This window comes from Paenibacillus sp. Aloe-11 (assembly GCF_000245715.1).
GTDB classification, from domain to species: Bacteria; Bacillota; Bacilli; order Paenibacillales; family Paenibacillaceae; genus Paenibacillus; species Paenibacillus kribbensis.
In genome coordinates this window covers 430,415-480,981 of sequence record NZ_JH601050.1, presented here as the reverse complement: position 1 = coordinate 480,981, position 50,567 = coordinate 430,415, and the positions used below count along the sequence as shown (strand labels likewise).

Below are 50,567 nucleotides of genomic sequence, written 5' to 3'. Positions count from 1 at the left end.
CGGATGGACGCGTCCCGGTGCGTCGACGCTGGAGGAGCCGTGCCAGCGAGTCTTCCGCTAGCGGCGCGGTTTCATCTGCGAGGAGCTTGAAGTGCTCGTCCTGCTGCTGCATTTTGGCACGCAGCGCCAGCAGCGCTCCCTTTTCAATCCACTGCTGGCTTCGCTTCCACACCTCAGGGAACAGCACCACCTCGCAGCGCTCAATCTGATCCTCCAATTCAATGAAGGCCATGGCCTTGCCCTGCTTGGTCGTAATCGTCTTGAGCGACACCACCATGCCGGCGGTCACAACAACCGTTTCATCCGGCACATCGCCCAGCTCCATCAGGCGATCCGCCTGGCTGTTTTCCAGCAGCGTCTCAAAATCATCCAGCGGATGTCCGGACAGATACAGCCCCAGCAGCTCACGTTCCAGTTCGAGCTGCTGGCCCGCACTGAACTTCGGTACATCGGGATATTCGATATCCCAATTGGGCATTTCCACAAAGCCAAACATATCAATTTGCAGGTCGTCACGTTCCTTGCGCCACTTGACAGCTGCATCTACGGTTTCATCCAGCATGGCAAGCAGCTGTGCCCGGTGCCCTGTCAGCGAATCAAAGGCACCTGCCTGAATGAGCGATTCAATGACTCTTTTATTGCATACCCGCAAGTCCACGCGTCGGCAAAAATCGAGCAGGCTGTCAAATGGCCGTTCCTTGCGGACAGCGAGAATGCTTTCCATTGCCTGTGTGCCGACATTTTTAATCGCGGCCAGTCCGAAGCGGATGTTCCCCTGCTGCAACGGGGTGAACAGCACGCCGCTTTCGTTCACATCAGGCGGCAGCACCGCTATATTCATACGGCGGCATTCAACGACATATTCCGCCACTTTCCGGTGGCTTCCCATGACGGCTGTCAGCATGGACGCCATAAATTGCACGCGATAATGGGCCTTGAGATATGCTGTCTGGAATGCCAGCACGCCATAAGCAGCCGCATGGGCACGCGGGAAGCCATAATCTGCAAAACGGACAATCATGTCATAAACCCTTTCGGCTTCCTCCTCCGTGTACCCCTGCTTGACACTGCCCTTCACAAAATGGCCGCGCTCCAGATCCAGCACTTCGCGCTTTTTCTTGGACACAGCACGGCGCAGCAGATCGGCTTCTCCAAGGGAAAAGCCTGCCATGCGCGAAGCAATCTGCATGATTTGCTCCTGATACACGATAATGCCGTACGTATCCTTCAGGATCGGTTCAAGATCGGGATGCGGATAAGTAACCTCAACCTGTCCATGCTTGGCTTGTATAAAGTTAGGAATAAAGCCCATCGGGCCGGGACGATACAAAGCCAGTACAGAGATCACATCCTCGAAAACACTCGGCTTTAAATCCTTGAGCACCCGGCGTATGCCAGCCGACTCAAGCTGGAATACCCCGCCTGTATCTCCTTTGCCCAGCAGATCGTAGGTATGCGGGTCATTATCAGGGATGCGGCTAAAGTCAGGCGCTTCTCCATGCTCTTCTGCAATCCAGCGCATACAGCGCTCAATAATAGAGAGCGTACGCAATCCGAGGAAATCCATTTTGAGCAAACCGATCCGCTCCAGATTTTCCATTGAATATTGTGTAAGGGGAACCCCTTCGCTTCCCTCCTGAAGCGGAACCGCATCGGTCAATGGAGTCCGCGAAATGACGACACCCGCAGCATGGGTCGAGGCATGGCGGGGCATCCCTTCCACTTTGATCGCCATATCCAGCAGCTCGCGTGTCTTGGGCTTCGTTTCGTACAGCGCCTTCAGCTCCGGGGTCATCTCCAGCGCATGGCGGATGTTCATTCCGAGTTGGGCCGGAATCAGCTTCGCCGCCTTGTCTACCTCGCCATACGGCACATTTAACACACGCCCGACGTCACGGACTGCGGCTCTCGCCGCCAGCGTTCCAAAGGTAATGATTTGGGCTACATGCTCGTTCCCGTACTTCTGAACTACATAGTCAATAACCTCGTCGCGCCGTTCGTCACTAAAATCAATATCGATATCCGGCATGCTGATCCGCTCAGGATTAAGAAACCGTTCAAAGAGCAGATTGTATTTCATCGGATCGACATTCGTGATGTTAAGCACATAGGCAACCAAACTGCCTGCTGAGGAACCGCGCCCCGGTCCGGTTGCAATCTTATGCTGATGAGCGAAAGCAATAAAATCCCATACGATCAGAAAATAATCGCTAAAGCCCATATTCTCTATCGTATTCAATTCATAGTTCAGCCGTTGGTCCAGCTTTTCACGTTCCTCCGGCTGCTCCCATCTGGGATCACTTCCATAGCGATGCTCCAACCCTTGCATACACAAACTGCGCAAATAGGATGAGGAAGTCATGCCTTCCGGCAGCGGGCGATATTCAGGCAAAATGGACTGGCCGAACTCCAGCTCCAGTTCACACTGTTCAGCAATACGCACCGTATTGGCAATGGCTTCTTCCACATGCGGAAACAAGCGAGCCATATCCTCCTGGCTTTTCAGATACAACTGCCGTGTCGGTATGCGCAAGCGCTCCTCATCGTCAACCGTCTTGCCTGTCCCGATACAGATCAGAACGTCCTGGACGTCCGCATCCGGCTCGGTCAGATAATGCACGTCATTTGTCGCCACCAGTGGAATATCCAATTCTTTTGCCAGCGCAATCAATAGAGGGTTTACGCGCTTTTGCTCGGACAGTCCGTGATCCTGAAGCTCCAGATAAAAATCATCGCCAAAGATGCTCCGGTAGCGTTCTGCCGCCCGTCTGGCCTCGGCTTCCCGGCCATGCAGCAAATGCTGGGGTACTTCACCGCCCAGGCATGCGCTCAGGCATATGATGCCTTCATGATGGGCAGCCAGCACTTCCATATCGATGCGCGGCTTGTAGTGATAGCCCTCCAAATGGCCGATGGAGCATAGCTTCATCAGATTTTGATAGCCTGTTTTATTTTTGGCGAGCAAAATTAAATGATATATGGGCTGGTCCTTTCGGCTTCCGCGCTCCTTGCGCGAACCCGCTGTAATATAAGCCTCACACCCGATAATCGGCTTAATGCCGTTTTCCACACACGCTCTATAAAAAGGAATAGCGCCGTACATGACCCCGTGGTCCGTAAGGGCAAGCGCCTTCATTCCGTAAGCCGAAGCCTGTTTGACCAACTCCGCGGTACGAGCCGCGCCGTCCAGCAGGCTATACTCGCTGTGAACATGCAAATGCACAAATGAACTCATGCGCTTCTCTTCCTTTCACCGCTGGTTTTTCTTCAAACTATTTTATCATATCCGCGTTAGTAGCGCCCATACAATAAAAGTACAGACCCCGGGCGGACAAGCGCGGGCCTGATGTATACACTCAAGGAGGAAAAGAGCATGAGCACTTTTATATCCAAAGCGATACTCGATTTCTTCATCGCATTCGGCATCGTGCTCGGGGGAGCCATGCTCGGCGGAATGGGAGCGGTGATAGCTCTTCAGCCGCCTACCCAGACGATGCTGGAGGTTGCCGGAAGAATAAAAATATGGGCGCTTGCCGCTGCTGTAGGGGGGACGATGGACCCGATCCGGGTCATCGAGAGCAATATGATAGATGGCAATCTATCACCTGCCATTAAGCAAATCCTGTATTTGATTTTCGCCTTTTTGGGCGCTCATATGGGCACAGAGCTGGTCAAATGGGTGTGCGGAAACGGACGCCCGTGAGGTGAAAAGATCATGAGAGTACCTCCCTTCGAGCGTCTGCGCCCTTTTATGCAACTATCCTCGGTTTTTGTACTAGGTATGATTGCCGGGGGGATGGTCTACAATGCCATTTGGCATGTCAGCTTCAATGAGCTGTGGAAAAACAATCAGGATCTTCAATTCCAGCTCCAGCAAGCTCAGGAGGACAACAAAACACTGCGCAAATACAGCAATCGCCAGACCGTTGTCAAAGAAATCAAGCTGATCGCGGAGGAAACGTCGGCTGAAAAAATAGACTCCATTAACCTGAAAGAGCTCCTTCGCCGCGTCATTCGGGATTTGGAGGTGCTGCGCGGCAGGGATATGTTCGAGATTGACTCCGACAGCAAGCTGGTACGCATGCTGCTGAATCAAAAAAAATACACCGTTCGCGACAAGGAATATACAATCCAGGTCAAAACGATGCTTGTGATGGAAGGTGTGCTGCAAATTTGGCTGGAGGCGAAGGAAAAGCTTCCCGAAAGTCACTAAGTTAATTTTTTCATGCTCATTTTTTTCATCCCCGCTCTCCGCTCCAATCCATTGGCGTTTATCCGTGTTCAATGGATTGAAGCGACATTACCGCCTTGCATACCAAATAGTTTTCCCGCAAAATGGAAATTTCCAGCTTGCAGGTGCGACGACTCATTTCAAGCAGCAACGGACGCAGGACGACTGCATCCTCAATCTGTACCGGCCTGATAAAATAAGTCATCAAATTGTCGAGCACATAATCCTTGCCGCTCATGTCTCTTGCCGCCCGGTAACCCGCTTGTGTCATGACGTTAACCAGTACGCCTTCCGAGATCGTACCCAAATGGGTCGCCATCTGCGGAATGATAAAGCCGCGAAAAAATAACGATCCGTCCTCATTGCGCTCCTCGGCAAACCCGTTCCAAATCAATTGATCGAACGTCTCGCCCAGTTGCGGCTGCTTCTGGGCATTACGCAGTGCCTCCAGCACCTCACGCCGTGTGACTGACCCTAACAGTTTGCGATTACGGTCTACAACCGGCAAGTAGTCTACACCTTCCCACGCCATCATCTGCGCGGCTGAGGCGAGCGAAGTCTGATAGGTGACCGTTACCGGATTGCGGATCAGACATTTGTCCATCGTGTGCTCCGGCTGGAGTCCTTCCACATCCTTGCGGCTGACGATGCCTATTAAACGGTTCCATTCATCAACTACGGCAAAATGATACTGCCCGGTCGTCTTCGAAAGCTCTTCGAATTCGGTGAGCGTGCTGTTGATTTTTAACGTCAGTGCCTTCGGTTTACCTGCCGCTATATCTTCAATCAGCATAATTTTCTTTTTGATCAAGCGGTCAAATATCGCTCTATTAATCATGGAAGCCACAGTAAAGGTATCGTGGCGCGAGGAAATAATCGGCAGACTGATCTGGTCGGCCAGCTGCTTGACCTCCCGGCTCGTACCAAAGCCCCCTGTAATCAGCACGCCTGCTCCCTGCTCCAATGCAAGAGAATGTGCATCCTCCCGGTTACCAACAATCAGCAAACTGCCTGCATCAATGTAACGGGCCATGGCCTCTTCACGCATCGCCCCAATGACATATTTGTGCAAAGGCTTCTCCAGCCCCTCGCTTCCGCCCAGCACATGTCCTTCCACAATATTCACGACATCTGCAAAGGTCAGCTGCTCGGACAAACCGCGTGGACGCTTTTCCACCCGTACCGTTCCGATTCGTTCCTTGGTAATAACAATTCCCAGGTTTTCCGCTTCCTTCACAGCACGATAAGCCGTTCCTTCACTGACGCTCATCTCTTTAGCCAGCCTGCGTACAGAAATTTTGGAGCCTATTTTCAACTGCTCGATATGACGCAATAGCTGCTCATGTTTCGTAACTGCTTCATCCAGCCCGTCCAACTCTGTTACACCCCCAACGTTCAATCTGTATCATTCTGTATCTATTATAGCACAAAATCCTTGTATTTAAGACCTTTGTTCATTTCGATATCGCTACTGGGAAACAGCAAAAAGCGATTCCCCTTTTTACAAGGGAACCGCTTCTTAACCGTGCTTGATGTGTGACATCGGAGCAGGCTCAAAACAATCAATGCGAAAAGCTCACAGCATACTGCTTTTGTCCGTTTTATTATCCCACTTCATCTGCCACTGCTGCATTTTGGCCCGTCGTACACGCTCCAGCGTTTTGCGCTTTTCCTCATCCACACCCAGCAAAAAATGCAGGTTCGCGCCGATGACAAGCAACGCAAAAAGTACCCATACGATACCAAAACCGTTGACCCAGTTCAAACCGCCTGCAAGCGAGATGCGCGGCAACGCCACAAACACCATAGCCAGCGCAATCAGAGTGTACAAACCGTGTTTCCATTTTTTTAGAGAACCCAATCGTATCCCTTCCTCTCCCTGTGACTCTATGTATCTAGTCTATGAGAGAACAGGAAGGAATATGAGACGAACTTACATAGACGAGCCGTACAAATGCTGAAGGCTGTCTGAAATAATTTTGTTGACGTCCTCAATGATCACGCTCAGGCGGCGTTCAGCATCGAACAGACGACGGATGTTGAGGTTCAGACTAAGGACCTCGAACAGCTTTTCCATCTTTTCCATCTCTTCCTGTGCCGGCATATCGCCGCTCATCATCCGCTGCTGAACTTCCATTTGGCGCTGACGGAAATCATCCAGCATTTGCCTGGCTTCCGGGTCGGTTTCAATCAGCTTCATCGCTGCCGTAATTTCCTCTACCTCTTTGCTTTCCTTCAATGCTTTTGCTAAATCATGGGCTTTGTCATAGATATTCATGATTGTTCATTCCTCCAATACAAGTATAGTGTCAACATTTCACATTGTCCGTCAATCACCAAGGAATATATGTCCTCATATGATGAATCAGTGCTATTACAGCCCATTTACGTTTCCCGTTACTTTCAAGACATCAAGTTGCTGCCCGGAAGGAGATCCACGATGTCCATCAAAAAAACAACGATTCAAATCATCGGATCGGGCATCTTGCAGGATGACGTACTCATGGTCGGCGAGTCCTTGCTTCGCAAATGGAAAATATCCGCAGGCCACCCCGTTCAGCTCGCCTTCGGTTCGTTCCGCCAAGAGGTTACCGTCATTTCGGTACCCCGCTACAGCGGCCTACGTGTAGGAAGCGTGCTGGCCCGTAAAATGGGTATTCATTCCAATTGCAAGCTGCGAGTAACCTACAGCCGAGGCCGCCGGACACTTCGAGTGGGCCCGCTTATTAGCGTGCTGGTCAGCCGGGACTATCCCGAACAGCCTGATAAGCCTTTCGGGTCGATCACCCTGTTCTGCCATGAACTGGTCGGGGAATGTCGTAGACAAGGAGCATATGTGTATTTTTTTACCCCGGAGCATATCGGAAGCCAGCCCGGTCGGGTTCAGGGATGGGTGTACGACGGAAGCTGGAAAAAGACTGTCATGCCCGCTGGCGATGTCGTCAATAACCGGCTTACCTCCCGTAAACTCGAGAACAGAACTAGCGTACAGCATTTCATGAAAGAAGTAAAATCTCAGTACGGTACGACCATTTTTAATGAAAAGTTCTTGGATAAGAATGAAGTGTTTGATGCGCTTAAATCTAATTCATCCCTGCGCAAGTATTTACCCGAGTCCCACTTGCTGCAAACCTTTGACGTATTCAAAAAAATGTGCAACCAGTATCCCGCTGTTTTTCTTAAGCCGGTTCGTGGGAGCCTGGGCAAAGGCATCATGCGCATTAACAAGCAAACGGACGGTACCTTTTCCGTGCTGTCCACGACAGCGGGGGCACCCCAAAAGAAAACGTATGCCAATGTCGACAAGTTGTACAAAAGCTTGGCGGGAAAAATGAAAACAACACGCTTTCAGCTCCAGCAGGGACTCACCCTGATTGATCACGGTAAGCGCCCGGTCGACTTTCGTGCGCTTGTGCAGAAGAATTCAACCGGGGCCTGGACGGTGACATCCATTGTCGCCCGGATTGCCGGAGGGAGCCACTTTGTGTCCAATCTGGCGCGAGGCGGTACGCTGAGCACGGTCAAAGAAGCGCTGGCTAAAACGACACTGCCCGCGACCATCAAATCAAACGGCCTCCTCTCTCTCAAGACAGCAGCACTGAATATCGCAAGCGGAGTTGAGAAAGCCATTCCCGCCCATTTCGCGGAACTTGGCATTGATCTGGCCATTGACAGCACGGGGCGCATCTGGCTGCTGGAAGTCAACTCTAAGCCGTCGAAAAATGACAATACACCATTAAATGATCAGAAAACCCGTCCATCCGTGAAAAAAATGATTGATTACTGCTGTTATTCAGCCGGTTTCAAATGATCCCTCTCTTTCAGGGTCCGGCTGCCAAAGGAGCTGTTATCGGTGTCTCTTGTCGTGCCAGGCACGCTGGGCGTGCTCGTTAGCCGGAATCAGGCCGCCATCCCCCCCATTACCGAGGCCGATTTTTGCCGCAGGCTAAGTTTATTGGGCAGGCGTTCTGGTCTCAGCGTAATGGCGTTTACCGCCGAAGGAGTTTCACCTGAAAAGCATTCCATACGAGGTTATGCTTATCATGACGGAGTGTGGACATCCGGTCGCTTTCCCCTGCCGGATATTGTGTATAACCGCTGTCTCCATGTCCATGAGAGCCAGAATGTCGGACACACACTGGAAAAAATGGCGGTACAGAAATCGCGCAAGCTTCTCTACTGGTCGCGCAACTTGCCTGGCAAATGGCAGGTGTACCGCACTCTGCACAAGGTAGATGAAGTGCGTCCCTTTGTGCCGCCTACGACTCCTTACCGGGACACGGCCCAGCTTATGGAGTGGCTGCGACGCCACTCGGGGCTATTTATGAAGCCGCAGGCCGGAACGCACGGCAAGGGTACACTGTATCTCCGCCTGGCGGAAGGAGACCGGGGACTGCTCATACAAGGCAGAGACTCTCAAAATCGCACGTTCCGGCGTTTGTTTTCCAATCTGGATGCAGGCTTGACATGGATCAACGGAATGACAGACAAACGTGCCTACATCGTGCAGCCTTATTTGAAATTAACGAGTCAAAGCGGGCGTCCCTTTGATGTCCGCGCACTTATGCAAAAGGATGGCCACGGCTGTTGGCGCCTGACGGGCTTTGCCGTGAGAGAAGGCAGGAAAGGAACGCTGACCTCCAATCTGCACGGCGGAGGCGAAGCGCATCCGGCAGAGCCTTACCTTCGTGAACAATTTGGCGCGGACAGCACGCGTCTCATCATCGGACAGATGATGAAGCTGTCCCTGACCATTACCGGGGCGCTGGAGGAACGATATGGTCGCCTTGGCGAGCTGGGAATTGATTATGGTATTGATCAGGATGGGAACATCTGGCTATTGGAGGTGAATTCCCGGCCTGGTCGGGCTTCCTTTTTTCAGATCCGCCAGCCAAAGTGCGCTTTCCGGGCGATCAACCGTCCGCTCGAGTATGCCCGATATTTAATAACCCAATCCAAAACGACGGGGCTACAGGGCATGGGCGCCTCCCTTGAACATACGGTATAGGAGGATAAACAGATGAGTTTAACGCATTGCAATGTGCATTTCTCACAGCAGCCCGACAAGGTGGCTTATATATCCACTGCCTTGTTGAAAAGCCTTAAATTATCCGGAGCCAAGTCCATTCGTCTGCGGCTTGGTAAGGATCAGATTCCCGCCACTGTGAAACCGATTCAGAAGGCGGGGCGTCATCTATACTTGACCTCCGGCTTGCGTAATGCAATCCGTGTTCCCAAAAGCGGGTCTATCTATTTGCGAAATCTGGACGGTGATGTACAGCTAGGACCGCTGATTGGAGTACTGTCTGACGGCACCTCCTCCTCCACCCGGCCTTTTGGATCACGCACAGGCTTTATTAAGCAGCTGCTGAAGGAAGGCAGCAATAAATCTTATATTTTTGCCTTCACTCCTCGGGATATCAACTGGCAAAATGATACGATTAATGGCTATTTTCTATCATCCAGCGGGGATTTTACACGTAAAATCGTACCTCTGCCGGATGTGATTTATAATCGTTTACCGAGCCGTCGCGCTGATTTCTCCCCGGCGATCAATCAACTACGCGAGCGGTTATCCCGCAAACGAATTCCCTTCTTTAACTGGAGCTTTTTCAATAAATCAGATATCTATAACCTGCTGGAAAGCAATCCGGAAGTCAACCGCTATGTCCCTGAATCGTATACGAATCCCAGCTCTGAACGAATCCGAGGCATGCTGGAGCGTCATCAATTTGCTTATTACAAGCCAAGTGGAGGCAGTCTCGGCAAAGGGATTTACCGTCTTTCCCATGTTCCCAAACAAGGCTATTTTGTGAGGTATCGCAAAAAAAATAGCAATGTATTATTGCGCTTCACATCTTTTAACTCTATGCTCCGTATGCTTCATTCCAATCAAGGCCAGACGTTAAAAGGCTACCTCATTCAGCAAGGAATTCAGCTGATCGAGATTGACAATTGCCCGATTGATTTCCGGTTTCATATGCACAAGAACGGCAATAACCAATGGGTCGTCGTCGGAATTGGAGCCAAAAAATCCGGACGCGGCAGTGTCACGACTCATATTAAAAACGGCGGCTCCCTGATGACTCCGGAGCAAGCGCTGGACCGGGTATTCGGCGATCGGGCGGGCGAGGTGCTGCAACGTGCCAAGAATGTAGCAATTACGCTCGCAGAAGCCATTGAGAACCATCATCAACATCTGCTGGGTGAAATCGGCTTCGATCTAGGCATCGATCAGGATGAAAAGGTATGGATGTTTGAAGCCAACTCCAAACCTGGTCGATCCATTTTCCAACATCCATCGTTGCGTGCGGAGGGTAAAGCATCCGTGGAGCATATTTTGGACCACTGTCTTTACCTCAGTAAATTCCGCAGAAAAGAGGAACTATGAATACCCGGGCGGAGCAAAAGCCAGTCGTTGCTGTATTGACCGTGCACGACGACGGGCAATTTTTCAAGGGGAATCAGCGTAATTTCAGGGATATCCTTGAAACGGGAATACGGATGGGTTATCAGGTGTACATCGTTACCGTCAGGGACCTGAAGCTGCCAGCTGAAACGGTCAAGGGGTATATCTTCAACAAAAGCTTACAGGCTTGGGAAGAACAAAATTTCCCGCTTCCGCAGGTCATTTATAATCGCATCCCAAACCGCAATTATGAACTTAAAACCTCTGTGCGCACAAAGCTGGAGGAAATTTCGCACACTTCTGGCATTGAGCTATACAATCCGGGCTTTTTTAACAAGTGGGAACTGTTCAAATGGCTCCGCACCTCGGAATCCACACGGCAGTTCGTTCCCGCAACCAAACGGTTAAGCGACCTGCCTGCCTTGGGGAAGATGCTATCTGCGTTTCCATACCTGTATCTCAAGCCGGAAAATGGCAAGGCCGGAAAGGGAATTATGATTCTTAAATTCCAACCAGAGCATCTAATGGCCTACAGGCTGACGATTCAGCATGACAAAAAAAGCGTAACCTACAAATCCGTGTCGCTGTCCCGGCTGTGGGGACGTATCCGCCGGGAAGCAGGTAATTCTCCTTATATCATTCAGCAGGGGATTGACCTGGCAACTTATCAGAAAAAACCGTTTGATCTGCGTATCCTGGTACAAAAAAATGCCCGCGGTGCGTGGAGCATTACCGGAGTCGGTGCCAGACTGGCGGGTAAAGGAAGCATTACGACACATGTTCCGCGCGGTGGAAGTGTGGAGGACCCGTTCCAACTCCTCTCCTCCCTGTTTGGACCTGAGGACAGCGAAGATTTGCTGAACAAAATTAAAAGCACAGCCATTCAGATTGCACGTCAAATTGAACGCGCATCCGGCCTTTCCCACGGCGAAATGTCTATGGATTTGGGTGTGGAAACAAATGGAACTCTCTGGTTTTTTGAAGCCAATGCCAAACCAATGAAATTCGACGAGCCGGAAATCCGTCAAAAATCGCTAAGACGCATCTTCCAGTACAGCTCCTTTTTGGCTGGGCGAATGAAATCATGATCAAGGAAGTGGAATCATGCCGCAATTTAGTGATGTTCATCATATGCCCACCCGAAGCTGGCTGCTGAGACGACGACAACTACTGTTTCTCGCCCGCAGTTCAGGCGGCATGCGCATTACTCGCAATGCGCTGCGGCAGTTAGCCGTTTTAACGCCGGAGCAATTGAACAATCCCGGCTCCTCTCTCCTGTGCGCTTATGTGCGCACAGAGAAGGGCTTGCGGATTGCGGGATTTTCCCTCGCTTTGAATTACGGGAAGGATGCATGCATCGTGATCGTTCGTCCGCTTTACCGGGGCCGCAGACTGGGCGCTAGACTGCTGTCCGCCCAGCTCAAACAGTTGCACCGCCTGACGTGCAGCGTAGCCGCCGACAATATAGCCAGTCTCAAAACCTGTTTTCGAGCCGGACTTGTTGCGAATGAAATGACGACTGGACCGACCGGAAAACCCACGCTAATATTTCGCGGGGAGCTATCCGAAGATAAGCAGACGGCAGAGGAAGGTGGAATGCTGTGCCAAAACCTGTCCTAGGCATCATGACCTTGTATTTGAACAACAAGAAGCATTTGGAGGAGCGCGACATATATGAGCGCATGATTGCAGAAGGCAAAAGACTGGGACTGGATACGTATGTATTCACTCCTGCAGATGTCCATAAGGATCGCAGGCTTCTCCTTGCCCAAATCTATGATCCAAATAGCAGAAAATGGACCCTGAAATGGCGAGAATTTCCGGATATGATTTTCGACCGTTGCCGGGTGCAGCGCAGTGAGCGGTATCTTCAATTGAAACAGTTTCGATTGCAATATACAGACCTCGTCTATTTAAACCGACCGCTGAGTAATAAATGGGCCATTCACCAGCAGCTTGCGAGAAAGGCTGCCTTTCGCCCCCATCTGCCTGCAACAGAGCTATTCAATGGATTTCATAGTGTAAAGCGAATGCTCAAGCAGAATTCACTGGTGTACCTCAAACCGATTAACGGTACGGGAGGGCGTGGTATTTTACGCATTGAGCCTGTTAACAAGCAAAGAGACCTGTATCTGGTTGAGGGCCGCAATCTCAAGCGTCGCATTATTCCCCAGCAACGGGTACGCCTGGACCGTCTGGAGCCACGTTTAAGCAGATGGAACATGAATAACTACATCGTTCAGGAAGGCATTCCTGTACAGCTGCCGAATGGCAGGGTCCATGATTACCGCATGCTGGTACAGAAAAATAGCCAAGGAGTATGGGAATTAACCGGATGCGCCGGACGGATCGGGGCACATCGAAGCGTCACTTCCAACCTCCATGGCGGAGGCAAGGCGGTACCGATGAAGCAACTGCTGACTCAATGGATTCGTGATGAAGACCATAGAGAGAAAATTATCAAGCAAGGGGAAAAGCTCGGACTGGATATTGCTGCTTACCTGGAGAAGAGCTACGGAGCATTGTGTGAGCTTGCACTTGATCTGGCAATCAACAAGGATGGTCAAATTTACGTGCTGGAGGTTAATCCAAAGCCAGCCCGCGAGGTATTTTCACGTATTGGTGAAAAAGAGACCTATCGCCGTGCCATCGCCAGGCCCATGGAATACGCCTTGTGGGTCTACCACACACAGATTAATCCAAAGCCGCAGACGGATAAAACAGAAAATAAAACAGAAAATAAAGCAGAGAATAAAACAGAGAATAAAACAGAGAATAAAACAGAAGATAAAATAGAAGATAAAACAGAGAATAAGGCAAAGGAAGGCTCCGCGTAAAGTGGCTGCCTTCCTTTTTTTGTTGTCTGCCCGACATTGCTTGCATTGTGTGTATCTTATATATATGACGCGTCAAGCATATCTAGAAGCAGTAATTTGTGGTACGTAATTACTTAGCGTTTTTATAAAGCGTAAGCAGCTGGGTGAAATCCGTAATAATCGTATCGGAGCCCTGCAACTCGTCGTTTACGCCAAATCCGGCATAAGCGCAGCCGATGACCGTCTGTCCGTTCTTTTTACCCGCTTCCACATCAGAGGAGCGGTCTCCAACCATCCATATGTTCGAAATTTCATGCTTGCTCAACAAAATTTTCAGCAAATCCACTTTGGAAAGCGTGCTGTACTCTCCAGCACTGTACAAACCTTCAAAAATAGGAACCATCTCATAGGCAGCAGCGATCCCCTTTACATAATCCTCCAGCCCGTTACTTGCTACAAATAGTCGGACACCCTGCTCATGGAGGGCCTGGAGTGTTTCTTTTACATGTGGATACAGCGCATGACTTCCGTTCTTCAATCCCTCCAGCTCTAGCTGAAGCAGCAGCTCGTCCGCCCTTCTGTGGGCTGCTTCACTGGCTTCCGGCATCACTCTTCTCCAGATTTCGTCCAGCAGCATGCCCAAACTATTCAAAATAAGCTCCTCAGGAGGAGTCTCCCCTTCATAAAGCCCTTCGGCGCGCAACGTATCAAACAGTTTGTGGTATGCAGGTAGCAGCAATGTCTCCGTCTGAAAAAGTGTACCGTCCATATCAAAAACCATAGCCTCAGGCTTCTTCAACACAGGTGCATTGTTCATGTAGTTATCAGTCATTCCTTTCCTATGTAGGTTTACAACTTCAACCCCTCTCATGATAAGCAATAAGAGAGGTCGTGTAAACCTCATAGCGCATAGCCAACGATTCATCAGGTGTTAGATGCTCCAGCACTGAAATACATACAATTTTATCAAAGCTGGCATCCTCATACGACAGGGCGGTCAAATTGGCATGTGTGGAGTGGAGGCGAACCGGCGAAATTTCCGGAATGCGCTCAGCCGCCTCCTGTTCAAATGATCAAATTGCCCTTGCGACACAGCAGAGTTCATGTCCCCGTTTCTCGCCTTGAAGTTTGGCCAGCAGCCCCATTTGTTCCGTAAAATCAAGCTCACCGTACAACGGATGGGCTTCCAGCAAGGCATCCAAACCGGAGGAAAGCTGACGGGTGAACAAAGCTACTGGGCGTAAGCCGGACTTCGCCAGCAGCAGCGCCAACGTATGCTCCGAATAATGATACAAATGATTTTCCTCCGTGAATAAAGGTGAATAAGCGCCGTAAGCTTCATTAGTAAACGAGTTTTTATTGGGAACTGTAATATATAACGTCCCGTCAGGCAGAAGCTGTTCGCGTAAATCCGTCAAAAAGGCGATCGGGTCCGCAATATGCTCCAGCACATGCCAGCATGCAACGGCCTCGTATTGGTTATCCAAGGATAAGTCAGTATCCTCCTCCGTTTTTTCCGGTTCTTGTGGAAGATCATCTGTTTCAATTTTTCCGTTCCAATAGCCTGGCAATAAATCTACATCATATTTGTCTTTAGCATAGGCACGCGAGTCAGCAGAAGGCTCAATCCCCACTGCATTCCATCCGCTTTGAAGCGCAGCATGGATAAACTCTCCGGTACCCGATCCGATCTCGAGCAAATTTCCTTTGCCCTGACTGAACATATCCAGCAGCATAACTCCAAAAAGGGCATGCTCCTCGTAAGTTGAAGCCGCAGCGCTATCTTGCATGGCAACCCATTTGACATTATAAATCTCTGCAATCATATCCTCAGGCTGTATACGATCCACATCATTGCGGAAAACCAATCCACAGGAGCCGCACCCCAGCAGTGTAAAATGCTCATATCGATGAAATACGCCTATTTCAGATGAGCCGCATAATTGGCACTTCACGCCTTGCTCTACTCCTTTTTCCTGCTCTACTCCTTTTTCCTGCGCTTCTCCCTGTTCATAAAATGTGTCCTTTGCTTCCTCGTTGATTTCCGGCTCCGGATTACCAACAACCTGAACACTGGCGATCCTGGCGACATCCGAAGTGGTATTGTGATGGATACCTTCATGTTCAGAGGCCGGTTCGTCCCTTACTTTTTTGCTATCTTGATCTACCCAAAGCGTGAGTCGGGGATTCGGATCCAAAATCGATTCATATTGCTCTTTCCAGCCATAACGAGCATTCGGGTCCAACAGCTGGTACCGTTCTAATTTGGCTGCCCGAATAGCAGGTGTATACCATCCCCAATGCTGGACACGGTAGTTGCTAATCTCACTGGGAAGGTCAAGCACATTCTCGGGAAATCTCCCGCAGCGCAAAGATTGCTCCTTCCATTTATAGGAAAATCCTTCCTTGTATCGAATTAAAAATGGGCGATAATACCGATGGGCCTGCCAATAGTCATCATCGCGATAATGCGTGGAAGACCACATATCATACAGCCTGAAGCAAATCGTATCAGCTTTCGTTCCCGCTAACAAAGAATGTACCTCTTGAGCAAATCGGGATTCGAATATTTCGTCAGCATCCATATTCAAAATCCATTCCGGGGAGGAGGCCACAGTCTCTCTCCACTGCTGCTTCCGCAGTTCCACTTCATTGGCAATGGAGGCTGTTTCATTCCGAATCAAACGCAGTGGAATTCCCTTCAGCAGCTCCCGGCACAATTCACCGCTACCGTCATGGCTGCCATCATCAATAATAACCGCTTCATCAATGTATTCCCGATGACTTAGGAGCACATCTCTGAGCTTGCGATCCGCCTCATTGTATACCGTCATGCTCAGCGTCAGTTTGGGCTTGGAGGCAGCTGGTATATGAAGCTCACTTTGACGTGGTCCGGAGAATGCTTGCGGCACTACAAAAGAATCCGTAATGTACTTGGCAAAGACAGCAGACTCACGGAGATGATCAGGTATACCAGGTTCAGAGAACTTGGGGGTTCTTGATGGAGTGGAAGGATTGTAGGACAGAAAATGATTAGAAGCATCTGGGTGTTCTGCATGAGCTAAATGTTCTGGATGGTCCGTATTAGCAGCACTCGAAGTAAAATAATTTAGAGTAGAGAGTAGCTGCTCTGCCTTGATCCGATCCGCTTCCCGGTACAGATGCATCGCCGGATAGTGCGTATCTACAAAAAGTGGAAATCCATACGCTGCCGCCCGGATACTAAAATGCCGATCTTCCCCCCAATAGGAAACGTTTTTAATTTTACCAAAGTGAACCCCTGCTTCCAGCGCCCGTCTGCGGATTAAGGTACAAGCTCCCAAACCGCCCACCTCATACAAGCCCGGGATATGCAGCTGGTGTATAAAATGCAGCTCACGATGTGCTCGCTCCTCTGCTGACAATACCTCGCCTTCTTCACGATGAAACAAATTATATTCGTCACTGACCCACACCTGAGGCAACAGTGCCCCATCCGGCTGCCATCGTGTCCAAAAAATCTCGGATACGATATCCTTCTCCGTCTCTATCAGCCTGCACAGGGTACGGGAATGGAGAACCAGGTCCGAATCAACCAAAAATAGCGCGTCATAATGATGCTGAAGTGCATACTCAATGAGACGATTTTTAAAGCCGGCCACTTTCCAGACGAGGGCAGGCGGCCAATGGTGGATGTTCTCATCAATACGGTCCTCCGCTTGCTGCAAACCTGTCAACAAGGGCAAAACCCGCCCTGGCAGCCGATTGGCAAAATCAACAAGCCACTTGCTTGAGGTCAGATTGTCATTATCATCGACGAACAAATAATCCGGCAGCACGTCAGGTGAGTCCAATCGCTCCAATGCTTGAAGAAACAAACTCAAAATTTCTGGCTTCTGATGTACCGGACTGCCGATTAGTATACGCATGAGTCAACACCTCCATCAGGAAATACAATCTTCCCTTTCAGCTATAGAATTCATTCCTGGCCGCACACGCTAATCCCGAATTTCATGCATCTGCAAAGCTGCAATCATACAGAGTGAAATGAACGGTCTATCCATACCCTCCCCCCTTGCATCAGACTTTGATCTTCTAATTTATTAGTGCAAGATTGAATTTATGATCATGATACAGGCTTCACTCGTTCAATTAGGATGACTACATAATGAGCAAGCTTTCTCAATAAAATGGAGAGTATATCAAGTTTTTTAGGAAAAAGAGCATGGTAACCGTCAGCTTATGTATGATTGTCAAAAATGATGAATCACTTTATACCTGTCTAAAATCGGTCCACGATTTGGTAAGGCCACCTGCACTTGATGCTTGCAGATGGCCATCTCTATAAGTAAGATGCTGTTACAAAAATCCTCTTAAAACACTTTCTTCCGGTCTCGTTCCCCCTTCAAGATTTCCACAGATTCGCGGAAGCGGAGGGAATGGATTATTTCGCGTTCACGCAAAAACTTCAAACTATCCTGCAAATCCACATCGTCTGTCAAATCAATCAGCCACTGGTATGTAGCTCTCGCCTTTTCCTCTGCCGCAATATCCTCATACAAGTCTGCGATGGGATCGCCCTTGGCTTGAATATAAGTCGCTGTAAAAGGAACTCCGCCTGCGCTTTGGTAAAATAAAGCACGGTCATGCGCTGCATAATGTTCGCCCAGACCGGCCGCTTTCAATTGCTCCACACTCGCATCCTTTGTCAGCTTGTATATCATCGTGGCAATCATCTCGAGATGGGCAAATTCCTCCGTGCCTATATCATTTAATACACCGATGACCTTATCGGGAATGGTATAACGCTGATTCAGGTAACGCAAAGCTGCGGCGAGCTCACCATCCGCTCCACCATACTGCTCCATGAGCAATTTGGCCATGTGAGGATCACATTTGCTAACACGTACAGGATATTGCAGCTTTTTCTCATATACCCACATTCAGGTCCCTCCTTTATAAAAGGTTATATCTGCCTATACCTGCCACGGCCAAGGGGTTTGGCTCCACTCCCAAGGATATTTGGAATAGGCGCGACCAAAGTTTTGCAAAGGTCCGTATAGGAGCTGATACTCGTTAGCAATCGCAGTTCTTTCCCGTGTGAGCTTGTTGAACTGTTCAATCGCCTGCAAATCATCCGGGTGTGTATTCAGATACAAATTCAGCTCTACCAAAACAAAATCCACTGCTTGGAGCTTCTCCAACAGCGCATAAAACTGTGCATCCCCCGGTTTGGGGTGGGGTGTGTAGCTCGGGTGCGGGTTTCTGGCTTGATCGTAATCCTGGGCTTGGCTCTGGTACTGATTTTGGTTTTGTTCTTGGTTTTGGAACTGGTTTTGATACTGATACTGATATGAATTTGAATAGGGGCTATGATATTGATTCTGCTGTTGATGCTGACTTTCTTGCTCGTTTGGCTGTTGAGACTGGTTGTGGGTCTGACCCTGATTTGGATTTGGATGCTCCATGTTACTCGCCTCCCTCCTGGTTTCGCATAGGCTGATAAGGGCTGAAAAGCAATGGCCATAGCGTTCCTCTCGTCAGCGCCTCTTCCGGACTGAATTGCGGCAGACCAGGCGGCTGAAATTGTACAAACAAATTTGGCGGTAACACATAAGTCTTGCACAATACGGGCGGGCACGGATCGAACGGACCGACAAACGGTGCATACTCACCTTGCTGGGGAAATTTCACGGGCCGGGACCTCCTTTGATTGATCCATCTGCTTTACTATTCAACATATGCCGCATTGCCCAAGTCTCGAACAAAAAAATGCAGATAAAAAAAGAACCTTCAAAACCACGATAACGTGGATTCAAAGGCCCCTTCTCTATTCTTCTATAATAACTTACATACCTGAACTGACCGCACCTATCTATTGGGATCAGGATTCATCGGTAGAAAGCTCATCTTCAATCACAGGTTCAGGCTTGCGATGAATTTTAACCCTCATTATGCGAAGCCTGGTTGCTTCCTCCACCTCAAAGGTCAGATTAAAAAACTCAATTTTCTTCCCCTTCACCGGACTGCCTTCCAATTCCTTGAATAGCCAGCCTCCGATGGAATCCACCTCGTCGTCTTCAATGTTCACACCCGTCAAATCATTGACATCCTCAATAAGCATACGGCCATCCACAGAGATAAAGTTTTCCTTGATTTCCACGCTCGGACGCTCATCCTCAAACTCATCATAGAGGTCCCCGACGATTTCCTCCAATATTTCCTCAGCTGTTAGCAATCCGGCCGTTCCGCCGTATTCATCCACCACGAGGGTCATTTGGGAATGCTTTTTCTGCATAAGACGGAGCACATGACTCACTTCCATAGACTCCGGTACATTCAAAATAGGACGTACTACCGAGGCCAAATCCAGCTGCTCCCCTTGCTCAGCTAACAGAAGATCCGTAATATGAACAAAACCGATAATCTGATCTTTGTCCTCAACCGCTACCGGGTAGCGAGAATGCTTGGTATCACTGATGATCTTCAGATTTTCCTTGAACGATAAGTTTGTGTACAAACAGTCCATATCCGTACGGGGCAGCATAATCTCACGGGCAAGCAAGTCGGAAAAATCAAAAATATTATCCATCAGCTTGATTTCGTCCTTATCAATCACACCGCTTTTGGCGCTCTGATTCATCAATATCCGAATTTCTTCCTCCGAATGCGCCGCTTCGGCTTCACTTGCTGGCTGAATACCGAATGTTCGCAGCAGTAAATTCGCAGCCGCATTCAACACCCAGATCACGGGCAGAAAAACCTTGTAGAAGAGCAGCAAAGGAGCTGATAAAAATAACGCCACCCCTTCGGTTTTCTGAATCGCCAGAGACTTTGGAGCCAGCTCGCCCAATACAATATGCAAAAAGGTAATCACGCAAAATCCGACAACTACGGATACGGTTGTAATCAGTGTACCATCAGTTACACCGAGTTTGTGCATGAGTGGCTCTATCAGGTAGCCGGATATTGCTGGCTCACCAATCCAGCCCAAGCCGAGTGAAGCCAGCGTAATGCCCAGTTGGGTGGCGGACAGATAAGCATCCAGCTTTTGGTTCACCTTCAGCGCATAGCCTGCCAGGCGATGACCCTCGCTTTGGAGCTGCGTCAATCGGGATTGGCGCATTTTGACCAGCGAAAACTCTGCGGCCACAAATACACCGTTAAGAAAGACAAGCAGCAGTACCAAGAGGAGATTCACAACTAGCAATCCCCAATGAAACTCGGTATGACCTTCCAATACGAACTCCCCATTTCTTATAGATAGCATCTTGCATCATTTGACTTGCAGCACTCATCGTGAACTATCTAGACGAATTGAAAGTTGCGAATGACATCATGCAACATGCTTATAGTTGTAATGCTTTTCTTGATTTAAAATCTACTCCCTTGTAATACATATCCGCGACAAGCAGATTCGGTCCGCAGCAGGCAGCGGCATCACAATGACAGTTGACGGTCTGGTTTAGCGGATGCTCATTCAGCCATTCACCGAAAATTTCGTCCAAACCCTGCTCCTGAATGTTCCCAAAAGCAGGAATGTCTGCGAAATCCGTCACGTACACGCTACCCGTGAACATATTCACATTAACGCGGTTTCTACCATCCGGATCATTACGAACTGTAATATTCGGTTCCTGACGCAGGCGGCGAAGCAGCTTGCGATCCTCCTCCCGGTCGGAGCATGCAAAGAACGGCAGGGTGCCAAATAACATCCACATATCCTGATTACGCACATCCAGCAACTTATGGATCGCGTTGCGCATGTCGCCCAGTGAGAGCACAGGCAGGGCAGAAGCAAAATTGGATGCGTACATCGGATGAACTTCATGCCGTCGGCATCCCATTTCATTGATTAATTGATGAATGCCGTCCAGCTTCGTGTGAGTCCGATAATTAATCATGGATTCAGCTGAAATGAACATGCCCATCTCGCTTAGCTTGTGAGCGTTCTCCACCATTTTCTCATAAAGGCGAACAGCACCCGCGCGTGGAGTCGGACGTCCGGTATTCGCAAAACCCACTTCATAAAAATCGTCGGCATTCAAATAATTAAACGATATATGCATGACATCCAGATAAGGAAGCATCTTCTCATATCTACGGATATCCAATGTCAGGTTGGAGTTAATTTGCGAGCGAATACCGCGCTCCTTGGCATATTTCAGCAGCGGTACGATCACTTCGTCAACCGTTTTATCAAGCAAAGCAGGTTCTCCGCCAGTAATACTGATCGTCTCCAGATGCTCAACCTCATCCAACCGCTTCAGCATCAAATCTAGCGGCAGGAAAGGAGCCTCCTTCATAACCAGCATATCGCCAACAGCGCAATGCTCACAACGCATATTGCATAGATGCGTTACGGTCATTTCCACACTTGTCAGCAAATGACGACCATGTGTACGCAGCGAGACAATCGGGTCCCACGGATCATACGCTGGCGATATCGGGAGAAGTGAGTTATTTTGTAGAACTGTCATTATGTTTTCACCTTATTTCTGTTATTAACCTCAAAAGACGTATAATTATCATATCATGATGTGTAAAGCGTCTGCATGCTTTCTTCCACATCTTCTGCTAATCTACATGTACTTCTCCAAAAGGGACTATGGTCGCGCCCAGTGTGTTCGTAATCATAACCGAAAGGGACACGGACAGATCCACATCGTAAGGTGCTTTCAGTTCCTGCCCATCCCGGTCTCTCACAATGCGAATGACAGGCCGTTGCGGAATTTTGGGGTGTATACGCACTACTACCCCTTCCTCCCCTGTATTGAGCACTACAGAGAGCCCCAGAGGGTAAATTGCCACACAGTCACGGAAGGCTTCCAGCATCCGCTGCTCATACAGCGTGCCTGCGCCGGCGTACAGCACCTCCATCGCTTCATAAGGCAACAACGCCTGCTTGTATATTCGACTTGCGGTCATCGCATCGTATGAGTCCACCAAACCGATCCACTTCGCATATTCGTGGATTTGGTCCTTCTTCCAACCGTTCGGATATCCGCTGCCGTCGATACGCTCATGATGCTGCAATGCACAGTGAGCTGACAACAAGGGAATCCCCGGTTCATCTTTAAGCAGCTTGTAGCCAATTACCGTGTGTGTTTTCATATGCTCGTATTCCTCGTCCGTCAATTTGCCCGGCTTATAGAGCACTTGAGGTGAAATTTTCATTTTTCCAATATCGTGCAATAATGAACCTATTCCCAGTTCCATAAGCTGGTTGTGATCGTAGCCATTGGCTATTCCCAGTACAAGCGTATACAGACATACGTTTAATGAATGATGATACAAGTCCTGGTCCGCAGCCCCAATATCCATCAGCATAATGATGGCATCCTGGCGGCTTCCGATATCGTCCAGAATGGACTCCATCACCTTATAAAAGGACTTTCCAAAATATTTGTTTCTATGATCTACGGAATAGGATGACAGACCCTGAAACTGCTTTTTGATCTCCTGTAGCGCCGCCGCCCTTGTCTGTTCATGGATCATTTCAGGAATCACGATATCTTCGGTCACCGCATCCTCAATGTATACATATCCAATACCGACTTGGCCTAGACGTTCAATCAATCGCGGAGTAAGCTCAACACCCTCAGAGAGCAGCACCATTCCGTTTTCATTGAATATTTTTTTGCCCAGCTTCATGCCGGCTCTTAATAATGTAACAGGTACCAGTCGCAGCTTAATCCTCTCCCGATTGTTTTGATACCTGAAGCCACCTAGCTGCAAAACACTCTTCCATCGCGCCCGGACGCTTCAACTCCATTTCAATCAAATCCCGTAAAAATTCTGGAAGCATAAATCGGAGCTCCGTTCCGTTCGCAAGCACCTCATAACCTGCTCTGAAAGTGAACATATCCAGCGTACCCACCGTATATTCCTCTTGCTCTTCCAAGATACCACCCGCTACACGAATGTGCATGACTTTATCATAAGAAGCGCGATCCGGGTCATACTCTATCTCCAAGCCTTCCACACACATCGTACCGAGCACTTTACCTCTGAAGCCAAATCCCGTCATTGGCTTGTCTGCAAATTCAGGCAATAAGGATTGCTCCAGTGCCAGCCGAATGTCCCTTCCCCGCAACTTCATAACACAGGCATTAATCGGCGAAGGACATAAGGAATGCAGCATTCCTTTGCTGATATCCCCTTGAGGCAACGCGCCGAGCAGTTGCCCTGCGTTAACCAGAGCAATGGCTGTCCCTGTAAAATGTGACACCGATTGTGCCAGCAAATTTCCGAAAGGGGACTCCTGATCGTATGCAATCCCCAGCTCCCGATCCGTCACGGCTACGGTGCTCTCCAACGCACGCTCTGCTTGTCTGCGATGCAGGGCGATGGCCGATGTCACTTTTTCGTCCAATAGCGTCTGATCCACAGGAATTACGCCGCCAGACGACACCCGAAATGGTTCATGACTGCTGCTGCGTGTTAGTGTCACTTCACCCAGCAGCGTTCCAAACTTACCCGCCCCACATAAAGCTGTGTTCCCGATCCGAAGCGGTTTTTCCAGCACATGATGGGTGTGGCCTCCGAGAATAACATCAATTTCAGGAAACTGTGACGCTAATTTCTCATCGGAAGGCAAACCCAGATGAGACATCACGACCAAAACATCAACCTGCTGTCTCAGCGCTGCGATCTGCTCACCCAGTACCTCAAACGGATCGAGAGCATCCCAGCCCAGCAATCGATAAAACTCTGTAAAAGGAGCCGTCACGCCGAGCAAACCGACCTTGATCCCTGCCTTGTCCAAAATCAGAGATTCCTTCATCCACGAAGGTCTTACCCCCGTAGCACTTTCTATCATATTGCCACATACGACCGGACAGTGAATTCCCGCATAGGCCTGTTCAATGATATCCGGGGTAAACGTCAGTCCTTCGTTGTTACCGATCGTAATCGCATCGTATCCTGTTAGATTGATCACATCCACATTTGCCCCACCCAGCGTTCCTTCTGTTTCGGGGGCCATCCGGTCCATGTGGTCTCCTATATCCAGTACGAGCAGCGCATCCCCTAATGCTGCTCTTCGTTCCTTAATCATTGCGGCTATCGAAGGCATACTGCCAAAATGACTGTGTATATCATTCGTATGCAAAATGGTCAACGTTTGCCGAGTCGTCATCTCCATAACCGCCTCCTTCTTTATATATCGACTTTGAAGCTTCTAATGTTTAAGCATACCATTTTCTTTATCATTATGGTACATATGAGTGGGTGGAGCCTCACCTACAATTCAGCTTACTACAGGCTCAAGTCATAGACCCAGTGAAAAGCATTAACATTACCTTCCGCATGCATCTAGAGGGTTCTTCGTACCTATTTTACAACTCGGAATAATAGTAAATTAGTCGTTGTCATCCCATATAATTCTTGATATATTAGGGGTGTTTCGTATTTTTGACACATTTACGACAATAAGGAGGTTAGCACATGAGAGTTCACGTTACCGATGCCAAGCCCGGAGATCGTCTCAAGTCCGATACATACAATGGGCACGGTGTACCTGTCTTAGTTCAGGGCACCGAGCTTCAGCATGAAGATATCTCCAAGCTTATCATGCATGGTGTCGATTATATTGACATTGATGCTGGTTCTGCGAGCATTCCGGTTGACTTTGCCCCCGATGTTCCAGCTTCCCCCGAATCCCTCAAACGCGCCGTCCCCCTCATGGAGCAGAGCATCAATGGCTTTGAGAGCATGTTTCTCGAAGCTTCCGCAACTGGCAAATTTGATGAATCTCGAGTTGATGAGCTATTCGGCCCCCTTGTTTCAGAACTGGCTCATCAAAAAGATGTCGTATCTATGCTGTTAATTATGGAACGGGGAGATCAGTATACGTATAATCATTCTCTCCAAGTAGGCGTACTCTCATATTACATTGCCACATGGCTAGGATATACAGAGGAAGAGGCTTATGCCGCGGGTAAAGCCGGATATTTGCACGATATAGGCAAGTCCATGATACCGGATGAAATATTGAATAAGCCTGATAAACTAACGCCTGAGGAATTTCAGGAAATGAAAAAGCATCCCCGCTATGGCTTTGATATTATTAACAATTCGACCGGTGATGAGATTTCAGCTATCGTCGCCTTGCAGCATCACGAGCGCGAGGATGGAAGCGGATATCCGCATGGACTCTTTAAGGAAGAGATTCATCCTTTCGCCAGCATAACAGCTATTGCCGACGTGTATAGCGCTATGATTTCCAATCGTGTGTATCAGACGAAGCAAGAGTTGCTCGCTGTGTTACGCCAGATGCATAGCATGAGCTTTGGACATCTGAATCCCGAAGCTACCCAGGTCTTCATCCGACATATGCTTCCGAATTTTATTAATAAGCAGGTACTTCTAACCACAGGTCAGACAGGAACGATTATTCTGAATAATCCAATTGACTACTTTAGACCTTTGGTGAAGATTGGCGATAATGAGTATGTAGATTTGTCCAGAGAACGCCATGTATCCATTGATGAAATTTATCTGGAATCCTGATCTGCAACTGCTGTCCGGCATTACTTCGGTAGAACGGAATGCTTTACCGAAAGCACAGGCTACGCGAATAAAAAGAGGCTGTCCTTGATCCGTAGGTTCTTCCTACGAAGGACAGCCTCTTTTTATGCTATAGATAAATGCAACTCAATATCCTTTGCAAGCCATCTCTAGAACGTATTAAACAAGAGGTTGCTGAATCAATGTTGCAAAATTAAATTGGTGTACATGACCATCATTTAATGTAGTTTGGCCTGTAACAAAATGTACATGCTTGCCATTTCCGACTGGAATAGCGGGTCCTGTTCTAATCCTTCTCAGATTATGAAAATGGTTCAAGAAATCAGTATTCGTAAGTTCAATTTCATGGATATGGCTTCTTCCTTGTCGAATCGCTTGCCCCGTTACACCTGCAAAGCGATGGTTATGCCGGTCTGCGCCTTCCTCAGCCAGTTTGGTACTGCCTTCAAATTCATGTACGTGTCTCTGTGTCTGTTTAGAAGAGAGGGTTTTCTTCTTCACACCAGCTTTATTCTTCTGCATCCGTTGGTATGCCTCCTTATATTTATGTCACTCACAACATCCTATTAAGCAAACATCTATAAGTGCTAGGCAACTATCCGCAGTTCTAACAATAATTTTACCTCCCCATCTTCTCCCCTCTCCGGTGCCCATCTTCACTTAACTATATTATTTTGGAATACGCTCTTATGGTCTCAGATCACGTTTTTTTAGGTAAAGCATAAGGTAATCTATATTATGTTAAGGAGTGGGAATATGGACAGACTATTACCCGGACAGATGCTTCTAAAAGGACAGAGTCTGCAATCGGCAAATGGGGCATACACACTTATTCTTCAAGAGGATGGCAATCTTGTATTATACAGTCGAGGAATAGCTCTATGGAGTAGTAAAACTAACGGTAGAGCAGTTAACTATGCAGTCATGCAAACAGACGGTAATTTTGTCATTTACGGATATCCAAATCCTATATGGGCTACAGGTACGAACGGCTGGGGCAATGCATTTCTTGTTGTACAGGACGATGGTAATGTAGTTATTTATGGTACAAAAGCAGCATGGGCAACCGGTACCAATAGGCTTCACAGCACCGATCAACCCTCTCGATAGCCAAGCGTTTTGTATCATAGTTCTAGGGATCAGTATGTAAAGTGATGGCGAAACGTTCGACTTGACATCCTGCCATGTCTGTGCAAATTGAAAACGTTCCTTACTCCTTATGAACGATATATCCAATAATAAGAAAGCTGAATTTTATTTGGTTCAAACTCAGCAACGCAAGAAGAAACAATGGACTAATCTCGGATAACACTTTTACTGTTGTTTATCAAAAATCAGAACTCTTCCAAGCGTCTAAGTATAAGTTAGGTATAATACGAAGTTAAGGAGAAATTAATGTGAATAATCATAATAATTCGTTTATTAATGAAACTCGGGATAATATTCAACTGCCTATTCCAAGTATTTGGAGATCAGAGTTCATCGTTGGTAACATTGTTTTACCGGGTGTTCTGAGGTTGAATGAAATGACAGAAGGCGGAGTCGAGGACAATTCTATAGGTCTGCTTACTGGTTCGCTGAATGAGATTCCGTTAGGACCAGTTAGTAACTTTAGGCAAGGTGTACCAGGTGAGGGTGGCGGTCTTTTTCCTGTTATAAGACTTCTTTGGGAAGATCATCAACTTATTGGTTATCTAACGCGTGAAGTAGTTAATATCCCTGTACCCGGACGGCCCGGTCTAATTGTATATCGATTTGATGGGTCCTTATATTCGAATGGAACAACGGCAGTCATTCCTTGGCGAGCAAGTATGACTAAAATCTTTTAACCCAATTCCTATTTATTTAAGTTTGCTTTTTTCGAAGAAACACCCACATTTATCCTAATATTAGGAATTTCGCAGAATGAAGGTGAAGAAGACGAACTTCCAAAGTTCGCCTCCTACACTAAAAGATAAAATCAAATCGGCAAGCCGACAATTTTGCAATTTATAACAATCCTTAAAACCTTGATATACAAAGGTTTTTTCTTTGTTATCCAATAGACCCTTCCATCTCGAACTTGATCAAACGGTTCATTTCCACCGCATACTCCATCGGCAGCTCTTTGGTGAACGGCTCGATAAAGCCCATAACGATCATTTGTGTCGCTTCTGCTTCGGTCAGACCACGGCTCATCAGATAGAACAGCTGATCTTCTGAAACTTTGGAAACCGTTGCCTCGTGCTCAAGCGTAATATCGTCGTTCATGATTTCATTATAAGGAATCGTATCGGAAGTCGACTGATTATCCAAAATCAACGTATCGCACTTGATATTCGATTTTGCACCTTGAGCCTGACGACCGAAGGAAGCCAATCCGCGATACGTAACTTTACCGCCATGCTTACTGATCGACTTGGATACAATGGTCGATGTAGTATCTGGCGCCAAGTGGATCATTTTTGCCCCTGCATCCTGATGCTGGCCTTTGCCTGCAACTGCGATAGACAAGACCATACCTTTGGCTCCGCGGCCTTTCAGTACAACGGCTGGATACTTCATCGTCAGCTTGGAACCGATGTTGCCATCGACCCATTCCATCGTTGCATTTTCTTCTGCAACCGCACGTTTAGTTACCAGGTTGTAGATGTTTGGTGCCCAGTTCTGAATCGTTGTGTAACGAACGCGCGCGTTCTTCTTACAAATAATTTCCACCACGGCACTATGCAGCGAGTTCGTGCTGTAAATCGGAGCCGTACAGCCTTCTACATAATGCACAAAGCTGTCTTCGTCAGCAATAATAAGCGTACGCTCAAATTGACCCATGTTTTCCGAGTTAATGCGGAAGTATGCCTGCAATGGAACCTCACATTTTACACCTTTGGGTACGTAGATAAAGCTGCCGCCTGACCATACCGCACTGTTTAGTGCTGCAAACTTATTGTCCGCAGGAGGCACAACCGTTGCAAAGTACTCTTTCAGAATTTCAGGATGCTCACGCAGCGCCGTATCAGTGTCCATGAAAATAACACCCTGCTCTTCCAGATCCTTTTGCATGCTATGGTAGACAACCTCGGATTCATACTGTGCAGATACACCAGCCAAAAACTTTTGCTCCGCTTCAGGAATCCCCAGTTTATCAAAGGTTTCCTTAATTTCTGTAGGAACCTCTTCCCACGTTTTCCCTTGTTTTTCGGAAGGTCTTACATAGTACTGGATATCATCGAAATCCAGCTCATCCATATCCCCGCCCCAGGTTGGCATTGGCATTTTTTCAAACTGCTTCAATGCTTTCAGACGGAATTCCAACATCCAATCCGGTTCACCTTTAATTTTGGAGATTTCTTTTACAATTTCCGGAGTGAGACCCTTACCTGTTTGGAAAATGGATTTGTGCTCGTCACGAAAGCCATATTTATACTCTTCCATTTCCGGTGCTTTCTTGGCCATGTTTCTCAAACCTCCTCTATCCTAGTTAAATTATTTATCTTCATCGATTCCTTTGCGCAGCGCGTTCCAAGCCAGTGTCGCACATTTAATGCGAGCCGGGAACTTGTTAACGCCTGACAAAGCTTCCAGTTCTTCGTAATCGTCGAATTCAACGGCTTCCCCCTGCATCAGGGAAGAGAAGCGGCTCGCCATATCCAGTGCCTGCTCAATCGTTTTTCCTTTGACCGCTTCCGTCATCATCGAAGCAGAGGACATGCTAATCGAGCAGCCTTCGCCTGTAAAACGAGCATCTTCGACCACGCCGTCTTTCGTTTTAAGCTGAAGGGAAATCCGGTCACCACACGTAGGATTATTCAAATCCACCGTGACCGCATCATCCTCAAAACGACCGCGATTCCGCGGATTTTTATAATGATCCATAATTACGCGTCGGTACAAGTCATCAAGTTGCATCGCCAAAATACTCCTTTGTTTGGATTAAGGCGCTGACCAAAGCGTCGACATCTGCTTCCGTATTATAAAGGTAAAAGCTCGCTCGTGCGGTTGCACTAGCTTTCAGCCAGCGCATCAATGGCTGGCAGCAATGATGGCCTGCACGTACCGCTACCCCTTTGCTATCCAGTACGGTAGCTACATCATGCGGATGCACATCATCCAAATTGAATGTTACGAGTCCCACATGACGTTCTGCTGGCCCGTAAATTTTCAGGCCATCCACTTCACGAAGACGCCCGAGAGCATAGTTGACCAGACGGCTTTCATGCTGTGCGATTGCGTCCAGACCGATGCTTTCCAGAAAATCAATAGCTGCCCCCAAGCCGACAGCTCCGGCAATAATCGGGGTTCCACCTTCGAATTTCCAAGGCAGCTCCTTCCATGTGGATTCATACAATCCCACATCGTCGATCATTTCCCCGCCGAACTCAATGGGCTCCATGTTTTCCAACAGCGCCTTCTTGCCGTACAGCGCCCCAATTCCTGTAGGAGCACACATTTTGTGACCCGAGAAAGCATAGAAGTCAGCATCTATGTCTTGCACGTCTACTTTCATGTGTGGCACGCTTTGCGCACCATCAACAACGATAATCGCGTCTTTGCGATGCGCAATCGCTGCAATCTCTTTAACAGGATTTACAACGCCAAGCACATTGGAAACATGCGCAATCGCTACAATTTTGGTATTTTCTGTAATGGTATTTTCCACGTCAGCAAGATCAACGCTACCATCCTCTTGAAGCGGAATATATTTTAAAGTCGCACCTGTGGCTTTGGCTACCTGCTGCCACGGAATCAGATTGCTGTGATGCTCCATCGGCGTGATCACAATTTCATCACCCGCCTGGCAGTTGGCCCTGCCATAGGAAGAAGCCACCAGATTCAGTGCTGTTGTTGTTCCTCTTGTGAAAATAATTTCCTGGCTGCGCTTCGCATTCAGAAAACGGGCTACCTTCTCACGTGCACCTTCATAAGCATCCGTAGCACGGCTGCCCAGCGTATGCACACCGCGGTGAACATTCGAATTGTCATATTCGTAGTAGTGCTTGATCGCCTCGATGACCGCCAATGGCTTTTGCGAAGTGGCCGCATTATCCAAATAAACCAGCGGATGACCGTTAATCTCCTGATGTAAAATCGGGAATTGTTCACGGATCAATGCAGTATTCATTGGCCCAACTTCCTTTCAACAAGGCTTTGCAGCTGCTGTTGAAGTCCTTCGAGCGGAATTTCAGATACGACAGGTGCCAGGAAGCCATAAATAATCAGACGTTCGGCTTCTGCACGACTAATCCCGCGGGACATCAAGTAATACACTTGCTCACGGTTAACCTGACCGACCGATGCTGCGTGACCTGCCGTCACATCATCTTCATCAATCAACAGGATCGGGTTAGCGTCACCACGCGCTTTCGGGCTAAGCATCAGAACACGTTCTGTTTGCTGACCGTCTGCTTTCGTAGCCCCTTTTTCGATTTTTGTAATTCCGTTAATAATGGAAGACGCTTCTTCACGCATTACTGCGCGTGTAATCATCTGACTGGCGGAATTTTTACCAAAATGCTGTGCTTGTGTCGTATAGTTCAGCTTTTGTGAGCCGGAACCTACGGCAATGACCTTGGCATCCGAGTTGGAGCCATTGCCTTTGAGTACAGACATCGTATTGCTGGCTGTGTTGCCGTTGTTCATTTCGCCTACAATCCATTCGATGGCGGCATCATTGCCCAAAGTAGCACGACGAATAGAAATATCCGTTACTTGCTCCCCTAGCTGGTGAACCGTCGCATAACGAACTTTGGCTCCCGCATTCGCAACCACTTCTACTGCACCGTTATGAATAACAGGCGTCGTCAAATCCGCAGATACATAATTGTCTACGTAGGTTACAGAGCTATGGCTTTCAGCAATGAGCAGTACATGCGGCGCAAACGTCGCTGCCGCATCATCCGTCAGGAAAACAGCCTGAAGCGGAACGTTCAGCTCTACATTTTTCGGCACATAAGCAAATACTCCACCGTTCCAAAGTGCTGCATGCAATGCAGACAATGAATTTTCCTCAGCCTTAACCACTGTATTCAGGTGGGCTTTAACCAAATCGCCATGTTCCTTAACCGCTGTTTGCAAATCCGTGAAAATGACACCTTGCGCTGCCAGTTCCTCGTTCAGCTTTACGTATACAGCACCGGAGTTGCGCTGAATGATCAGACCGCCCTCCTGCTGTTCTTTAACCAGATCAGCAATTGCTGCGGGAACCTGCCCCAGCGATGCAATGGCCTCACTGTTTTTATGTTGACCGTAATCGTTCAAATTCCAACGCTCGATTTTGGTTTTTTCAAATACCGGAAGCTCCAGTTTGCCTGCAAGCTCAAGTGCTTTTTGTCTGTCTTCGATCAGCCAGGATGGCTCGCCGTTACGTTCAGACAGAACACGCAGTTGCTCGGAATCTACCGGAAGGATTGTTTGTGTACTCATCAGTTTTCCTCCTCGCTTCCGGCTTACGCCTCTTGTCCTACAGTTTCATCAACGATGCCCAGCTCTTCCTTGATCCAGTCGTAACCGTCCGCTTCCAGACGCTCAGCCAGCTCAGGACCACCGGATTTAACGATACGTCCTTGCATCATTACATGAACATAATCAGGCTTAATATAGTTCAACAGACGTTGATAGTGAGTAATCACGAGGAAGCCACGATCTTCAGAACGCATAGCGTTCACGCCGTTAGCCACGATTCTCAAAGCATCGATATCCAGACCGGAGTCGATTTCATCAAGAATGACAATTTTCGGATCAATCATCATCATTTGCAGAATTTCATTCCGTTTTTTCTCACCACCGGAAAAGCCTTCGTTCAAATAACGATGAGCAAACTCCGGATTCATTTCAAGCTCCTTCATTTTGCTTTCCATTTGACGGATAAACTTGATCAGGGAAATTTCTTGTCCTTCTTCACGGCGTGCATTAATGGCACTACGCAAAAAGTCAGAGTTTGTTACCCCTGCAATTTCACTCGGATACTGCATCGCCAGGAACAATCCCGCGCGTGCGCGCTCATCCACTTCCATGTCCAGCACGTCTTCACCATCCAAGGTTACGTTGCCCTCTGTGACTTCATATTTAGGATGACCCATCAAAGCGGAAGCCAATGTACTTTTACCTGTTCCGTTAGGACCCATAATAGCGTGGATTTCTCCACCCTTCATTTCAAGGTTAATACCTTTCAAAATTTCCTTACCTTCAATGGTCGCTTTGAGACCTTCAATCTTAAAGTTTGTAGCCATATTCGGAATACCCTCCAAAAATTGTAGTGTGGTGTCGAAATCAGAAAGTATATTTAAACAGGGGAGCCCCCTGATTTCAAGCGAAGCAATAGTTAAAATTTTATTTATAATCATTCTAAACTGATTCTCAATGATTCTCAAGTTATTTTATAATAAATATCTTTGATGGTGCAAGCAACAGACACGCGTTATTCGCCTTTCTTCATAAAATGTTCATCCTATCTAGCACACAAATAGCCAAATGCATCCTCCAGAACATTATAAACTTACATTTGTGCTAACTTGAGGTGAAAGATTCTTTTTTAGCCATAAAAACGCTACTGACAGCAGAACGTCAGTAGCGTTTTACATGTAAAGGGTTTATTACAGAATGCCCATCATCTGTATGGGTGCTATTAAACTGCCCGAATTCACATTTAACCGAAATTCCTTCTGATTTAGCCCAGATAGGAACGCAGCATCCACATATGCTTCTCCAAATCGGCTTTGTAGCCGATCAGCAAATCTGCGGTAGGTTGATCGGAAGAGCTTTCTGCCAGCTCAATCCCTTCTTGAAACTCTTCACATACGGTAGCAAAGTCCTCAATTAAGGTTTGTACCATTTTGGGAGCATCTTCATTGCCGGTTGCCTCGTGAATGGAGGACAGTTCCAGGTATTCCTTTAGCGTTGCGGAAGGTGAACCTTTCAATGCGAGCAGCCGCTCGGCGATCTCGTCCATCTTCAACGTAATTTCATTGTACAACTCTTCAAATTTAGCATGCAGTGTATAAAAACTGGAGCCTTTCACATACCAGTGGTAATTATGAATTTTCACATATAACACATTCAGGTTAGCGACTTGACGGTTTAAAAGCTCCTCCACCGAATTGGTTTGTGTATTTTTCGAGTTACTTGTTGTTTTAGCCATCATAAATCCCTTCCTTTTTATTAAATTGACATTCATAAACGACTACCCTTTATCCATCGTCATGCTGACGAGGAGACTCTAGCGGCATCATGATGATCACCTACCGGACGTCTGCTTATTCATTACCCTTTCTGCATGGCGATGAAACCAAGAAAAAAAATGTACAAAACTTCACTGATTTTCGTTATACTTTCTCTAACCTATCAAAATACTTGGTTTAATATTGTAATATTTTTCGTATTTTACCGCGCACAATTTATGGAGGTGACTTCGTTGTCCCAATATCATCCTTTAACGACAGAAGAAGCAATCGAGTTCGTGAAGAACATCCCCGGATTTTTTAGTCAGGAAGCCCGTCTGGAATGCCGAGAAATCGGTGATGGCAACCTGAATCTGGTTTTTCATATTACGGATTCTGAATCTGACAAGAGTATCATTGCCAAACAGGCACTTCCCTATGTGAAGATTATAGGTGAATCCTGGCCGCTGTCGCTGGATCGTGCTCGCATTGAACGCGAGGCACTTCAGCAGGAACATCAAATTTGCCCTGAACTGGTTCCTGCCATACTGGCCTTTGACGACGAGCTTGCGTTGACCGTGATGGAGGATCTTAGCTCACACACCATCATGCGCAAGGGATTAATAGAAGGAAATACCTATCCCCATTTTGCCGATCATATCGGAGAGTTTCTGGCGCGCACGCTCTTTTTCACTTCCGATTTGGGCATGAATCAGCAGGCTAAAAAAGACCTGGTTAAACGCTTTATTAACCCGGAGCTCTGTAAAATAACGGAGGATCTTATTCTGGATGAACCATATCGATTCTCGGATAATAACAACTACGGTGAGTATATTGAAGACGAAGCAGAGGTACTCCGGACAGATCAGGCCCTTCATCTGGAAGTGGCTTTGCTGCGGGAAAAGTTTCTGACACGGACAGAAGCGCTGCTGCACGGCGATCTTCACACTGGCAGTATTTTTGTAACAATAGAGTCTACCAAAGTCATTGATCCCGAATTTGCCTACTACGGGCCGATGGGCTTTGATATCGGAGCGGTAATTGCCAATCTGCTATTGAACTACGCAGCCCAGCCCGGCTGGATTTCTGGGGAGACGGCTGTACAGGAACGCCGTGACTGGCTTTTGCAGACAGCGATTCAGGTGTGGGAGCAGTTTGAAGGCAGATTCCGCAAGCTTTGGGACGAGCATGTCACCGACCCTATGGCACGTACGACCGGATACCAGGATTTGTATCTTCAAAAAGTGCTGCAAGATACGGTTGGCTTTGCAGGCTGCAAAGTGATTCGCCGTATCATCAGCCTGTCGCATGTAGCGGATATCGATACAATTGCCGATCCTGACCTCAAGGAAGCCGCTGAACGTCTGGCGTTATCTATCGGAAAAAACCTAGTTCTGCGCAATCGTAAGCTGCATTCGATTCAGGAACTGGGAGACATTGTTCGGACAGCAACGGCTGCCCAAAATAAAGGAGCTTAATGGATATGAGTGAAAAGAAACAATCCACCCCCGTAACCTCTGCTGAAGCCGAAGTATCCAGCGGTCAGGCTCTGTCTTCGCTGGTGTGGAATGGCGACCGCTTGTCCATGCTGGATCAGCGTCTGCTGCCCGAAACGATTGTCATGCTGGATTTGTTCACAGACGAGGAAGTGTGGGATGGCATTCATACGATGAAGGTACGCGGTGCGCCTGCCATCGGCATGGCTGCGGCCTACGGCGTAGTACTGGGAGCTTCCGCCTACAGCAACGAAGACGCTGCCGGATGGCTGGAGCATGTACACGGTGTGTGCAAGCATTTGGCTACATCACGACCAACTGCCGTGAATCTGTTCTGGGCATTGGACCGCATGAAGAAACGGGCCGGGGAACTTATCGCTGAAGCTGGTGGAGGCCTGGTCGAGGACTGGAATGCCGGGCTGGAGCGTGAAGCGATAGCCATTCAGGCAGAGGATGAGGAAGTATGCCGCCAGATCGGCATCCATGCTTTACCTTTGTTCAAGGACGGAATGGGCGTACTCACTCACTGCAATGCTGGCGGATTGGCAACAGCAAAATACGGAACAGCGCTCGCGCCCATGTACCTTGCGCAGGAGAATGGCATCCATCTGAAAGTATTTGCCGACGAAACCCGCCCTGTGTTGCAGGGTGCGCGCCTGACCGCTTTCGAGCTTCAGCAGGCAGGCATTGACGTAACGCTGCTCTGTGACAATATGGCGGGCATGGTGATGTCCAAAGGATGGGTACAGGCCGTCATTGTCGGCACGGACCGAGTGGCCGCTAACGGCGATGTGGCCAACAAAATCGGCACCTATAGCCTGGCTGTGCTGGCAAAGGCGCATGGCATTCCTTTTTATGTAGCTTCGCCGCTGTCTACAATTGATTTGCAGACCGCAACAGGCGCAGATATCCCCATTGAGGAACGTTCTGCGGAGGAGGTTACGGAAAGCTTTGGCAAAAGGACAGCCCCACAGGGCATCAAAGTCTACAACCCGGCTTTCGACATTACCCCTCATGAGTACATTACCGCCATCATTACCGAAAAAGGGATTGTCCAAGCTCCCTTTAACGACAGTCTGACCGCTTTGTTTGCGGATTAATCTGTTCTTGCAGATCAAACAGCTCGTATAAGGGCTAAAATTGCTTTAGTGATATAGGGATTCCTCATCAAAAAGACCGGAGCCAATAAGCTCCGGTTTATTCGTTTCTTACTCCTCTTCTTTTGTGCGGCATAGTATATTAACTTTATTTAGACTAGTTTCAAAAGTGCTTCGTATCCTGGCATACCTGGCTTGATCCCCAACTGCTCCGCTTCCGTTGTCACCGATTCCATCGGAGCTTCCAGCAATTGCTCCAGTGTTTTAACCCCCACAGCCCGTGCAGCAAGAATTTTCCGATCCGCCAGCCGCTCATTGAGCAATCCAACATCCAGTGCACCACACATGATGTAACCACGGGAGTTGGAGATCGTCAACAGCGTTGTTTTAGGCAGTTTGACCTCGACTCCGATAAATGTATGCTCACCCACTTGTACGGGTTCCATGTGAATCATGGTTATTACATGCACCTCCTCTTTGTTTATCCGGGATATTTTATGCATCATTTACGGGTGGGTGTGGACGTCCGTGGATACCCCATAAAATATTTAGAGGCTTATTTATGTACAGCACACATGTGACAAATTGTAAGCAACTTAATTATCTTCATCCTTAAAAATAGCTCCGAACTCTTCATCTGTATAATCTCTACTGCTAGATACATGATAACGCTGAGGAAGTCCATTATGATCTAATACATGATCAACGATCCCATCCCTATCCGAAACAACAAAAGTAATTTCATCATCACCTTCATAACTCTTTGGCGTGATATCAGCCAAAACTAACCAAGCAGCACCCTCAACTCTGTAGAATTCCGGGTAGAATTTTACGGACTTCTCAGTGTCATCATGAATTACACCGTATAGCTTATATTTCGCTTGATAATCCTGAGCAATTTTTCTAGCTTGCTTAGCTGTTAAATTAGTATTTGCTCTTTCGTCCACTATTCTTCATATCCTTTACAACCAGGTAGAGGCAACTGCCCGTTTCTCAATTTATAAATATCTCTGTGCTTCATATATTTTTCTTTTCCTAGTTCTCCAAAGTGTTTTGCATGGTAAGATTCGTGAATCGCACTTAAATAGGAAGCATCAGGCCGTAACACAATCTGTCCTGTACTAGGATTAAAGCCACCTACAGCCTTTTCAGGAAGTATAGCCCCCTTTTTATCAATCAAAACCTTTACATCAATCTCATTCATTTCTTTTTTAAAAGCTTTCATTTCACTAACATTCATAATTTTCAGTCCATCTGGTGTTAACCTTCTCTAACCACTTACAGGCATCTCTTCCCAGGATTTCAAATCTAATTCATGCCCTTTGGGAAATGGCCTAACCTCACCCTTTAATGCCACTGTTCAGCGTGTAGGTCATTGTGTTGAAACTGATTTAGATTCATATGTATCGTTGCTCCTTCTGTGATACCTTATAACATTCATTATACAATAAATTGAAAACAAAAAAGACGGGTTACCCACGCCTTTACAATTAATTAATTTTAACGAATGTGTCAAAGAATTTCTGCCGATTGGATTTATCATAGATGTATGGATCAGAAAATTTATCGTTCCAAGTCCCATCTTTTATACTCAAGCTTTCAATTTTATATCCCAAGAATTTATTCAGGCTATTTCTATCCACATCAATTGAATATGTTTTCCCATCGAATGGCAAGATCATTGAGACAGCATTTAAATCGTGAAACTGGCGTAATAACCTAGCACTTTCACCAACTAATATTTTTTGAATTGCATTTTCTGTCCCAAGGTGATTACTGTAATCTTCGTCCTTCACCAAACTATCAGGCTTATCTTCTTTATAATCTGAATAACTGCCATAGTATAAAATCAAGACATTATTGTCTTTAATTGAAACACTCTTTATAAATGGGTTTTCAGTAGCGTAAGATAGATATTCTTTAAACACTGTTTCATCTGCTGGTAATGTTGATAAAGGGTCTGCTGTCACCTCAGCATCTTTGGGGATATCTTCAGTTTTAGAAGTTACTTGCTTCACCTCAGTTTGAGCTGGTTTAGTAGCATCAGGCTTATCTTTTTTACTGACCAAATCTACGATAAAAATAAAAGCAAATAAAACAAGTAATCGAACCCATAAGTTATCATACCACTCACGCTTATCTACCTGAGAAATTTTCACATCATTAGCCCTTTTTGAGATAAAATCATCGTTTTACTTCAGTATCTAGTTACCTGAAGCGATAAGCTTTTCAGCTTTACGATCCTTTTGGATTAGTTTATCGTTATTCCTATAATCGTCCCATGAATCCAAACTCATGTAAGGTTCAGCTTCAATAATATCTTTTACCTTTTCATGCTCCTGACTCTTAAATAGTTCAATCATTTTAATTAAATCGTTTCGATCCAACAACTTCACTCCATTAAAACTGGCTAACTTTTCACATGGAGGAGTGTATTTGCTTGAAGTAATGACAATAGATTTCTTAGCTCTGTAAAATCGCATACAGCTATACACTTCCTGAACCGCACTCAAACCAACAAGGTTGGTGATTGCATACCGTTTGGCCTGAATGACATTGCGGTATCCCTCACGATCTGTAAATACCAAGTCTGCACCATAATCTCTAGTGTCCTGCGTCTTATAAGTATCGCTATATCCCAAACAACGGAACAGCCTGAACAGATACATTTCAAAGTCCTTCCCATCTTCCATACGGTCTATTTCGTTAATTCCGATTTTGTAAGGGTCAATATCCTGTGTTGCCTTATATGGTTCCTGAACTCTAGGCTTCTTAAATAAGCGTAGTAACACCAAAGCAATCAATACAGCAATGACACTCACTATCACAAATATAGACAAAAATGCTCCTCCTTAGCTGCTCTTAATCCTTTTCGCACTTGATTATAATACAACAAGCAGGGACAATTTCCCATATTATTTGGATAAGTATAGTAATTTGGCAACAAAAAAACGCCTATTACTAGGCGCTTAGGTACATATCAAAGTGGCTAAATTTAACCCTCCCTGACTCCTATATACACATTCCTTCTAATTTTGCCTTCCTCTTTATAACATTTAGTCCAAATTCATTTTACACGGCCTTTCTGTCAGCTTGAGCCAACATCTTGAGGTTGATCCAGTTACCATCTATTGTTTTAAGGTATAGTTTGCCGTCCATCAGTTTCCCAGTTTTGTACATTCGTATTGCTCCTTTCTTGGTGGACATATGTATCTTCTCCTTTAGAAATTATAGTTGTATCACGTGACCATTAGAAACCTGAAACAATTCCTCTCGCTTCGTCCTCAGCACGTTCAATGGCCTGAATAAAAGGTAGCAATGGTTTCTCTGCTTTATATTGAATAGCCTTCTCACATGTACCGCCAGCAGCTTCCCATTCCCAATAAGCGATGACATCCAATGCTTCCAGGAAATACATGGACAAGGCTTCCACAGGATTCACGGCGTACAATTGCATAAACTGTTCATCTGAAAGTTGATTATGCTGTAAATATTCATCCTTCATTTGATGAAGTAAAAGAAATGTACTTTCTCCATTCACGTTGACTATACAGCTAATGAAGGTATTACGGCGTTCAACAGTGTTCAAGATGATTTGCATGTCATTACGAATACGCCAAGCTTCAGGGGAAATATTGAGCATATTGATTAGATCATTGGTGGACAAGTCAGGATTGTACGGTGCTGGCTCAATAATACGAGTCCAATTGTCGTCATTACCTTGCTCGAATACGCCTATGGCATCGCTGACAGTAGAGCCAATAGTTTGCCATTTACGATTGAGAGCATCGGTAATGTGGTAATAGTGCAGCTCTTTTTCAGCGGCTCCTTCTTCTGATTCCCATACTTGCTTCATTCGTACAATGTCTATAATGGCTTGCTTATTAGCTTTTTTGGTCACTGGGTATCTTCCTCCTTGAGATATTGGTAAAATGGCAATAACAAAGCTAAAGAAAGTACTGCATCTTCCTTTGTTTAAGTGATAATAATTTATTGATCGTTTAACGTTCAATTATATTTTCATTGTATCACACTGAACGTTTAGTGTGCAATCATTCTTTATCAGATATGTGGAGGTTTTTTCAGTGGATAATAATGAGTGGATTTTATATTGCAAGCTAGGGGAAATAATTGAAAAACATGATGTGTCTGCATTAAAGCTTTCTGAAGATATTGATCATAGAAGAACTACCATCACGGATTTAATTCATAATAAAGATATGGAGAATAAACGTATACCTGCTTCGTTAATAACAAAACTCTGTGTTTATTTCGATATAACTCCAAATGATTTATTTGAAATCCGTAAGCGTGTTGAATAATCCTAATTCGAATAATTAAACACGAAAGAAGACCCCATAAATTAGAGGTCTTCTTCATTATTGATTAGGTCTATTACTTCCTTCGTACGCAAAATTTTGTGTAATGTTGATTTCATTATCTATACGAGTCCTCTGATCTCCTTTGCCTTTAATCTCTCCAATTGTTCAAGTTCTTTAGCCCATTCTAGGCGTTCGGATGTCCTAATTCACATCAACCAAAAAATCCAGTCACCTTTAATACGGGGCAACTGGATGGTAAAATCGATGTTATATTGGTCTTTCTTTCTTTTTTCACACCATTAACATTGAAGTAGTATCTAGTAAGTTTTATGAAAGCTACCAACCGTAGAGTTATACTTGGCAATATCAGATGGTAATACGAAACCGATTGATGTTTGATAAAGATTTGCAATGTCGTTCCCTGCTCCGAAATAATATACCTGCCAAACAAATTTGGAACAATAACTATCAGCAATATTACTAAGTGTATGATTAAAAGTATAATTTTGCACCCTACCTATATTGTTCATTGCCCATTTGGCTTCGGAAAGACCACCTCCACCATATGCATGCATGATTGTAAACGTGTTACCTTTAGAAAACCGTGAAATATAAGAATCTAAACTCTCTGAAATACCGGGGCCGTATGGATAAACATAGTAGATTCTATAAACAAAGGGGATAGTTATGAAAAAATATGGAGTAGTAATCTTTATAATAATTATATTTGCAAGCGTTTGGATACTTAGTAGCTTCACTAAAAGTCATACTAAAACGAAGTATTCAACTATCTTGTAAAAATTCAAGGATACAAACCATCTGAAATTTATTCAGTTGAAACTCAAATAGGTAAAGCTCCCTTAGTTAGTACACAAGTTATATTCAAGGACGAAACCAATGCAAGGTATTTTTATAAAAAAGAGCAGGATAAAATTATTCAGTATAGCCAAGCCCCTGTTAAAGGAGTAGATGATGGGGCGTATAATTATAAACATAAAGAAAAAAAATAAATTGATTGTCTGATACCAAGATTGGCTTTGAAAGATTATAACGGGAGTATGCTTATTTATGTACAGCACTCGTATGACGAATAGTAATATAAAATGCACACTCGGCTGGGAACACATAAAAATGGCCCATGGAAGGATTCGTGTAGAAATAGAGTCATCACAACTGCATTCACACAGTAGAATCCTCCATGAGCTATTCACATCTTAGCTTCATTGAACGCTTCACGTTAGAAATTCTGCACGGACAAGGGAAGAGTTCAAAAGGCCATCGACCAAGAACTGATGCGACAAAATTAAAAATAATCCAGCAACTGTGAGATATGCAATAATTGTAGTTACTGCTGCATTCTTATAGCTTAAATCATTTCAATACAAGATTTTCTATAACCTGAACGGCATTTCTTACGCCTCCGAGACTTAATAACTTTTCTCCGGCTATATTAGCACTGCTAGCAAATATGGGATTCTCATTAAAATCATCAACGATTCTTCTTATTGTTTCATAGTTAAAATCATGTGCTTCAAGCAATACACCTGCGTTTAACTTGGCTACCGAAGAGGCGTTGTACCGCCGTTCAAACACACCACCAGGACATACGATTTGAGGTACTCCATAGATCAAGCCAGTCATAATACTATTTTGCCCACCATGATTTATATAAACTCTGGCTTCCGGCATAAGCTTGCTAAAATCAAATTTTTTGTTGACTATTATGTTGTTTTCCTCAAAGGGTTTTACTTGCTCTGATGCAATATATACTTCATAGTCAGATCCTTCAAAAGCTTTAGTTAACTCTTTTATAACCTGCTTTGGAGTAATCACACCATTCCCCATATAGGCTATGATTTTATTCTTTTCGGTTTTAGCGTCTGTACCCTCTGGTGCGGAAAGAGGCCCCACAAAAGCTATATCCTCCCCACCCACAGGTTCCAACTCATAAGAACTCGGAATAATCTTTACATCTGCCCAATCGAAGATTTCTAAAACCGATTCCACTTTATTTAAGCCATTGTCTTTCAAGTACTTATTAACGCCCTTGCTATATTCAGGGTTGGAAGCAAAGCTTTTTTGAACTGGATAACTGAATCCCGTGGCAATTTTCACCTTTTCCAACCGGGCGGCGACAATAGCTGATATTCTAAATTCTGAATACATAACGTCGGGTTTAAATTCTTGAATTGCTTTTCTAATGGAAGACACATCTTTTAGAAAATATCGTCTATTGATGGCTCCTATAAAATGTAAAACATCTTCAAAGCTGTTAGCTTTCTTTTTGGGCTGAATTCCCAATGATTGAAATATTTTTAACATACTCTTGCCGATAAATACAGGTGTCCCTAAGAGTGAAGGAACAGGCGCATAATAATTTTTCACTTTATGAATACTATGATAATTTGCATCTTCTGGTGCGCATAATGCTACTTCATGGCCTCTTTTGATACATTCGTTTGCTAATAAGGTTGTTCTTGAAAAAGGTCCTTTTGTTTCTACCATAGCTGACATGGGTGAAATTAGAACTTTCATAACACACTCTCCTTATCGGCTTGGAGTTACATACACATCAATGTCAGGACGCTAGAGCTATGCTGTTGGTATGATGCCATGCTGAAAAACACGTATAGCGTGTTGAATAATGGCTTCATTCTCATATTTTCTATCTTTCATGGGAACCATCTCCTGGAAAATCACAAACGACCAAATTGAACCAATAAACAGCCTAATCGAAAGGACAGGATCTATCTCGTTAGATACATGGGGCTTTAACATTTTGCCGATCTGCTCGGAGGCTTTTTCGACGACTTCATGGTAAAACAGTTCCCCTATTTCCGGGAAGTTGGGCGTTTCTCCAATGATAATCCGCATGAGCTTGATTTTTCGCGGGTCTTCGAACACAGATAAAAACACCATTCCAATTTCAACTAGAAATTCCTCTATACTTACCGTTTCTTGCTCCAGCTTTGTGAGCTTAAAAAGCATCTGCTTCTGTGAAGTTTCTCTGATCGTGGATATGAACAGTTCCTCTTTGTTTTTGAAATATTGATAAATAGCTCCTTTGGACATACCTATTTCATTGGTTATATCCTCAATGTTTGTACGACTGTACCCTTTTGTCCCAAAAACATTAAGAGCAGCCTCTATGATTTCCTTCCGCCGGATGTCCTGAGAGTAGGAAACATCCTTCAAATCCAATCGGCCGATGTCCATAAGGATGTCATCCTTGCTTTTGTAATAGCGGTAAATTGTCCCCACAGCCACTTTTGCGCTTGTCGCAATATCCTGAACGGTCGTATCCCTGTAGCCCTTCTTTATAATCAGCTCCTCTGCGACTTTTTTAATTTTTGCCTTAGTGTTGTTCTTCATATGAATGATGTCCTCTTATTATGAATATTTTCTGGATGGTTATTTATTATTCATTCACATTATAACGCTTTTTTTTTTCGTTATTCAATAGGCACGAGTTACTACATATAACCATTTCTCTAGTTAAACACACTAAAAAGGCTAGACGGCTAATTCCATCTAACCTCATGATAATAAATTGAACTTACTCTTCATCTTCGTTAACCACTTTAATCAGATTTCCGTAGACTGCCTTCGTATGAGCAGATGCATGTTCTTTAAAATGTGTAAACAACCTCATACATCTGATGGCTTGTATTTTGTTATTAGCTTCAGCAGACCTTTCCAAACAACTGAACAAAAATGTGAAGCCGTCTGAAAACCTCCCCTTACGCAAAAGATAGATCGCCAATTCCCTTGAGAAATGAGTATATCGCTCCGTTGTGAAGCGTTGAGTATACAACCCTTCCACTTTTTTCTGCTCCAGAAAAGAGGCAATTTCTCCTTCAAATTGCTTTAAAATAACATCTACATCAAAATGATACCGATTTGCCGCCTCAAGGATATTATCAAGCGCGGGAAGAACCTCGTCTTTTCTTGAAGAAATATAAGCTACGTAATCGGGAAGAACACTCTTATCTCCAGAAAGAAGCTTATTTACGTACGTGTTTACTATCGCCCAGTCTTCATACTTATTTTTCCATTTCAAAGTTTCTTCATCTGTGTCTCTAACCCAGCTTAAATCAGTATATTTTTTAATATGATGAAACGCGCGTTCATAATCTTTTCTTTCGGCACAAGCTTGTGTACGAAGTAAATGCGAGAATGCCCAATAAGCAAACAAAGGAAAATTGGGTTTCTTCGAATTGTCTTTGTTCACATGGTGTCGCTGCTGCTCCAGTTTGTATTGAATTTTAGCCTTGTCTCCCATAGCTTTAGCGAATAGTTCTACTTTGTCCCATTTTCGCAACGAGCGGTATGTATTCGCCAAATCTTTTAACGCCTCTAACTGATCTATCTCATCTAACCGTTCAACGTAAGGCTCAAATTGAACAGCTGCATCATAGTTTTTCTCTTGATCGTCTCCAATACGAATCGTAAACAATCGATACTGGCAAACTGCAAAATTATCCGAATGTTGATTCTTCTCGCTTACTGCTACATTTTCGTACAGGAACGCCGCTGCTTCATTGTAACCGTCTTTGTATACATTTTCAGCAACTTCAAAGAGCGATGGCAAATATTTAGGATTATCCAACAGCAGAAATACAACGCGCTGCAAGCAATCAAGTCGGTCAAGCTCCACGCATCGGTACAAAAAAGGACTAATTCTTCGCCAGTTCAGCGGTTCTTCCTTAATACATTCTTCAATGAAACGTTCATAAAGATAGTCTGGCGGTAATTCCATCCCGGTAGTTATGCGATCCAATTGGTTAACGGATAAAACACGATTTCCAGTAACAATACTGCTAACCGTACCTACATTTAAACCAACGATGTGTCCAAACTCGGTCATGCTCAAGCCCTTTTGTTTTAGATATTGTTCCAATTCTGCTCTAATCGTAAGTGTGATTTTCATGAATAAACCACCCTTTCAACGTAGACTCGCCATATGTAGTTGAATAAATCATTTTATTACCCATGATTGTACCATCTTTTGGAACAAAGCTATATACCTTTCAGTTATTTACTTTAGATACCTTTTCGGGGCTATAGGCCCTTCCCTTTTTTCAAACTGAAACATTTTTCCAATATAGATCGTCTATAAAGCAAATAGGTAAATTCAGAAAGAGGGTAGCTCTTATTATGCGGAAAAGTAGAATCTTATTTTTGACTATCGTGCTGTTGTTAATAACTACTTACAGCTCTATCGCAGAAAAAGAAGTTATTGCTCAAAGCGCAAAGGAACAGGAGACGCTAATCGTTTATAAACTACAACAGGACGCAACTCTACAACAGCTGACTAAAAAAGATGTACTTGCTACATTCAAGGATAAAACTGACACTAAGATTTTTATCAATGCAATGAATACATCAGAAAAAATATCAGGTATTGTTAATACAGCTTCTCCAAATTACGAGCTTACTTTCCACAAGGATGAAACTGAAGAGTCTTATTATTTATGGATTAACCCCAACGATTCGACCAGCAATGCTATGTATATAAATAAGAAAGATCCCTATACTGCATATAAGCTATCAGTCAACTCCACAAATTCAATAAAAAAATTACTCGTGAAAACTAAAAATTAACTAAAAAGACCTGTTCTTTGATTTCTTTCAAAAACAGGTCTTTTTTCGAATTTATTTCAATCCATATTTCTCCAACACGGATTCTCTAAATTGTTCTTTGGAGTCTTGTTTATCCACCGAAGAACTGGGAGATTGAGATGAGGGTTCAATAGCAAACTTGCCAAGATCCATATTGATTACACTATACTGCCCTTGTGTATTTTTTTTGAGAAAAATAATACTTTTTTCATTTTGCTTCAATTCACTATAATCCTCATAGGCTATTTTTTTCTTGCCTCCGGCATCATCAATATAAGAAATCGGTTCCACGATAGACAGAGGTTCTTCTACGTTTAATGCTGTGCCTTCGGGTGATTTAATTACTTTATCAATTTTTATATTCGTAAGTGTATAAAAGTCTTGTATCGTACCATCATCAAAGCTTGTAACGATATGTTGTCGATCATCAAACCCCTGCAAAGGAGTCCCTATCACAATAAGCTCTGCATTGGAGTCCAATTCGCTTACAGTTTTATAATCAATATAAGAAGCTTCCAGCGAAATTTTGGGAGTATTCAGTTCTGAAAATTTTGGAGAAGCGTTCGTAGATGTAAAAAAAAGACTCCCTGAAGCAATGAATCCCCCTATCGCTAATACAGAAATACCCAACTTTATTTTTTTATTAAAAGTCATAACAGTACCCCTTTTCCCAAATTAGTTATTACGCTAATTAGTTTCCCCACTTAGCAATTAAGGATTGCTTGTCATAGGATTGAACACCGATAGACTGGATACCTTGTTTCATAACAGAGCTGCTAGAAGTTGATGGATGTGCTTGAGATAACGTATGGCCAACCTCATGGGTTGCGTTGGAGGTTTTTTGCACGGAGTTCATACCATAAGCCTGCATCTGGTTGTGATAAATCACCACTGTGGCATATGCCCATTTATCGCTTACCCCCGCTACACCACCAGATGTTTTATACGGAGTTGTCAATCCCAATAAACCAGAAGTGGCTGTAGAACCGACATAATATCTGTCTGGGTTCCCACTCGTCGATGTCGTTTTACCAATGTTTACTGATCCAGACGCAGCGTTCCAATCGGAACGTGCGGTATCATAGGCACCAGTATAGCCATTTTTAGAAACCGAGGAGTCATAATATGCATTAAAATTGGCTGAGCTTCTTCCCCCGGTAAAGCTAGTAGCAAAAGAAATGGAACTAATAGAAATCACGGCAATAGATAATATTCCGACCATAGAAAAAAATTTTGTCTTGGAAGCCAATAGTTTTTTCAAGGTTAGCACCCCTCTTAGGAAATTTGGAATCTTATAATCAATCCTGATGAAATAGACTTTTCGCTGGAATATCATTCCTATACCAATATACCGATTATTTTTCTTTTTATCTACATTAAAAACAATATATTCCACAATGCGACATGAATTTGGTTCTTTATTCCTAAACTTACTCTATGTATCCGCAGCAGCCTTATGGTGCATGTACAATAAAACAGGTGATATAAAAAAAGGACCAGACGGATCATACCATCTTGCCCTTTCACTAATTATATCATCTTATTTCTAAACGAAATGATTACATTTCGCCATGGTGAGTTGATTGATGGCTGGACCCTTGATTATAAAAATATAAGGGCATAGTCACTATCGCTACTAACATAAAACTGCTTGCTAAAAAGGTCAGAAATATTTTACGTTTCATCTTTATCCACCTCGTGCATTAAATTTCTGTACGCTGTCTTCGTCTCAGATGGTGCATACTCCTGATAAAACTCATACAGCCTCATACATTTAATTATATACGATTTATTATTGGTGGATGCAGATTTTTCCAAACAGTTTAATAAAAATTGAAAGCCATCAGAAAATCTTCCTTTGGTCAAATAGTAAACTGCTATTTCTTTTGAAAAATGCACAAAGCGTTCTGTTATAAAACGTTGAGTATAAAAGCTCTCAACCTTCTGTTCTTCCAGATAGGATGAAATATTCGCCTCGAATTGCTTTAAAATATCATCTACATCAAATTGATATCGGTTAGCCGCCTCAAGGATATTATCAAGCGCGGGCAGAACCTCGTCTTTTCTTGAAGAGATATAAGCTACGTAATTGGGAAGAACACTCTTATCGCCAGAAAGAAGCTTATTTACGTACGTATTTACTACCGCCCAGTCTTCATATTTGTTTTTCCATTCCAAAGTTTCTTCATCTGTATCCGTAACCCAGCTTAAATCAGTATACTTTCTAATATGCTGAAGTGCCTTCTCATAATCTTTTCTCTCATCACAGGCTTGTGCACGAAGTAAATGCGAGAATGCCCAATACGCAAACAAAGGAAAATTAGGTTTCTTCGCATTTCCTTTTTTTACACGATACCCTTTTTGCTCCAAATTATATTGAATTTTGGCCTTATTTCCTAGAGCTTTAGCGAATAATTCTACTTTGTCCCATTTACGTAACGAACGATATGTATTCGCCAAATCCTTTAACGCCTCTAGCTGATCTATCTCATCTAACCGTTCAACATATATTTCAAATTGAACTGCTGCTTCATAGTTTTTCTCCTGGTTGTCTCCTTGCCTTGTTTGGAACAAGCGGTACTGACACATCGCCAAACGTTCTGAGTATTGTTTCTTCTCACTTACAGCTACATTTTCATAAAGTATGGCTGCCGCCTGGTACATCTTCTCATGAAATAGTTCTTCCGCAAGCTCAAATAAGGATTCTGAATAGCCTAGTTTATCCATCAACAGATTTACAACTTCGTGAATACAGTCCAATTTATTTAATTTTGCACAATTATGTAAGAAAGGACTCATTCGACGCCAATTCGGGTTAGCCTCTGCTAAATATTCAGACACATAACGTTCGTAGTAATAGCCGACAGGATGCCCCATCGCTTTCGTAATTCGATCCAGCTGATCCACTGAAAGAGTACGATTCCCATTAATAACACTACTCATGGTCCCCGGATTCATTCCTGCTTCTCTCGCTAGGTCGCTTAGAATTAAATCATGATCTTTCATATGCTTCGTTATCTCTGTGAGTATCGTGGTTGTATTGGACAAATTTAACCACCCCTTATCAGGAACTTGTTAGGATAATCAACATTTAAAGAGGACTATTGCAATCCGATGATTGTATAGCCTTTCCGCAATCCATTGTACCATCTTCTGGAACATTATCATATACCTTTCAGATACTTACTTAAGCTCCCTTTTGGTAGGGTTTACATAGAAATTTGCTCTATTAATTTTCAAACATACGAATCATGTCACTGCACTACGTGCCCTTGCTAGAGTTCGAATTGCATGTGTCACTAATTGCCTACTATTCTCCCCTCTTTTTAAATACTCCTCAACAAGCTGGAACATTTCTGTGATTTTACTATCAGATTCCTCCAATAATTGATGCATTCTTAAAATGATGACTGCATCCTTCGAGTTCACCGAAGACGCTTAATCAAGGAAATTACTCCCCAGATGAACAACGTCAATATCACGCCAACGATTACAATTGTGATCAAGATTGAAGTCCAATTTAAATGCATTCAGCATCACCCCATACATCATTTTTTTTGCTCAACGTGTAGAATATTTCTCCATCTTCCCTCTCTAGTTTAACGCACGTTTACTTCAACTGCACTCAATACATAAAAAGGCTGCTCCCCCTCGGAAAATCCGTTTGGGAACAGCCTTATCATGTACAGCTTCACTACACTGATTTACTTTGATTGGAGCGATACATCAAGTACAGGAAATATGGAGCGCCAATCAGGGCGATCAGCAGCCCGGAAGGAATCTCCGTCGGTGCAAGCACCGTCCGTCCGATCGTGTCAGCCAGCACCAGCATTACCGCTCCCAAAATGCTTGACAGAATAATGGATTGGCGTACATGGTGCCCGATCAGCGTGCGCACGATATGCGGAGCAATCAATCCAATGAAGCCAATC

General features: G+C 45.3%; 49 protein-coding genes and 1 pseudogene. 15 read left to right on the top strand and 35 right to left on the bottom strand.

All coding sequences use genetic code 11. The annotated features are described in order from the left end of the window. Positions 1-3,235 (bottom strand): DNA polymerase III subunit alpha (locus tag WG8_RS08290; RefSeq protein ID WP_007429677.1); only part of this gene is annotated, 3,235 nt, incomplete at its 3' end. A 138-nt stretch (positions 3,236-3,373) separates the two neighbouring features. On the opposite strand from WG8_RS08290, the gene WG8_RS08285 reads away from it, so the two are divergent. Both WG8_RS08285 and WG8_RS08280 read left to right on the top strand, forming a co-directional pair. Then, complete coding sequence (locus WG8_RS08285; RefSeq protein WP_007429676.1) at positions 3,374-3,703, top strand: YtrH family sporulation protein; 330 nt, start codon at positions 3,374-3,376, stop codon at positions 3,701-3,703. A 12-nt stretch (positions 3,704-3,715) separates the two neighbouring features. Next, positions 3,716-4,213 carry a hypothetical protein gene (locus WG8_RS08280; RefSeq protein ID WP_007429675.1) on the top strand — a complete coding sequence of 166 codons (498 nt, stop codon included), beginning with the start codon at positions 3,716-3,718 and terminating at the stop codon, positions 4,211-4,213. Positions 4,214-4,271: 58 nt separating this feature from the next. Here WG8_RS08280 and WG8_RS08275 read toward each other — a convergent pair whose 3' ends face one another. The 3 genes from WG8_RS08275 to WG8_RS08265 form a co-directional block, all read right to left on the bottom strand. Continuing rightward, entirely contained in the window at positions 4,272-5,606 is a 1,335-nt protein-coding gene (locus WG8_RS08275; protein WP_007429674.1) for a DRTGG domain-containing protein, read from the bottom strand. Positions 5,607-5,807: 201 nt separating this feature from the next. After that, complete coding sequence (locus tag WG8_RS08270) at positions 5,808-6,092, bottom strand: hypothetical protein (RefSeq protein ID WP_007429673.1); 285 nt, start codon at positions 6,090-6,092, stop codon at positions 5,808-5,810. 72 nt (positions 6,093-6,164) lie between these two features. Then, complete coding sequence (locus tag WG8_RS08265; protein ID WP_007429672.1) at positions 6,165-6,509, bottom strand: YlbF family regulator; 345 nt, start codon at positions 6,507-6,509, stop codon at positions 6,165-6,167. Positions 6,510-6,671: 162 nt separating this feature from the next. Between WG8_RS08265 and WG8_RS08260 the strand changes: the two genes are divergently transcribed. Genes WG8_RS08260 through WG8_RS08235 form a run of 6 tightly spaced genes read left to right on the top strand, consistent with a single transcriptional unit; the run spans position 6,672 to position 13,477 of the window. Beyond that, positions 6,672-8,042 (top strand): YheC/YheD family endospore coat-associated protein, encoded by a 1,371-nt coding sequence (locus WG8_RS08260; RefSeq protein ID WP_007429671.1) that lies wholly within the window; start codon positions 6,672-6,674, stop codon positions 8,040-8,042. A gap of 42 nt (positions 8,043-8,084) precedes the next feature. Next, complete coding sequence (locus WG8_RS08255; RefSeq protein ID WP_007429670.1) at positions 8,085-9,239, top strand: YheC/YheD family endospore coat-associated protein; 1,155 nt, start codon at positions 8,085-8,087, stop codon at positions 9,237-9,239. A gap of 12 nt (positions 9,240-9,251) precedes the next feature. Next, a complete protein-coding gene (locus WG8_RS08250; protein WP_007429669.1) occupies positions 9,252-10,622 on the top strand; it encodes a YheC/YheD family endospore coat-associated protein in 1,371 nt (456 codons plus the stop codon). Next, positions 10,619-11,728 carry a YheC/YheD family endospore coat-associated protein gene (locus tag WG8_RS08245; RefSeq protein WP_007429668.1) on the top strand — a complete coding sequence of 370 codons (1,110 nt, stop codon included), beginning with the start codon at positions 10,619-10,621 and terminating at the stop codon, positions 11,726-11,728. The genes WG8_RS08250 and WG8_RS08245 overlap by 4 nt, the downstream gene beginning before the upstream one ends. Positions 11,729-11,744: 16 nt before the next feature. Further along, positions 11,745-12,260: a GNAT family N-acetyltransferase gene (locus WG8_RS08240; protein WP_007429667.1), complete on the top strand. Its 516-nt coding sequence runs from the start codon at positions 11,745-11,747 to the stop codon at positions 12,258-12,260. Continuing rightward, the gene (locus WG8_RS08235) at positions 12,242-13,477 is read left to right on the top strand and encodes a YheC/YheD family endospore coat-associated protein (protein ID WP_007429666.1); all 1,236 of its coding nucleotides are present in this window, start codon (positions 12,242-12,244) and stop codon (positions 13,475-13,477) included. The genes WG8_RS08240 and WG8_RS08235 overlap by 19 nt, the downstream gene beginning before the upstream one ends. Positions 13,478-13,586: 109 nt before the next feature. Here WG8_RS08235 and WG8_RS08230 read toward each other — a convergent pair whose 3' ends face one another. The 10 genes from WG8_RS08230 to WG8_RS08190 all read right to left on the bottom strand — a co-directional run bounded on the left by WG8_RS08230 (position 13,587) and on the right by WG8_RS08190 (position 24,581). Next, positions 13,587-14,288, bottom strand: a complete 702-nt coding sequence (locus WG8_RS08230; protein ID WP_083837555.1) for an HAD family hydrolase — start codon at positions 14,286-14,288, stop codon at positions 13,587-13,589. 25 nt (positions 14,289-14,313) lie between these two features. Then, positions 14,314-14,493, bottom strand: coding sequence for a class I SAM-dependent methyltransferase (locus tag WG8_RS26355; protein WP_269744426.1), 180 nt, complete (start codon positions 14,491-14,493; stop codon positions 14,314-14,316). Between the two features lie 36 nt (positions 14,494-14,529). Next, positions 14,530-17,364, bottom strand: coding sequence for a methyltransferase domain-containing protein (locus WG8_RS08225; protein WP_007429664.1), 2,835 nt, complete (start codon positions 17,362-17,364; stop codon positions 14,530-14,532). Positions 17,365-17,808: 444 nt separating this feature from the next. Next, on the bottom strand, positions 17,809-18,378 hold the full coding sequence (locus WG8_RS08220; RefSeq protein ID WP_007429663.1) for a manganese catalase family protein: 570 nt from the start codon (positions 18,376-18,378) through the stop codon (positions 17,809-17,811). Between the two features lie 33 nt (positions 18,379-18,411). Next, on the bottom strand, positions 18,412-18,903 hold the full coding sequence (locus tag WG8_RS29315) for a spore coat protein CotJB (protein ID WP_007429662.1): 492 nt from the start codon (positions 18,901-18,903) through the stop codon (positions 18,412-18,414). Position 18,904: 1 nt separating this feature from the next. After that, positions 18,905-19,129: a spore coat associated protein CotJA gene (locus WG8_RS08210; RefSeq protein ID WP_007429661.1), complete on the bottom strand. Its 225-nt coding sequence runs from the start codon at positions 19,127-19,129 to the stop codon at positions 18,905-18,907. Between the two features lie 190 nt (positions 19,130-19,319). After that, the gene (locus WG8_RS08205; RefSeq protein WP_007429660.1) at positions 19,320-20,675 is read right to left on the bottom strand and encodes a hemolysin family protein; all 1,356 of its coding nucleotides are present in this window, start codon (positions 20,673-20,675) and stop codon (positions 19,320-19,322) included. A gap of 109 nt (positions 20,676-20,784) precedes the next feature. Further along, positions 20,785-21,915 carry a radical SAM/CxCxxxxC motif protein YfkAB gene (yfkAB, locus tag WG8_RS08200; RefSeq protein WP_007429659.1) on the bottom strand — a complete coding sequence of 377 codons (1,131 nt, stop codon included), beginning with the start codon at positions 21,913-21,915 and terminating at the stop codon, positions 20,785-20,787. Between the two features lie 97 nt (positions 21,916-22,012). Further along, complete coding sequence (locus WG8_RS08195; RefSeq protein ID WP_007429658.1) at positions 22,013-23,173, bottom strand: HD-GYP domain-containing protein; 1,161 nt, start codon at positions 23,171-23,173, stop codon at positions 22,013-22,015. Then, positions 23,127-24,581, bottom strand: coding sequence for a bifunctional metallophosphatase/5'-nucleotidase (locus WG8_RS08190; protein ID WP_043890883.1), 1,455 nt, complete (start codon positions 24,579-24,581; stop codon positions 23,127-23,129). Before WG8_RS08190 ends, WG8_RS08195 begins: the two co-directional genes overlap by 47 nt. A gap of 302 nt (positions 24,582-24,883) precedes the next feature. Here WG8_RS08190 and WG8_RS08185 point away from each other — a divergent pair, with 302 nt between their 5' ends. Then, positions 24,884-25,948 (top strand): HD-GYP domain-containing protein, encoded by a 1,065-nt coding sequence (locus tag WG8_RS08185; protein WP_007429656.1) that lies wholly within the window; start codon positions 24,884-24,886, stop codon positions 25,946-25,948. 177 nt (positions 25,949-26,125) lie between these two features. On the opposite strand, the gene WG8_RS08180 is transcribed toward WG8_RS08185, so the two are convergent. Continuing rightward, the gene (locus tag WG8_RS08180) at positions 26,126-26,488 is read right to left on the bottom strand and encodes a YmaF family protein (RefSeq protein ID WP_007429655.1); all 363 of its coding nucleotides are present in this window, start codon (positions 26,486-26,488) and stop codon (positions 26,126-26,128) included. A 234-nt stretch (positions 26,489-26,722) separates the two neighbouring features. Between WG8_RS08180 and WG8_RS08175 the strand changes: the two genes are divergently transcribed. Both WG8_RS08175 and WG8_RS08170 read left to right on the top strand, forming a co-directional pair. Continuing rightward, complete coding sequence (locus WG8_RS08175; protein WP_007429654.1) at positions 26,723-27,076, top strand: hypothetical protein; 354 nt, start codon at positions 26,723-26,725, stop codon at positions 27,074-27,076. 287 nt (positions 27,077-27,363) lie between these two features. Further along, a complete protein-coding gene (locus WG8_RS08170) occupies positions 27,364-27,795 on the top strand; it encodes a hypothetical protein (RefSeq protein WP_007429653.1) in 432 nt (143 codons plus the stop codon). 205 nt (positions 27,796-28,000) lie between these two features. Here WG8_RS08170 and sufB read toward each other — a convergent pair whose 3' ends face one another. The 6 genes from sufB to WG8_RS08140 form a co-directional block, all read right to left on the bottom strand. Continuing rightward, on the bottom strand, positions 28,001-29,398 hold the full coding sequence (gene sufB, locus WG8_RS08165; RefSeq protein WP_007429652.1) for a Fe-S cluster assembly protein SufB: 1,398 nt from the start codon (positions 29,396-29,398) through the stop codon (positions 28,001-28,003). 30 nt (positions 29,399-29,428) lie between these two features. Further along, positions 29,429-29,851: a Fe-S cluster assembly sulfur transfer protein SufU gene (gene sufU / locus WG8_RS08160; protein WP_007429651.1), complete on the bottom strand. Its 423-nt coding sequence runs from the start codon at positions 29,849-29,851 to the stop codon at positions 29,429-29,431. Then, positions 29,841-31,064: a cysteine desulfurase gene (locus WG8_RS08155; RefSeq protein ID WP_007429650.1), complete on the bottom strand. Its 1,224-nt coding sequence runs from the start codon at positions 31,062-31,064 to the stop codon at positions 29,841-29,843. Before WG8_RS08155 ends, sufU begins: the two co-directional genes overlap by 11 nt. Further along, the gene (sufD, locus tag WG8_RS08150) at positions 31,061-32,365 is read right to left on the bottom strand and encodes a Fe-S cluster assembly protein SufD (RefSeq protein ID WP_007429649.1); all 1,305 of its coding nucleotides are present in this window, start codon (positions 32,363-32,365) and stop codon (positions 31,061-31,063) included. Before sufD ends, WG8_RS08155 begins: the two co-directional genes overlap by 4 nt. 23 nt (positions 32,366-32,388) lie before the next feature. Next, on the bottom strand, positions 32,389-33,171 hold the full coding sequence (gene sufC, locus WG8_RS08145; protein WP_007429648.1) for a Fe-S cluster assembly ATPase SufC: 783 nt from the start codon (positions 33,169-33,171) through the stop codon (positions 32,389-32,391). 437 nt (positions 33,172-33,608) lie between these two features. After that, positions 33,609-34,079 (bottom strand): Dps family protein, encoded by a 471-nt coding sequence (locus WG8_RS08140; protein ID WP_007429647.1) that lies wholly within the window; start codon positions 34,077-34,079, stop codon positions 33,609-33,611. 273 nt (positions 34,080-34,352) lie between these two features. Between WG8_RS08140 and mtnK the strand changes: the two genes are divergently transcribed. Further along, the gene (gene mtnK / locus WG8_RS08135) at positions 34,353-35,576 is read left to right on the top strand and encodes an S-methyl-5-thioribose kinase (protein WP_007429646.1); all 1,224 of its coding nucleotides are present in this window, start codon (positions 34,353-34,355) and stop codon (positions 35,574-35,576) included. Positions 35,577-35,581: 5 nt separating this feature from the next. Beyond that, a complete protein-coding gene (gene mtnA / locus WG8_RS08130) occupies positions 35,582-36,694 on the top strand; it encodes an S-methyl-5-thioribose-1-phosphate isomerase (RefSeq protein ID WP_007429645.1) in 1,113 nt (370 codons plus the stop codon). 149 nt (positions 36,695-36,843) lie between these two features. On the opposite strand, the gene WG8_RS08125 is transcribed toward mtnA, so the two are convergent. The 7 genes and pseudogenes from WG8_RS08125 to WG8_RS26340 form a co-directional block, all read right to left on the bottom strand. Beyond that, positions 36,844-37,146, bottom strand: coding sequence for a YunC family protein (locus tag WG8_RS08125; protein WP_007429644.1), 303 nt, complete (start codon positions 37,144-37,146; stop codon positions 36,844-36,846). 141 nt (positions 37,147-37,287) lie between these two features. Continuing rightward, positions 37,288-37,638, bottom strand: coding sequence for a hypothetical protein (locus WG8_RS08120; RefSeq protein WP_007429643.1), 351 nt, complete (start codon positions 37,636-37,638; stop codon positions 37,288-37,290). Continuing rightward, positions 37,638-37,946 (bottom strand): annotated as a pseudogene (locus WG8_RS08115) (zincin-like metallopeptidase toxin domain-containing protein); the annotation flags it as partial. The gene WG8_RS08120 and the pseudogene WG8_RS08115, both read right to left, overlap by 1 nt. Before the next feature lie 235 nt (positions 37,947-38,181). Further along, positions 38,182-38,850, bottom strand: a complete 669-nt coding sequence (locus WG8_RS28190) for a hypothetical protein (RefSeq protein WP_052310853.1) — start codon at positions 38,848-38,850, stop codon at positions 38,182-38,184. Positions 38,851-38,895: 45 nt separating this feature from the next. Next, positions 38,896-39,531 (bottom strand): restriction endonuclease, encoded by a 636-nt coding sequence (locus tag WG8_RS08105; protein ID WP_007429642.1) that lies wholly within the window; start codon positions 39,529-39,531, stop codon positions 38,896-38,898. Positions 39,532-39,763: 232 nt separating this feature from the next. Continuing rightward, positions 39,764-39,898 carry a hypothetical protein gene (locus tag WG8_RS29310; RefSeq protein ID WP_007429641.1) on the bottom strand — a complete coding sequence of 45 codons (135 nt, stop codon included), beginning with the start codon at positions 39,896-39,898 and terminating at the stop codon, positions 39,764-39,766. Between the two features lie 43 nt (positions 39,899-39,941). Then, positions 39,942-40,592 carry a hypothetical protein gene (locus WG8_RS26340; RefSeq protein ID WP_007429640.1) on the bottom strand — a complete coding sequence of 217 codons (651 nt, stop codon included), beginning with the start codon at positions 40,590-40,592 and terminating at the stop codon, positions 39,942-39,944. Positions 40,593-40,776: 184 nt separating this feature from the next. Here WG8_RS26340 and WG8_RS08095 point away from each other — a divergent pair, with 184 nt between their 5' ends. Next, positions 40,777-41,013, top strand: a complete 237-nt coding sequence (locus WG8_RS08095) for a helix-turn-helix domain-containing protein (RefSeq protein ID WP_043890882.1) — start codon at positions 40,777-40,779, stop codon at positions 41,011-41,013. A 1,371-nt stretch (positions 41,014-42,384) separates the two neighbouring features. Here the strand turns inward: WG8_RS08095 and WG8_RS08090 are convergent. The 3 genes from WG8_RS08090 to WG8_RS08080 form a co-directional block, all read right to left on the bottom strand. Further along, positions 42,385-43,548 carry a glycosyltransferase gene (locus WG8_RS08090; protein WP_043890881.1) on the bottom strand — a complete coding sequence of 388 codons (1,164 nt, stop codon included), beginning with the start codon at positions 43,546-43,548 and terminating at the stop codon, positions 42,385-42,387. Positions 43,549-43,605: 57 nt separating this feature from the next. After that, positions 43,606-44,385 (bottom strand): TetR/AcrR family transcriptional regulator, encoded by a 780-nt coding sequence (locus WG8_RS08085; protein ID WP_007429638.1) that lies wholly within the window; start codon positions 44,383-44,385, stop codon positions 43,606-43,608. A 184-nt stretch (positions 44,386-44,569) separates the two neighbouring features. Beyond that, positions 44,570-45,943, bottom strand: coding sequence for a helix-turn-helix domain-containing protein (locus tag WG8_RS08080; protein ID WP_007429637.1), 1,374 nt, complete (start codon positions 45,941-45,943; stop codon positions 44,570-44,572). A 227-nt stretch (positions 45,944-46,170) separates the two neighbouring features. Between WG8_RS08080 and WG8_RS08075 the strand changes: the two genes are divergently transcribed. Then, positions 46,171-46,617 carry a hypothetical protein gene (locus WG8_RS08075; RefSeq protein ID WP_043890880.1) on the top strand — a complete coding sequence of 149 codons (447 nt, stop codon included), beginning with the start codon at positions 46,171-46,173 and terminating at the stop codon, positions 46,615-46,617. A 51-nt stretch (positions 46,618-46,668) separates the two neighbouring features. On the opposite strand, the gene WG8_RS08070 is transcribed toward WG8_RS08075, so the two are convergent. From WG8_RS08070 to WG8_RS08055, 4 genes are all read right to left on the bottom strand, one after another. Continuing rightward, positions 46,669-47,289: a hypothetical protein gene (locus WG8_RS08070; RefSeq protein ID WP_007429636.1), complete on the bottom strand. Its 621-nt coding sequence runs from the start codon at positions 47,287-47,289 to the stop codon at positions 46,669-46,671. 37 nt (positions 47,290-47,326) lie between these two features. Further along, on the bottom strand, positions 47,327-47,905 hold the full coding sequence (locus tag WG8_RS08065) for a hypothetical protein (RefSeq protein WP_232289080.1): 579 nt from the start codon (positions 47,903-47,905) through the stop codon (positions 47,327-47,329). Between the two features lie 404 nt (positions 47,906-48,309). Then, complete coding sequence (locus tag WG8_RS08060; protein ID WP_007429634.1) at positions 48,310-49,683, bottom strand: helix-turn-helix domain-containing protein; 1,374 nt, start codon at positions 49,681-49,683, stop codon at positions 48,310-48,312. Positions 49,684-50,329: 646 nt separating this feature from the next. Next, the coding region (locus WG8_RS08055) for an iron chelate uptake ABC transporter family permease subunit (RefSeq protein ID WP_007429633.1) at positions 50,330-50,567 on the bottom strand (238 nt) is incomplete at its 5' end.

Excerpts from the sequence above, each read along its gene's own strand:
- WG8_RS08070 (WP_007429636.1), bottom strand. The coding sequence starts at position 47,289 with ATGACTTTTAATAAAAAAATAAAGTTGGGTATTTCTGTATTAGCGATA.
- WG8_RS08175 (WP_007429654.1), top strand. The coding sequence starts at position 26,723 with ATGGACAGACTATTACCCGGACAGATGCTTCTAAAAGGACAGAGTCTG.
- WG8_RS08180 (WP_007429655.1), bottom strand. The coding sequence starts at position 26,488 with ATGCAGAAGAATAAAGCTGGTGTGAAGAAGAAAACCCTCTCTTCTAAA.
- WG8_RS08265 (WP_007429672.1), bottom strand. The coding sequence starts at position 6,509 with ATGAATATCTATGACAAAGCCCATGATTTAGCAAAAGCATTGAAGGAA.
- WG8_RS08190 (WP_043890883.1), bottom strand. The coding sequence starts at position 24,581 with ATGGAGATGACGACTCGGCAAACGTTGACCATTTTGCATACGAATGAT.
- WG8_RS08185 (WP_007429656.1), top strand. The coding sequence starts at position 24,884 with ATGAGAGTTCACGTTACCGATGCCAAGCCCGGAGATCGTCTCAAGTCC.
- WG8_RS08155 (WP_007429650.1), bottom strand. The coding sequence starts at position 31,064 with ATGAATACTGCATTGATCCGTGAACAATTCCCGATTTTACATCAGGAG.
- WG8_RS08260 (WP_007429671.1), top strand. The coding sequence starts at position 6,672 with ATGTCCATCAAAAAAACAACGATTCAAATCATCGGATCGGGCATCTTG.
- WG8_RS08075 (WP_043890880.1), top strand. The coding sequence starts at position 46,171 with ATGCGGAAAAGTAGAATCTTATTTTTGACTATCGTGCTGTTGTTAATA.
- sufU (WP_007429651.1), bottom strand. The coding sequence starts at position 29,851 with ATGCAACTTGATGACTTGTACCGACGCGTAATTATGGATCATTATAAA.
- yfkAB (WP_007429659.1), bottom strand. The coding sequence starts at position 21,915 with ATGACAGTTCTACAAAATAACTCACTTCTCCCGATATCGCCAGCGTAT.
- WG8_RS08230 (WP_083837555.1), bottom strand. The coding sequence starts at position 14,288 with ATGACTGATAACTACATGAACAATGCACCTGTGTTGAAGAAGCCTGAG.
- WG8_RS08280 (WP_007429675.1), top strand. The coding sequence starts at position 3,716 with ATGAGAGTACCTCCCTTCGAGCGTCTGCGCCCTTTTATGCAACTATCC.
- WG8_RS08250 (WP_007429669.1), top strand. The coding sequence starts at position 9,252 with ATGAGTTTAACGCATTGCAATGTGCATTTCTCACAGCAGCCCGACAAG.
- sufD (WP_007429649.1), bottom strand. The coding sequence starts at position 32,365 with ATGAGTACACAAACAATCCTTCCGGTAGATTCCGAGCAACTGCGTGTT.
- WG8_RS08090 (WP_043890881.1), bottom strand. The coding sequence starts at position 43,548 with ATGAAAGTTCTAATTTCACCCATGTCAGCTATGGTAGAAACAAAAGGA.
- WG8_RS08225 (WP_007429664.1), bottom strand. The coding sequence starts at position 17,364 with ATGCGTATACTAATCGGCAGTCCGGTACATCAGAAGCCAGAAATTTTG.
- WG8_RS29315 (WP_007429662.1), bottom strand. The coding sequence starts at position 18,903 with ATGGAGCATCCAAATCCAAATCAGGGTCAGACCCACAACCAGTCTCAA.
- WG8_RS08125 (WP_007429644.1), bottom strand. The coding sequence starts at position 37,146 with ATGATTCACATGGAACCCGTACAAGTGGGTGAGCATACATTTATCGGA.
- WG8_RS08080 (WP_007429637.1), bottom strand. The coding sequence starts at position 45,943 with ATGAAAATCACACTTACGATTAGAGCAGAATTGGAACAATATCTAAAA.
- mtnA (WP_007429645.1), top strand. The coding sequence starts at position 35,582 with ATGAGTGAAAAGAAACAATCCACCCCCGTAACCTCTGCTGAAGCCGAA.
- WG8_RS08285 (WP_007429676.1), top strand. The coding sequence starts at position 3,374 with ATGAGCACTTTTATATCCAAAGCGATACTCGATTTCTTCATCGCATTC.
- WG8_RS08085 (WP_007429638.1), bottom strand. The coding sequence starts at position 44,385 with ATGAAGAACAACACTAAGGCAAAAATTAAAAAAGTCGCAGAGGAGCTG.
- WG8_RS08140 (WP_007429647.1), bottom strand. The coding sequence starts at position 34,079 with ATGGCTAAAACAACAAGTAACTCGAAAAATACACAAACCAATTCGGTG.
- WG8_RS29310 (WP_007429641.1), bottom strand. The coding sequence starts at position 39,898 with ATGTCCACCAAGAAAGGAGCAATACGAATGTACAAAACTGGGAAACTG.
- WG8_RS08245 (WP_007429668.1), top strand. The coding sequence starts at position 10,619 with ATGAATACCCGGGCGGAGCAAAAGCCAGTCGTTGCTGTATTGACCGTG.
- sufC (WP_007429648.1), bottom strand. The coding sequence starts at position 33,171 with ATGGCTACAAACTTTAAGATTGAAGGTCTCAAAGCGACCATTGAAGGT.
- WG8_RS08220 (WP_007429663.1), bottom strand. The coding sequence starts at position 18,378 with ATGTGGGTATATGAGAAAAAGCTGCAATATCCTGTACGTGTTAGCAAA.
- WG8_RS08240 (WP_007429667.1), top strand. The coding sequence starts at position 11,745 with ATGCCGCAATTTAGTGATGTTCATCATATGCCCACCCGAAGCTGGCTG.
- sufB (WP_007429652.1), bottom strand. The coding sequence starts at position 29,398 with ATGGCCAAGAAAGCACCGGAAATGGAAGAGTATAAATATGGCTTTCGT.